Below are 57,671 nucleotides of genomic sequence, written 5' to 3'. Positions count from 1 at the left end.
GGCTCCAGGATGCTGCGCGTGTCCTGGAACACATCCTTGATGGCGGTGCAAACTGCATCGGTGTCGACCAGGATCACTTCATCGACATACAGGCGCGCCAGGCGGAAGGTTTCCTCGCCGACCAGCTTGACTGCAGTGCCGTCGGCGAACAGGCCGACATCCGCCAGCGTCACGCGGCGGCCGGCTGCCAGGCTGCGCGCCATGGCGTCGGAATCGGTGGTTTGCACGCCGATGATCTTGATCTCCGGACGCACTGCCTTGACATAGGCGGCGATGCCGGCGATCAGTCCGCCGCCGCCGATCGGTACGAAAATGGCGTGGATCGGTCCGGCGTGCTGGCGCAGGATTTCCATGCCGATGGTGCCCTGGCCGGCGATCACATGCGGATCGTCGAACGGATGCACGAAGGTCAGTTTCAGTTTCTTTTCCAGCGTCAGCGCATGGTTATAGGCATCGGTATAGGAATCGCCGAACAACACCACTTCGCCGCCGCGGCCGCGCACCGCATCGACCTTCACCTGTGGCGTGGTGGTCGGCATAACGATCACCGCACGGCAGCCGAGCTTGGCCGCCGACAGCGCCAGGCCTTGCGCATGATTACCGGCCGATGCGCAAATCACGCCGCGCTTGAGCTGGGCTGGCGTCAGGCTGGCCATCTTGTTGTAGGCGCCACGCAATTTGAAGCTGAACACGCTTTGCACATCTTCACGCTTGAAATAAATCTGGTTCTCAATGCGCTGCGACAGCGTCGGCGCCAGTTCAAGCGGGGATTCGACCGCGACATCGTAGACGCGGGCGGTGAGGATTTTTTGCAAATAGTCTGTGGTCATGTTGGTGTCAAATTAGCGTGTCGAACGCCGCGCCAGCGAAGCCGGCGAAGCGTCCGGCAACAGGATCAGGCCGGAACAAGCAGCCGGTCATTATAATGGACAGCTTTTTAACCGCCACCTGCTTTTCTCGGCCACGGCCAATAATGCTTATCGGCATTGACCACCCATACCGAATCTGCCGTCCTGCTAAGTTGCCCCTATGATCGAATCCGCTGTTTTATGGTTGCTCAAGACGCTTGCCGTGCCCGCGGTCGGCCTGACTTCGGTCTTTTTCATCAGTTTTGTCGCCGCCACGCTGTTGCCGATGGGTTCCGAGCCGGCCGTTTTTGCCGTCATCAAGGCCAACGGCGCACTGTTTTGGCCGGTGATATTCGTGGCGACAGCGGGCAATACGCTGGGGGGCGTGGTCGATTACTGGATGGGTTATGGCGCCAAGCAGGCGTTTGCGCGCGAGCGTGACAGCCGCTGGTTCGGCTGGTTGCGGCGCTACGGTGCGAAAACCATGTTGCTGGCCTGGCTGCCGGGCATCGGCGATCCGATCTGCACCCTGGCCGGCTGGCTCAAGCTGCCGTTCTGGTCATCCGTCATGTATATGGCGATCGGTAAATTCCTGCGCTACATCTTCGTGGTCTGGCTACTGCTGAACGTTCCGGACGGGTTTTGGCGGCAGGTTGCCGGCTGGCTGGCGTGAAATCGGAAGATTCGAAATACAGCAGAAATTACCGGGCCGACTGGATTTCTGCAGTGCAATATAATATTATTGCGGTGCGGCAATATTAAATTGTGGTTTGTACGTTTCCTTGAAATCTGAAGTGTTTCCAACTTTGAGGGATAGAACGCTATGAACAAGTTGAATATCAATGAGATTTGCGAGCGCATCGCGGTGCAGGCGCCGTATTTTGCATTTACTGAACTATCCGGGCTGCCTGATCGCCTGGTCCAAGGCACCTTTTCTTCGGAGCAGCCGCTCGGTTTTGAAAACGGCCCGGTGGCTTCGGCGGAAATTGGCCGCCACCTGGCAATTCTTGGCTCCTGCGCTGCCGTTGCCTGGCAGCCGGCGCCACAAATTTACTATTTGGCAACCAAGGCGCGCTACAGCAAACTGCACGATGTCGCGCCACGCGAACCAGGTGCCGTGTTCCAGGCCAGTGCGGAAGTCTTGCAGCAAGACCGACGTTCATTGACCGCACAAGCCATCGTCTCGGCAGAAAAGCCGTTTGCCCATCTTTACTGCGAATACCAGGCTTTGTCGGAATCGGTATTCCTGCGCCTGTTCAAGGATTACCACGTGCCGTCTGCGTTATCGTCGGCGCCTTTGTCCGAGGACTCGCCGTACCGCGAATCGATACAGCTGGATTTCGATGCGCCCGTCGGCCATTCCCTCGTCGCGCACAGTCAGCCTTTGGCGCCCGCGCGCTGTGCCGGCCATTTCCTCGACTATCCGGCCTGGCCGGTGGCGATCATGGTGCATACGGTGGCGCAGACTACCAGCCGCTTGCTGCACCATATCGTCGATCGCGAGGCCAGCTACACGGTAGTTAAGTGCGATTTGTCAGCCTATCAACTGGTGCCGGCGTCTGAGCCGCTGTCGTTTCATACCCGATGCATTTCAGCGTCAGCCTATCTTTCGCACTACGTGTTTGAAACCGACGTGATGCGCAATGGCGAGATTGTTTCCAGCGTTGCCACTGAATTGCATATCTGAATTGTCAGACTGCTTGCAGCATGGCCGGCGTGATCAGCAGCAGGATCGCGTACGGCAGCATGCGCAGCGGCCAGGACTGGTTGCGCAGCAGGTGGGACAGGCCGAAATACGGATTTCTGGTGGATAACGAAACTGGCGTCATGATGATCTCCCGGATAACGTGGATGTCGATCGATTGAGGGATCAGCCTTTGCACTGACCGTAGTCGGCCAGCGTAACGGCGAGGTTTTCCATGATTTCTGTGATGATTTGGCTGAACATGTCGGCTCCTTGGTTGATGAAAGGCATGGGATGATTGTAGTTATAATCTATTGATTAATAAAAATTGATTGTTTTTATTAATTTAATTGGGTTTGACTATCACCCGTCTCATGTCTTGCACTGCACAAATTTGGCATCTCGCCATCGTGAAATGGCTTGATAAGCTAAAATGCTGATTCAGCGGCAATAGCCACGCAGCAGCCTAGCAGTCATCACTCCAATAGACCAATGAACGCCCCCGTAAAAATCCAGGCATTATTGTCAGACGCGCCGCACGGCGCCACCCCTACGCGTTTGCGCGAAATTCCCTACAACTACACTTCGTTTTCCGATCGGGAAATCGTGATCCGCCTGCTCGGTGAAGAGTCGTGGCGCCTGTTGGACGAGCTGCGCGGCAAGCGCCAGACCGGCCGTTCCGCCCGCATGCTGTACGAGGTGCTGGGCGATATCTGGGTGGTGCGCCGCAATCCGTATCTGCAAGACGACATGCTGGACAATCCGAAGCGTCGCCAGGCGTTGATTGATGCGTTGCATCATCGCCTCAGCGAAGTCGACAAGCGTCGCATCGTTACCGATCAGGCCGACGGCGGCGATGTCGTCAGCGATGAAGAAGCCAAAAAGCGCAGCGAGAATGTCGAAAAATTGCTGGCTGCGGCACGCAAGGCGATCGCCTCCTTCGCCGATGAATTCCGCAAGACCTACGACCTGCGCAAGCGCGCCAACAAGATCCTCGGCCGCTACACCGCCAAGGACAACATCAAGTTCGACGGCCTGTCGCGCGTCTCGCATGTGACCGACGCCACCGACTGGCGCGTCGAGTATCCGTTCGTGGTGCTGACCCCGGACGGCGAAGACGAGATGGCCGGCCTGGTCAAGGGCTGTATCGAACTCGGCCTGACCATCATTCCGCGCGGCGGCGGCACCGGTTATACCGGCGGCGCGATTCCGCTGACGCCGTTGTCGGCCGTGATCAACACCGAGAAGCTGGAGCAGTTGGGCGCGGTCGAGATGGCTGTGCTGCCAGGCCTGGATAAAGAATATGCAACCATCTACTCCGGCGCCGGCGTAGTCACCAAGCGCGTTTCCGATGCCGCTGAAAAAGCCGGCTTCGTGTTCGCGGTCGATCCGACTTCGGCTGAAGCGTCCTGCGTCGGCGGCAATATCGCCATGAACGCCGGCGGCAAGAAAGCCGTACTGTGGGGCACCGCGCTGGATAACCTGGCCAGCTGGCGCATGGTTGATCCGAACGGCGACTGGCTCGACGTTACCCGTCTGGATCACAACCTCGGCAAGATTCATGACACACCGCTGGCGCGCTTCCAGCTGGAATGGCGTCACCCGGCTGAAAAGGGACGGCCAAGCGAAAAGCCGTTCAAGACCGAAATCCTGGAAATCGCCGGCCGCGTATTCCGCAAGGAGGGCCTGGGCAAGGACGTCACCGACAAATTCCTGGCGGGTTTGCCGGGGATTCAGAAAGAAGGTTGCGACGGCCTGATTACTTCCGGACGCTGGATTCTGCACAAGATGCCGAAGCACACGCGCACCGTCTGCCTGGAATTCTTCGGCCAGGCGCGCGATGCGATTCCATCGATCGTCGAGATCAAGGATTTCCTCGACGCTGAAACCAAAAAGGGCGGCGCCATCCTGGCCGGCCTGGAGCATCTGGACGAGCGCTATCTGCGCGCGGTTGGCTACACCACCAAATCCAAGCGCGGCGTGCTGCCGAAGATGGCCTTGTTCGGCGACATCGTCGGCGACGACGAAAACGCAGTAGCGCAAGCAGCCTCGGAAGTGGTGCGCATGGCTAACAATCGCGTCGGCGAAGGTTTCGTCGCAGTCAGCCCGGAAGCACGCAAGAAATTCTGGCTGGACCGCGCCCGCACCGCCGCCATCGCCAAGCATACCAACGCCTTCAAGATCAACGAAGACGTGGTGATCCCGCTCAACCGTATGGGCGAATACACCGACGGCATCGAGCGCATCAATATCGAACTGTCGGCCAAGAACAAGCTGCAACTGCTGGATGAATTGCGCGCGTTTCTACTCAAGGGTAATCTGCCGCTGGGCAAGGGCGACGACGCCGACGGCGACGATATTCCCGCTACTGAAATCCTGGAAGACCGCGTGCACCAGGCCGAGCAATTGCTCGACAACGTGCAGGCGCGCTGGACTTATCTGCTGGCGCATCTGGACATGCCGCTGCGCGACGCCAAGCCGCAGTTGTCCGCATTGGGCCTGGAAAAACTCGACTTGGTTTTCGACCAGCGCCTGTTGCAGCAACCCGATGCAACCGTGTTCGATGTGGTGCAGGACCGCACCATCCGCGTCTCCTGGAAACAGGAAGTACGGGCGCTGCTGCGCCAGATTTTCAACGGTGCTTCGTTCAAGCTGATCCTCGACGAATGTAGCGCGATCCACAAGCGCGTGTTGCGTGGCCGCGTGTTCGTCGCCTTGCACATGCACGCCGGCGACGGCAACGTCCACACCAACTTGCCGGTCAATTCCGATCACTATGAAATGCTACAAGATGCGCACGCCGCCGTGGCGCGCATCATGACCCTGGCGCGTTCGCTGGACGGCGTGATTTCGGGCGAGCATGGGATCGGCATCACCAAACTGGAATTCCTGACCGAAGATGAAATCAAGGATTTCCGCAGCTACAAGCTGCGTGTCGATCCGGAAGGCCGTTTCAACAAGGGCAAGTTGCTGAACCTGCCGGGCTTCGAAGCCGACTTGAGCAATGCTTATACGCCGTCGTTCGGCCTGATGGGACACGAATCGCTGATCATGCAGCAGAGCGATATCGGCGCCATCGCCAACAGCGTCAAGGACTGCCTGCGTTGCGGCAAATGCAAACCGGTGTGCGCTACCCACGTGCCGCGCGCCAACCTGTTGTACTCGCCGCGCAACAAGATTCTGGCTACCTCGCTGCTGGTCGAAGCCTTCCTGTATGAAGAGCAGACCCGGCGCGGTATCTCGATCAAGCATTGGGAAGAATTTGAAGATGTGGCCGACCATTGCACGGTCTGCCACAAATGCGTGACGCCATGCCCGGTCGATATCGATTTCGGCGACGTCTCGATGAACATGCGCAATCTGCTACGCAAGATGAACAAGAAATCGTTCAATCCCGGCACTACCGCAGCCATGTTCTTCCTGAATGCGACCGATCCGGCCACCATCAACATGACCCGCAAGGTCATGACCGATTGGGGTTTCAAGGCGCAACGCCTGGGCAACGACATACTGAAGAAATTCGCCAAGAAGCAAACCAAGAAACCGCCGGCGACAGTCGGCAAGGCGCCGATCAAAGAGCAGGTGATCCACTTCATCAACAAGAAGATGCCGGGCAACCTGCCGAAGAAAACTGCGCGCGCATTGCTGGATATCGAAGACGACAAGATCGTGCCGATCATCCGCAATCCGAAGAACACCACTGCCGATACCGAAGCAGTGTTTTACTTCCCGGGCTGCGGTTCGGAGCGCTTGTTCTCGCAGGTCGGTTTGGCGACGCAGGCGATGCTGTGGGAAGTCGGCGTGCAAACGGTGCTGCCGCCGGGTTACCTGTGCTGCGGCTATCCGCAACGCGGTTCCGGCAATTTCGACAAGGCCGAGAAGATCATCACCGACAACCGCGTGCTGTTCCATCGCATGGCGAATACCCTGAACTATCTCGATATCAAGACCGTCATCGTTTCCTGCGGCACTTGCTACGATCAGTTGCAGGGCTACCAGTTCGACAAGATATTCCCGGGTTGCCGCATCATGGACATCCACGAATACCTGTTGGAAAAGAACTTGAAACTGGAAGGCGTCAGCGGCACCCGTTACATGTACCACGATCCTTGCCACAGCCCGATGAAACTGCAGGATCCGATGAAGACGGTGAATGCACTGATCACCACCGACAACGGCGCCAAGATCGAGAAGAACGAGCGTTGCTGCGGCGAGTCCGGGACTTTCGGCGTGAGCCGTCCGGATGTGTCGACCCAGGTGCGTTTCCGCAAGGAAGAAGAGATGAACAAGGGCGCGGACAAACTGCGCGCCGATGGCTTTGTCGGCGACGTCAAGATCCTCACTTCCTGCCCGTCCTGCCTGCAGGGTTTGTCACGCTACAACGACGACTCCGGCACCACTGCCGATTACATCGTGGTCGAGATGGCGCGTCATATCCTCGGTGAGAACTGGTTGCCGGATTATGTGACGCGCGCCAACAGCGGCGGCATCGAACGGATCCTGGTGTAACCATGGCTGACCATTCCATCGATTGCGAACTGTGTAGCGGCGACGGTGGAGAAGTTCTCCATCGCGCCGAAAAATTCCGTGTGGTGCTGGTTGACGACGCCTCGTATCCGGGTTTTTGCCGTGTTATCTGGAACGATCACATCAAGGAAATGACCGATCTGCCGGTGGCCGATCGCAGTACCTTGATGGCCGCCGTGTGCAAGGTCGAATCGGTCGTGCGCGCCGTCATGCAGCCGGAAAAAATCAATCTGGCCAGCCTCGGCAACATGACGCCGCACTTGCACTGGCATGTGATTCCACGTTATGCGGACGACGCGCATTTCCCCAGCCCGGTATGGGCTGAGGCGCAACGGCAGCCGTCGCCATCCACACTTGAGCAACGGCAGGCCTTGCTGGGCGCATTGCGCTCCGCCATTTCCGAGCAGTTTTAATCATCTAATCAGGCAATCTCAATGACCGGTTCCAAACAATCCGCGCCGGCACCCGTCCCGGTGTCGCTCGTAGTGCATAAACAATCGTGCAAGCTGGAAGTCGCTTTCGATGACGGCGCGGTGTTTCTGCTGCCGTTTGAACTGATGCGCGTGTATTCGCCGTCGGCAGAGGTAAGCGGCCATGGCCCCGGACAGGAAGTGCTGCAAACCGGCAAGCGCAAGGTTGAGATGAGCGGGCTAGAGCCGGTCGGCAATTACGCGGTCAAGCCGATTTTTTCCGATGGCCACGTCAGTGGCATTTATACCTGGGCCTATCTGTACAAGCTGGGCCGCGACGAGGCCGCGATGTGGGAAGATTACCTGCAACGCCTGGACGCTGCCGGCCACGGCCGTGAAGCTGGCCGCGATTTGTCGATGACCGCCAAGACTGCTGGCGGGCACGGTTGCGCCTGAGACGGCGTATCCATTTTCGTTAATCGGTACTTTCTCAAGTATTTCCGCGTGGGCAGAAAAACCTGCCCACCCTACATTCCCAAAATGAGCTTAATTCTCGCGCTCGCAGGGAAGATGCGTAGGGTGGGCACTGGTGCCCACGCTGAACCACAGCATCCAGACCGCGGGTCACTCTAGGAGTTGACTGCGTTGCGCGTCTTGATCCCCATCTCCCGCAACGCATCGCCGATCGCATGCACCGCCTGCCGCATTTCGTCCGGACCGATGGCGCCGATGCAGCCGACGCGGAAGGTCTCGGCCTGGGTCAGCTTGCCTGGGTAGAGAATAAAACCCTTATCGCGGACCAGGTTGTAAAAAGCCTTGAACTCGTAGCTGCTGCTGTTCGGCGCGTGCATGGTGACAATGATCGGCGCCTGGATCTTGGCCGGCAGGAATTGAATCAATCCCAGATCGCGCATGCCGGCCATCAAGGTGTCATAGTTCGCCGTGTAACGCGCCAGCCGCGCCGGTTGGCCGCCTTCCGCGAAAAATTGATTCAGCGCCTGATGGAAGGCAACCACGATATGCGTCGGCGGCGTGAAGCGCCATTGCGTGGTTTTTTCCATGTAGGCCCACTGGTCGTGCAGGTCCAGCGAGAGTGAGCGCGAGTTGCCGGCGGATTTTTCCAGTACGGACTTGCGCACGATGACAAAGCCCATCCCCGGTGGGCCTTCGATACATTTGCCGCTAGCGGCGATCAGCGCGTCGAATGCAATCTTGTCGGCATTGATTTCCAGTGCGCCGAATGAACTCATGGCGTCGATGATCAGGCTCTTCTTGTGCTGCGCCACCACTTCGGCGATTTCCTGCAACGGATTGAGGATGCCGGTGCTGGTTTCGCAATGGATCACGCCGACGTGGGTGATGCTGCGGTCGTTGCTCAAGATGCGCTCGACATCGGCGGCGGTGGTCGGTACGTCCTCGGCGGTTTCGAACACCGATACCTGGCGTCCCATCATTTCAACAATCTTCGCCATGCGCTTGCCGTAGGCGCCGTTGATCAGCACCAGCATGTGGCCGTTGCGCGGCAGCAGCGTGTTGATCGCGGCTTCGATCGAGAATGTGCCGCTGCCTTGCATCGGTACGCACACGTGGCTTTCGTGGGCATTTGCGATGTCCAGCAATTGCTTGCGCACCTTGGCGGTGATGGCGTTGAAAGCGGCGTCCCAGGAACCCCAATCCTGCAGCATGGCGCTTTTGGTGGCGAGGGAAGTGGTCAGTGGACCGGGTGTCAGAAGAATCGGATCGCGGCTATGCAGGCTCATGATATTTCCTTTGGTCTGTGCGGGTGTAAGTTGAGTGATGAAATTGATCTGTGGTTTGTTCAGGTTTGGCGCCAGCTTTGTGCTTTTTTCAGCAGTACGCGGGTGGTCACGGCATATAACAGGCAGACGATGGTCGAGGTCAGGACGATCAGCGTTCCCATCGCCGCCGCCGGGCCGATCTTGCCCTCGGCTTCCAGGTTCAGCAGCGCCACCGAAGCCAGCGTGGTGTCCGGCGAATACAGGAACACCACGGCGGAGATGGTGGTCATCGCGTTGATGAACAGATAGCGGCCGATATCCAGGATCGCCGGCAGGCACACCGGCACAGTGACCCGGAAGAAGGTCTTGTAGAAGGGCACCTTGAGTGATGCAGATACCGCTTCGAACTCATTGTCGATGGCCTTCAACGCAGTGACCGCGGTCAGGAAACTGGAGGTGAAGTAATGCACCACGGTCGACAGCACCAGAATCGCCATGGTGCGATACAGGAAGTTCAGCGGGTTATCCGGGTGATTGAAGAACATGATGTAGCCCAACCCGAGCACCAGCCCCGGCACACCCATCGGCAGCATCGCCAGCAATCGGATGATCGGACGTGCCGCAGTCATGCCGCGGGTTTTTTCAACCAGGTAAGCACTGCCAAAAATCAGCACGATACCGCTGCAGACCACGTAGGCTGCCAGTTTCAGGCTATTGAAATACGACTCCAGGATGCCATCCTGGATCAGTCCAAAATAATAATGATCCAGGACGAGTGTCAGGTTATAGGGCCAGAGCTTGATGAATGAGGTGTACACCGCCATGCCCAGCACCGCCAGCAATAACAGAGCCACCACGCTGCAATAACAGAACATCAGGCTGTCGAAAATGCGATGCCGCTTCGGCACAAACGGCACCGCGCGCGCCGATAGTTGTGACTGAAGTTTGCGCCGGATCGTGAAGTCGATGGCAAATGCCATCAGCGCCGGCAACAGCAGCAGCAAGCTCACCACTGCGCCTTTGTTGAAATTCTGCTGGCCGATCACCTGTTGGTAAACATCCATGGCCAGCACGTTGTAATCACCGCCGATGACTTTCGGTACACCGAAATCGTTGACCGTGAACGTGAACACCACCAGTGCCGCGCTGATCAGGCCATACTTGGCGCCGGGCAGGGTGATGGTCCAGAATTTCCGCAGGCGGCTGGTGCCGAGCGATTCCGCCACTTCGTACAAGCGGCCGTCGGCCAGTGTCAACGCAGTAATCAGGATCATCAAGGCATGCGGGAATACGGCATAGCATTCACTGATGATGATGCCGATCGGACCGTAGATGGAGGCGCCGCCCAGCAGGCCTTTGAGCGCTCCCTGGGTGCCGAACCACTGCACGAATGAAATTGCCGCGAGCAATGACGGCGCCAGGATCGGGATCAGCGACAATGTCCTGAACACGCGCTTGAGCGGCATCATGCTGCGCGTTAGCGCATAGGCGAAGGTGAAGGCGGCGGGTATCACCAGTACGGTGACAGAGATCGCGATGGTCAGGGTGTTGAACACGGATTGCCGCAACGCCGGCGTCGACATGTACTCGGTGAACTGGCGCAGTCCGACGAACGTGCCGTCGCGGTCTTGTACACTGTGTATCAGGATCATCATCACCGGCATCAGCAGGAATATCGCTAACCCGGCGCATACGACCAGCAGCAGGCCGTGTGCAATGCGATCGTGCCAATGGCTCTGCTGGTGGCCGCTGCCTGTAGAAACCGTCGCGGACGACGACGGCATCATGGGTAGGGCGCTGGCTGGCCTGCTCATGCCGCCACCGTCTGGCATTGTTCCTGATCCCGGTAGACGCGGATGCGCTCCGGCAGCAATCCGTAGCGTAGCTTGCTGCCGACGACAAGTCCCAGTTCCTTCAACAGATTGAGCGACATTGACGCCACCACCGGCTGCTGTTCCATGCCTTCCAAAACCACGGTCAGATAACTGAATGCGCCCAGGAATTCTATTTTTTTGACTTCCGCCATGGTGTGGTTGTGAGTTCGCTGTTCAACCGCGCGGGCGACAAAATCCTCCGGCCGCAGGTAGACCTTGACCGGTTGCCCGGCCGGGATATGGTCGACCTTGGTTTCGCAACGGAACTCCATCAGGCCGACCCGGAAGCGGCCGTCGCCAAGAGAAACGCCGCGCAGGATATTCACCTTGCCGACGAATGACGCAACGAACGGCGAGCCAGGTTGCAGGTAGATATCCTGCGGGCTGCCACATTGTTCGATGACGCCGTGGTTCATGACGATGATGCGATCGGCCATGGTCAGCGCTTCTTCCTGATCGTGGGTGACCATGATGGTGGTCACACCCAGGCGTTGCTGCAGCTGGCGGATTTCGCTGCGCAATCGCACCCGCTCCAGCGCGTCCAGCGCCGACAGCGGTTCATCCAGCAGCAGCAAGCCAGGCGAGGTTGCCAGCGCGCGAACCAGTGCGATCCGTTGCTGCTGGCCACCCGATAGCTGTCCCGGGAATTTCTTGCCGCTGTCGGGCAAGCCGGCCAGCGCCAGCAGTTCCTGCACCCGTGCCGCTGTGGCGCTGCGGCTCTGGCCGCGGTTGACCAGGCCGTAGGCGACATTGTCGGCGATGGTCAGGTTGGGAAACAGCGCGTACGACTGGAACACGATGCCGTAGTCGCGCCTGATCGGCGGCAGCCAGGAGATATCCTTGCCGGCTTGCGTAATGCGGCCCTGGTTCTGGCTTTCAAGGCCGGCAATGATGCGCAGCAGGGTCGTCTTGCCGCAGCCGGACGGGCCCAGGAAACAGACGAACTCGCCTTCTCCGACGCTCAGGTTGATGTCGCGCAGCGCATGGAAATTGCCGAACGATTTCGAGATGTTTTCAAGCGTCAGATAGGGCTTGAAGTAGGGCGCATTCGGCGGCGTATCCGACGGTGCAAGACAAGGATTCTGCTGTGACATGATTGCGATTCTCCTGGCTGATCTATGGCTACGGCTTACTTCTTTTCCGCCTTGGCGTTGTAGCGTGTGCTCCACTCGGCCAGGATCCGTTCGCGATTCTTGGCCGACCAGTTGAAATCGTTTTGCGTGATCAGCAGTTTTTCGTAATTGTCAGGAATCCCTTCGACTTTCTTGGCGATGCCGGGATAGGCGACGATTGCCCACCAGTTGGAACTGATCTGGTTGGCATCCTTGCTGGCCATCCAGTCAACCAGTTTCTTTGCCGCTTCCAGGTTCTTCGTGCCTTTCATGATGCCGCTGGCTTCGATATCCCAGCCCAGGCCTTCTTTCGGGAAAATCAATTCAATCGGCGCGCCGCTGCGTTTGACCTGGTGGCCACGGAATTCGAATGAAATGCCAATCGGGAATTCGCCGGTGCCGGCCATGGTGCAAGGCTTGGAGCCGGAGTGCGTGTATTGAGCGATGTTCTGATGCAAGGCATCCATGTATTTCCAGCCGTTGGTTTCGCCGAACATCTGCAGCCAGGCGGTCACGTCCAGATAGCCGGTGCCGCTCGATGCCGGGTGCGGCATGACGATCTGGCCTTTATAGATCGGTTTGGCGAGATCTTGCCAGCTGGTCGGCGTCGGCAAGTTCAGTTTCTTGGCTTCTGTCGTGTTGAAACAGATCGTAGCGCCCCAGACGTCCATGCCAACCCAGTTCGGCGGCCTTGCGCTATCGACATAAGCCGGGTTCAATTCCTTCATCCCTTTCGGCTCATACGGCAGCAACATGCCTTCCTGGCCCAATAGCGCCAGGCTGGTGGCGGCCAGGCCGACCACTACATCGGCTTGCGGGTTGTTCTTTTCGGCCAGCAATTTGGCGGTCACGACACCGGTCGAATCGCGCACCCAACGGATCTCGATGTTGGGATTGGCTTTTTCGAAACCGTCCTTGTACAGCTTCATTGCATCGGTTTCCAGCGCCGTGTAGACCAGTAACTGGGTCTTCGATTGTGCGTGGCTGCTGGATGTTGCCAGGGTAAAGCTCGTGCCAAGTACTGCTGCGACTACGCTTGCCATTGCCCCGGCGCGCAGGAATCGTGCAAATTGCTGTTTCATTGTCATCTCCTCAGATGTTGAACAACCAAGCGGCAGGTCTTCCCGTGCAAGCTGCCACGGGGAGTCAAGCCGTCCAACCGTCAGTCGGCAATACCGGATTGGCTGACGTGCAGCCGGCGGCATGTTGCCAAACCGAAACCCACATTTCAAACCTGTCGCTTCTTATGAGCAGCATTTGTGCGTGTTGTTGTGCTGTTGCTTTTTTATTGCATCATGTCTTATGTATTTTGTTGACAATCTACACGCTGTTAAATTAAAGTGCAATCACCAACTCGAAAAAAAGATTAGCCATGACTAATAACCGCAACATGAACAACATCGCCCTGGTCCAGAAAAACTCGCTGCCCTCATTGGTGCAGAAAGAGCTGGAGCGCATGATCCTGGCCGGCGACCTGCTGGCCGGCGATAAGCTCAATGAAGTCTCGCTGGCGGAAATGCTGGGCGTGTCGCGCGGCCCGGTACGTGAGGCGTTTCGTGCGCTGGAAGAAGCGGGGCTGGTGCAGCAGGAAAAAAACTGCGGCGTCTTTGTCCGGCAGATCTCGGTTGAGGAAGCGGATGAAATTTATGAGGTGCGGGCCGCATTGGACGAGCTGATCGGCCGCAAACTGGCCGCCACCATCAAACCGGCACAGGTGCAGCAACTGCGCAACCTGTTGGAACGGATGGATGAGATGGTCGCGCTGGGCGATGTCGATGGTTACTTGAAACTGAACCTGAGTTTCCATGACTTGCTGGTCGAGCTGACAGCCAACAAAAAGCTGCTGCACACCTATCGCCGCCTGGTCAACGAGCTCAGCCTGTTCCGCCGCTCGGCGTTGGCGCAAAAAGGCAGCATGCCGACCTCGACAGGCGAGCATCACAAGATTGTCGACGCCATCGCCGCCGGCGATGCGCAGGCAGCTGGCGACATCATGCGCGAACACGCGGTCGCCGGGCGCAATCGCATGCACAAGGCGCAGGCGCAGCGCGCGCTTTTGGAAGAACAGAACACGCAATAACTGTAGTCAGCCGTCCGCGTTAAAGAGAAATTCCAGCAAAATCACAGCGAAAGTTACCTCATGTCCAATACCAAAACCCTCAGCGTCAATGGCCGTAGCTATCAATGGACCAAGCAACCGGTGGTCGTGGTCTGCGTCGACGGCTGCGAACAGGAATACATCAACCAGGCGATCCAGGCCGGCGTTACGCCGTTCCTGAAGAAGATGGTGGAGCAGGGAACAGTACTCAGCGCAGACTGCGTGGTGCCGAGCTTCACCAATCCCAACAACCTGTCGATCGTGACTGGTGTGCCGCCGTCGGTGCACGGCATTTGCGGCAACTATTTCTACGATCTCGAAACCAAGCAAGAAGTCATGATGAACGACGCCAAGTATCTGCGCGCCGGCACCATCCTGGCTGCTTTCGCCGATGCCGGCGCCAAGGTTGCGGTGGTCACCGCCAAGGACAAATTGCGCGGCTTGCTGGGTCATAAAATGCGTGGCATCTGCTTCTCAGCCGAGAAAGCAGATCAAGCCACTGTCGAGCAGAACGGCATCGACAACCTGCTGGAATTGGTCGGCATGCCGCTGCCGTCAGTGTATAGCGCGGACCTGTCCGAGTTCGTGTTTGCCGCCGGCGTCAAATTGCTGGCCAGCCAGCGGCCGGACATCATGTACCTGTCCACCACCGACTATATCCAGCATAAATATGCGCCCGGCACACCAGGCGCGAATGCCTTCTACGCGATGATGGATCACTACCTGACCCAACTCGACACGCTCGGTGCGGTGATCGGCCTGACCGCCGACCACGGCATGAACGCCAAGACCGACAGCGCCGGCAAGCCCAATGTGATTTATCTGCAGGACGTGCTGGATGCCAAGATCGGCGTCGAGAAAACCCGCGTCATCTTGCCGATTACCGATCCGTACGTGGTGCACCACGGCGCCCTCGGCTCCTATGCGACCGTGTATCTGGGTGCGTCGCAAAACGCCGCCGATATCGCCGAACAGATTCGCACCATTCCTGGCATCGAATTGGTGTTGACGCGCGAGCAAGCCGCGCAACGCTTCGAGCTGCCGCCGGATCGCATTGGCGACCTGGTGGTGGTCAGCGAACGTTTGACCGTGATCGGTACTGCCGCCAGTCGGCACGACCTGACCGAACTGAAACTGCCGTTGCGCTCGCACGGCGGCATATCCGAACAACGTGTGCCGCTGATGTTCAACCGCAAGCTGGGCGCAATTCCGGCCGATCACCGGCTGCGCAATTTCGATGTGTTCTTCCTGGCTTTGAATAACGCGTAGCAGCTTTCTGATCCTGACACATACCGAACTGGAGACATGATGTCGATGCTGACTGAACTGGGCAAGCTGAAGCAGGGCGAGCCGTTACATCAAAACATGCGTATCGCCGGCAAGCTGATCGGCAATGAGCGTCGCATAGAAATCCGCCATCCGTTCAATAATGCGCTGATCGGCTCCGTGCCGAAAGCCACGGTCGACGATATCCGTCATGCGTTCCAGGTAGCGCGCGCATTCCGTTCGCCGCTGACGCGCTACGAACGCTCGCGCATCATGTTGCGCACCGCCGAACTGTTGCGCGCCAACGCCGATGCGATTTCCGACTTGATCACGGCCGAAGCCGGATTGTGCAAGAAAGACACGCTGTATGAAGTCGGCCGCGCCTGCGATGTGTTCGTGTTCGCCGCCAACCAGGCGCTGGTCGACGACGGCCAGGTGTTTTCTTGCGACCTGACGCCGCACGGCAAGCAGCGCAAGGTCTACACGCTGAAGGAGCCGCTGCTCGGCGCAATTTCTGCGATCACGCCATTTAATCACCCGCTCAACCAGGTTGCCCACAAGGTGGCGCCATCGATTGCGACGAATAACCGGATGGTGCTCAAGCCGACGGAAAAGACGCCGCTGTCGGCGTTGTTGCTGGCCGATATCCTGTACGAAGCCGGCTTGCCGCCGGAAATGTTCTCGGTGGTTACCGGCGATCCTGCCGAAATCGCCGATGAGATGCTGACCAATCCCGATGTCGACCTGGTGACTTTCACCGGCGGCGTGCCGATCGGTAAATACATCGCCGCCAAGGCCGTGTACAAGCGGCAGATCCTGGAGCTGGGCGGTAACGATCCGATCATCGTGATGGAAGATGCAGACCTGGAAGAAGCGGCGACATTGGCGGTATCCGGCTCATACAAGAATTCCGGCCAGCGCTGCACCGCGATCAAACGCATGATCGTGCATCAGGCAGTGGCGGACGAGTTCGTCGAACTGTTGCTCAGCAAGACCAAGGCGATCAAATACGGCGATCCGACCGACCCGCACAACGACATGGGCACGGTGATCGACGCCCGTTCCGCCAGCGCATTCGAAGCAAAGGTAAAAGATGCCCAGCAGCGCGGCGCCAAGCTCCTGTATGGCAATCTGCGCGACGGCGCGCTGTATTCGCCAACCGTGCTGGACCACGTGCCGGCCGATTGCCAGCTGGTGGCCGAAGAGACTTTCGGCCCGGTGTCGCCGGTGATCCGCTGTACCGATATCGCCGATGCGATCCGTATCTCGAACTCGACTCCCTACGGCTTGTCGTCATCGGTCTGCACCAACCGCCTCGATTACATCACGCGCTTTATCCGTGACCTGCAGGTCGGCAGTGTCAATGTGCGTGAAGTCCCGGGTTATCGTCTGGAACTGACGCCGTTCGGCGGCATCAAGGATTCCGGCCTGGGCTACAAGGAAGGTGTGCAGGAAGCGATGAAGAGCTTCTGCAACACCAAAACCTATTCACTGCCCTGGAATTGATCGGAAGCTCACCATGTTGACCATTGCGCAAATTTGCGATCTGTTCGATCAAGGCGGCCATCAGATGTATAGCGGCGAACCGGTCAATCAGCTGGAGCATGCGCTGCAATCGGCGACCCTGGCCGAGCAGGCCGGCGCCGCGCCGGAACTGGTGTGCGCGGCGTTGCTGCACGATCTTGGTCACTTGCTCAATCCGCAAGGCGAGACGCCGTCGGCGCGCGGCGTCGACGATACCCATCAGTATTTTGCGATACCCTACCTGCGTGGCCTGTTCAGCGCCGCAGTGCTGGAGCCGATCCGTCTGCACGTCGACGCCAAGCGCTATCTGTGCGCCACCGATGCCGCTTATTGGGGGCGCTTGTCCGAGGACTCCAAACGCAGCCTGGAATTGCAGGGCGGCGTGTTTTCCGCTGCCGATGCTGCGGAGTTCATTGCCCGCCCTTACGCCTCGGATGCCGTCAGGTTGCGCCAGTGGGACGACCAGGCCAAGATCGAGGGGATGGCGACACCCGGGTTGCCGTACTTCGCCGGCTTGATGTCGGGCTGCGCATTGGTCGCAGCCTGATTGCAATTTTCCGCTTGCCATTCACTCTCAAGGATCGATACCCCATGCGCCCATTCTGGCTGGAAGACGCCCTGTTCGCCGACGGTGAGTTGGCTCCTGCATTGCAAGGCCAACAGAAGGCCGATGTCGGTATCGTCGGTGGCGGTTTCACCGGACTGTGGACGGCAATCCAGCTGAAGCAGCAGAACCCGGCGCTGGACATCGCCATCATCGAAAGCGATTTGTGCGGCGCCGGCGCCAGTGGCCGCAACGGTGGCTGCCTACTGACCTGGTCGACCAAATTCTTTACGTTGCGCAGGTTGTTTGGCGAAGACGAAGCGGTACGCTTGGTGAAGGCCTCGGAAGAGGTGGTCAACCATATTGGCGATTTCTGCCGCAAGCATCGGATCAACGCCGAGTTCCGCCAGGACGGCACCTTGTACACTGCGACTACCAAGGCGCAGCTGGGCGTGCTGGATCCAGTGCTGGACGAATTGAAGCGGCGCGGCATCAGTTCCTATCATGCATTGCCGGACGCTGAAGTACAGCGCCGCTCCGGTTCGATGCGCAATTTGTCCGGCGTGTTTTCACCGATGGCGGCCACCGTGCATCCCGGCAAGCTGGTGCGCGGATTGCGCCGCGTGGCAATTGAAATGGGCATCCGGATTTACGAACGCACGCCGATGCTGTCGTTCACGCCGGGTTCGACCGTTACACTGCACACACCGGCCGGCAGCCTGCAGGTCGGCAAGATGGTATTGGCGATCAATGCCTGGATGGCGAGCCGCTTTCCGCAGTTCGAGCGCACGCTGGCGGTGGTGTCGAGCGACATGATAATTACCGAGAAGTGTCCTGAGTTGTTGCAACAGATCGGCCTGAGCGACGGTGTCTCGGTGCTCGATTCACGCACTTTCGTATTTTATTACCGCACCACTGAAGACGGCCGCCTGATGTTGGGCAAGGGCGGCAATACCTTCGCCTGGCGCGGCCGCATCCTGCCGGTGTTCGATCAGCGTTCGCCTTACGAGCAGCAACTCAAGCAAAGCCTGCACGAATTTTTCCCGGCGCTGGCCGAGGTGCCGATCACTGCCAGCTGGAACGGCCCGTCTGACCGCTCGGTGACTGGCTTCCCGTTCTTTGGTCGGCTCAACGACATGCCGAACGTGTTCTACGGCTTCGGCTACTCCGGCAACGGCGTCGGCCCGAGCTATATGGGCGGGCAACTGTTGTCGTCGCTGGTGCTGGGCCTCGACAATGCCTGGAGCCGCAGCCCGCTGGCCGCCGGCCCGCGCGGCCATTTCCCGCCGGAGCCGTTGCGTTACATCGGTTCCCTGGTTGTACGCAATGCGATTCGCCGTAAAGAGTTGGCAGAAGATCAGGATCGCAAGCCGTGGATGCTGGACCAGATGCTGAGCAAACTGGCCAATGCCGCCGGCAAGGCCGATAAAGCCTAGTTACCGCTCGTCACGAAAAACACCGTGTAGCTTGTTAAGCAACCCTGTCCCGGACTTGTATAATGCAGGTCTGCCCAACAAGGTTGCCAACAATGACCAACACCACGCATTTCGGTTATAAAACCGTCTCCGAGGACGATAAAGTCCACAAAGTCGCCGAAGTTTTCCACTCGGTTGCCGGCAAATACGATGTCATGAACGATCTGATGTCGGCCGGCCTGCATCGCATCTGGAAAACCTTCACCATTGCCCAAGCGGCAATTCGCCCTGGTTTCAAGGTGCTCGACATTGCAGGTGGCACCGGCGATCTGGCCAAGGCGTTCGCCAAGCGCGCCGGCCCTAGCGGCGAAGTCTGGCTGACCGATATCAACGAATCGATGCTGCGCGTCGGCCGCGACCGTCTCTTGAATAACGGCCTGTCCACCCCCACTTTGTTATGCGATGCGGAGAAACTGCCGTTTCCGGATAACTATTTCGACCGGGTATCGGTCGCGTTCGGCTTGCGCAACATGACTCACAAGGACTTGGCGCTGGCGGAAATGCGGCGCGTGCTGAAGCCGGGCGGCAAGCTGCTGGTGCTGGAATTCTCGAAAGTCTGGGAGCCGCTGAAGAAGCCTTACGACGTTTATTCATTCTCCGTATTGCCATGGCTCGGCAAGAAAATTGCCAATGATTCTGAAAGCTACCGCTACCTGGCCGAGTCGATCCGCATGCATCCCGATCAGGACACCCTGAAGCAGATGATGACGGACGCCGGCCTGGAGCGCGTCGAGTATTTCAATTTAACTGCCGGTGTGGCGGCCTTGCATACCGGTATCAAACTGTAGGAGGTTGCATGAAGAGATTTCTGGTGATGCTGCTGATGGTGGCAGCTACCTTGTCGATGACAATATCCAACGCCGATGCGCGTCGCCTGGGTGGCGGCGGTTCGTTCGGCAAGCAATCGTCCGGCATTTCACGGCAGGCGCCAAGCCAGCCGACGCAAAATTTCGGCAATACCAACCAAGCTCGTCCGGCAACACCTGCCGCCACGCCGCAATCGATTCCGCCTAAGCCAGCCAGCCCATGGAAGGGTATTTTGGGCGGCGCCTTGCTGGGTCTCGGCCTGGGCGCATTGATGTCGCATTTCGGCATGGGCGGCGCGTTCGGTTCGTTGCTGATGATGGCTCTGCTGGCCGTTGCGGTAATTTTTGTTGTGCGAATGGTAATGCGCAGGAATGCCGGCAATACGCCAGCGCCAGCCGCATATTCCGGCGCGAGCTCGTCGACCTCAAGTTTTGACAACAACTCTTCGGGCTTCACACCGGAAATCGGTTCCCGCATCAACAGTGCGCCATCGTTCCAGCCGGCGGCATTGCAAGGCGAACCAGCCGCTGCAAGCGGCGGCGCACCGTGGGGCATCCCGGCTGATTTCGACGTGCCGGGCTTCGTGCGCAGCGCCAAGACATACTTCATCCGCCTGCAAGCCGCGTGGGACAAGGCTGACATCAACGATATCCGTGAATTCACGACGCCGGAAATGTTCGGTGAACTGCGCCTGCAATTGCAGGAACGCGGCGCCTCGCCAAACAATACCGACGTGGTGCAACTGGACGGCGAATTGATGGGCATCGAAACCATCGGCAGCGATTACCTGGCCAGCGTCAAATTTACCGGCCTGATCAAGGAAGTACCGGAAGCTTCGGCCGAACCGTTCACTGAAGTCTGGAACCTGTCCAAACCTACCTCGGGGCAGGGCGGCTGGGTGTTGGCTGGTATTCAGCAAGTCGCTGCGTAGTTGCGTTCGGCAGGCTGACAGCAGTAGGGAGCATAAATAGGCTCTCAGCCTGACAAACTGATAAACTTGGACCGCCCGTGAATAGTCACGGGCGGTTTTGTTTTGTAAATCTAGGATGATGACTGCTCCCCTGAATTTCACGCCGATCACGGCGTCCATCAATCACCTGCTGGCGCAAGAGCCGTGGGCGCAGCGCATGCTGGCCGCGCACGCCGGCAAGGTCGCCTGTATCGATGGCGCTGCGGTCAAGCTGACCTGGCAAGTCAGCCAGGATGGTTTCCTGCAAGCGCCGCCGCCGGACACAGCGGTGAACGTGACGATCCGCTTCAAGCTTTCCGACCTGCCGCTGATTGCGCAGAATCGCGAGCGTGCCTTTTCCTATGTGAAGATTGACGGCGACGCCGATTTCGCCAACACGATTTCGCAAGTCAGCCAGGGTTTGCGCTGGGATGCCGAACACGATCTGAGCAAGCTGGTCGGCGATATCGCTGCGGTGCGCATCGTCGCCGGCGGCAACGCGCTGGTGGCTGGCGTCCAGGCCACCCATAAAAAATTGACGGAAAACCTGGCCGAATATTTCCTGGAGGAGCAACCGATGCTGGTGCGTCCGCAGGCTGTAAGCGATTTTACGAACGATGTCACCAAGCTGCGCGACGATCTGGAACGACTCGCCAAGCGCATCAATAAATTGAAGAACTCATGATCCTGAAATTCCTGCGACTGCTTAAAATCGTCCGCGTGGCGGTGCGCTACGGCCTGGACGACATCGCCATGTCGGGCTTCGATACGCCGCGCATTTCCAAATTGATCGACACCCTGATTTTCTGGCGCGACATTTCGGCGCCGCGCGGCGAGCGTTTGCGCATGGCGTTGGAAGAGTTGGGGCCGATCTTCGTCAAGTTCGGCCAAGTGCTGTCGACCCGCCGCGACCTGCTGCCGGAAGACATGGTGGACGAACTGGCGCGCCTGCAAGATCGGGTACCGCCATTCAGCACTGAACTGGCGATTGCGCAGATCGAAAAATCGTTGAAAGGCCACCCGGATGAATTGTTCGCCAGTTTCGACCGGGTGCCGGTAGCGTCGGCCTCGATTGCCCAGGTCCACTTTGCGACACTCAAGGACGGCAAGGAAGTGGCGGTCAAGGTGCTGCGTCCCGGTATGAAAAAATCGATCGATGAAGACGTCGCTTTGATGCACATCGCCGCCGGCCTGGTCGAGAAACTGTGGGCCGACGGCCGCCGCCTGAAGGCGCGCGAAGTGGTCGGCGAGTTCGATAAATACCTGCACGACGAGCTGGACCTGATGCGCGAAGCCGCCAACGGCAGCCAGCTGCGCCGCAATTTCGCCGACTCGCATTTGTTGGTGGTGCCGGAGATGTATTGGGATTATTGCTCGCCCTCGGTGATCGTGATGGAACGCATGCACGGTATCCCGATTTCGCAGCTGGATCGCTTGCGCGACGCCGGCGTCGATCTGAGCAAGCTGTCGCGCGATGGCGTCGAAATTTTCTTCACCCAGGTTTTCCGCGACGGTTTTTTCCATGCCGACATGCACCCGGGGAACATTCTGGTATCGGTGGCGCCGGCCACTTTCGGCCGCTATATCGCGCTCGATTTTGGCATCGTCGGCACGCTGAACGATTTCGATAAAGATTACCTGTCGCAGAATTTCCTGGCGTTCTTCCAGCGTGATTACAAACGCGTGGCCGAAGCGCACATCGAATCCGGCTGGGCGCCGAAGGAAACCCGGGTCGATGAACTGGAATCCGCCGTGCGCGCCTGCTGCGAACCGATCTTCGACCGGCCCTTGAAAGATATCTCCTTCGGTCAGGTGTTGCTGCGCCTGTTCCAGACCTCGCGTCGTTTCAATGTCGAAGTGCAGCCGCAACTGGTGCTGCTGCAAAAGACTTTGCTCAACGTCGAAGGCTTGGGGCGTCAGCTGGACCCCGAGCTTGATCTGTGGAAAACCGCCAAACCATATCTGGAGCGCTGGATGAGCGAGCAGATGGGTTGGCGCGGCCTGATCCAGCAACTGAAAATCGAGATGCCGCGCTACAGCAAGCTGTTGCCACAATTGCCGCGTCTGGCGCATCAGGCGCTGACCCAGGTGGTGGAGCCGATGGCTGAGCAAGGCAATGAAATGATGTGGCGCTTGATTGCAGAGCAGCGCCAGACCAATCGCTTGCTTGGCCTGCTGGTGTATGTCGGCGGCGGCTTGGCGGCAGGCGTGCTGTTGACGCTTATCTATTTGCGCTTTGGCCACATGATCTGGTGGTAAGTGATGACGACGCCTGACGCCATTCCGAAGTTTGCCAGTCGTGATCCATCGCAGCCGGATTTCTGGAGCGAGCGTTTCGAGCAGGACTTTATCCCCTGGGATAGCGGTGGCGTGCCGCAGGCGTTGCAGCAATACCTGGCGCGCAGCACACCGGTACCGACCCTGATCCCTGGCTGCGGCAGCGGCTACGAAGTGGCCTGCCTGTCGACGGCTGGCTGGGATGTCACCGCCATCGATTTTTCCGCCGCTGCGGTGAGTGCCGCGCGTAAAGTGCTGGGGCCATGGTCCGGGCGCGTGTTGCAAGCCGATTTCTTCACCTACCAACCGCCGCAACCGCTCGGTTTGATCTACGAACGCGCCTTCCTGTGCGCATTGCCGCCCGCCAGGCGTGCCGATATTGTCAGCCGCTGGGCTGAACTGTTGCCGCCCGGCGCTACCCTGGCCGGCTTCTTCTTTTTCGACGATGCGCCCAAGGGGCCGCCGTTCGGCATCAGCCGGCCGGAACTGGAACGCTTATTGCATGCCGATTTCGAGCTGGTCGACGAGCGCGACGTCAGCGATTCGATCCCGGTGTTTGCCGGAAAAGAGCGCTGGCTCGAATGGTGCCGACGCCCGTAGGGTGGGGATATCGTGCCCACGCGTGGACGCGATAACCGGAGTGCAACACAGTGCAGCACCGAAACAAGCCAGTGGGCGGCGTTGAATTTACGCGTGGGCACAGGTGCCCACCCTACGCGGCTTTTTTCACATAAATAACGGACGCCTTGCTACAATTGGCGGTTTTTCGCCCCCCTCCCTTTGAATTTGAAGACATATGGCGCTGCTAGAAATCCGTAATGTCAGTCGTCGCTTTGGCGACTTTGCCGCTGTCGACAACATCAGTTTGTCGATCGAAGCCGGCGAATTCTTTACTTTGCTGGGGCCGTCAGGCTGTGGCAAGACCACCTTGCTGCGCATGATTGCCGGTTTCGACCTGCCGGATTCCGGCCAGATCCTGCTGGATGGCGTCGACCTGGTCGGCAGCCCACCGGAGAAACGGCCGGTCTGCACCGTATTCCAGAACTACGCACTATTTCCGCACATGACGGTTGGCGCCAACATCGCTTTCCCGCTGAAAATGGCCAAGGTGCCACCGGAACAGATCCGCGTCCGGGTCGAGGAGGCCTTGGAAGACGTGCGCCTGACCGGTTTTGCAACGCGCTTCCCGCACGAGTTGTCAGGCGGGCAACGCCAGCGGGTGGCGGTCGCGCGCGCGCTGGTGTCGCGCCCTAAGCTGTTGCTGCTGGACGAGCCGCTGTCGGCGCTGGACGCCAAGCTGCGCGAGCAGATGCAGATCGAACTGATCAATCTGCAAAAGGAAGTCGACATCACCTTCGTCTACGTCACCCACGACCAGGGTGAAGCGCTGGCGCTGTCGCACCGGATCGCCGTCATGAATCGCGGCAATGTCGAGCAACTGGACGAGCCGTCGCGTATCTACAGCTATCCACGCACCCGTTTCGTCGCCGATTTCATCGGTACCTGCAACCTGTTCGACGGCACTATTGCCAGTATTGATGGCACTTCGATGCAGCTCGACGTGCCGGGCCTGGGCCTGGTCAAGAGCGCATTGCCGGCCGATGCCGCTGCTGGCCGCAAGGGCACGCTGGCGCTGCGCCCCGAGAAAATCCACATCAGCGCCGAGATCGGCACCGATACCGCCGAGAACCACTTCAAGGGCTACGTCAAAGAGCTGCTGTACCTGGGCGATGTCACCGTCTATATTGTGCAGACCGAAGGCGGCGCCAAGATCGAAGCCTTGTTGGCCAATTCGGCGGCGGGCCGCGCCAAGTTCTTTGAGGTCGGCGATACGGTCGATGTAGCCTGGCAGTTTGATGCGGGGCATTTCCTGTATGAGTAAGCCGGGCAAATCCACAGCCGCCTCGCGCGGCCGCCTGGCGCGCTGGCTGATCAGCGGTCCGCCGCTGGTTTATCTGTTGCTGTTCTTCGCCATTCCGAGCCTGATCATGGTGTTCGCCTCGGTGCGCTACGCTGGCGATTACGGCGGCCTGGCGCCGATCTTCGACGAAGCCGGCAAGCTGGACCTGACGCTGGAAAGCTACCAGCGCTTCGCCTCCGATTTCATCTACACCGCGATCTTCCTGAAGTCGCTAATGTATGCGCTGATCACGACCATCTGCTGCTTGCTGATGGCCTATCCGCTGGCCCTGCTGATTGCGCGCAGCCCGAAGAAATACCGCGATTTGCTGATCCTGCTGGTGATCCTGCCGTTCTGGAGCAACTTCCTGATCCGCGTCTACGCCTGGATGATCATCCTCGGCCCGCAGTCGGGCCTCACGCAAGCCGTCAACTACATACTTGGCCTGGCCGGAATCGAACCGGTGCGCCTGCTGTTCACGGCGTTTTCGGTAATCGTCGGGCTGGTCTATGTGCATCTGCCGTTCATGGTGCTGCCGCTCTACGCCAACCTCGAAAAGCACGACCCGGCGCTGGTTGATGCCGCGCAGGATCTTGGCGCATCGGCCTGGCAGCGCTTCTGGCGCATCACGTTCCCGTTGTCGTTGCCGGGCGTATATGCCGGCGCGGCGCTGGTGTTCATCCCGGCGCTCGGCATCTTTGCGGTGTCCGATATCCTGGGCGGCACCGGCAGCGACATGATCGGCAACGTCATCAAGCAACAATTCCTGGAAACCCGCGACTGGCCTTTCGGCAGCGTGCTGTCGATCGTGCTGACGGTTGCTGCGTTGCTGGCTGCCGGACTGGCGGTGCTGGTGGCAAAGCCAAGGAGGGGAGCGCATGGCTAAGGTAATAAGACGTCCGCTCGGACTATGGCTGGTGGCGTTGGCCGTATATGCATTCCTGTATGTGCCGCTGATCATCGTGGTGGTGTATTCCTTCAACGACTCGCAGCTCAATGCCGAGTGGGTTGGCTTTACGCTCGACTGGTACCGCAAACTGTTCCATAACGACGAGATGCTGCGCGCCGCCGGCAATTCGCTGATCATCGCGCTGGTCGCCAGCGCCGCCGCCACTACGCTCGGCACCATGGCCGGCTTTGCGATGCATCGCTACAAGCTCAAGCTGCTGCCGCTGCTGGTGCTGACGCCGATTGCAATCCCGGAAATCCTGGTTGGTGTGTCGTTGCTGATCTTCTTCGTGATGCTCAACATCACCTTGGGCTTGGTCTCGATCGCCTTGGCGCACATCGCGTTTTGCATCGGTTTTGTAGCGATCGTGGTGCGCTCGCGCTTGTCCGGCATGGATGAAAGCCTGACCGAAGCGGCGCGCGATTGCGGTGCTACGCCGTGGCAGGCGTTCCGCCTTGTGACGCTGCCGTTGATCATGCCGGGCGTGGTGGCAGGCGCGCTGATGGCGTTCACCTTGTCGATTGATGACTTTGTGATCACCTTCTTTACCGCCGGCGCCAATGCATCCACCTTGCCGCTGCAGATTTATTCGATGATCAAGATTGCCGTCACGCCTGAAGTGAATGCCGTGTCTACCTTATTGATGGGCCTGACCCTGGTGCTTATAATCATCGCGTCCAAGTTGGCGCCTAATGCCATTCGTTCCTCCTAATTAAAATAGGATTTCCATGAAAAAACTGCTCGCCATCGCGACACTGCTATTCGCCAGCTTCACGGCACACGCCGCCGACGAACTGCATTTGTACAATTGGAACAACTACATCGCACCGGAAACCGTGCAGCGTTTCGAGACGTTCTGCAAGTGCAAGGTGGTGCAGACTTATTATGGCGACAACGAGGAAATGCTGGCCAAGCTGGCGGCCGGTGCCAAGGGTTACGACATCATCGTCCCGACCGGCAATGCGCTCGATGCATTGATCAAGCAGCAAGCCTTGCTGCCGCTCGACAAGACGCAACTGCCGAACTTGAAGAACATCAACCCGGCCTATCTGAATACCGACTTCGACAAGGGCAACAAGTATTCCGTGCCTTACGCCTACACAGTGACACTGCTGGGCTATAACGACCAGAAGATGAAGGAACTGGGCATTCCGGTCGACAGCTGGGCGGCGATCTTCGATCCGAAGATCCTGGCAAAGATCAAGGGCAAGGTCACCGTGCTGGATTCGGCCAACGAACTGATGGCCGCCGCGCTCAAGTATCTTGGCTATTCCGCCAACGATACCGACGAACAGCACTGGCAGCAGGCCAAGGATGTGATCCTCAAGGCCAAGCCTTACTGGGCGGCGTTCAATGGCAGCAGCTACATCAAGGAATTGACGGTCGGTAATATCTGGCTGGTACATGGTTATTCGAATGACATCTTCCAGGCCGATGTCGATGCGCAAAAGGCCGGCCGCAAATTCCGTATTCGTCATGCATTGCCGAAAGAGGGCGCAGTACTGGCGCTCGATAGCATGGTGATCCACAAGGCTGCGCCACGTCCTGACCTGGCGCTGAAATTCATTAATTTCATGCTCGATGGCAAGAATGCCGCGGAATTGAGCAACCTGATCGGCTCCGGTAATCCGAATGCCGACGCCGCCAAATACATCAAGCCGGAAATCGCCAACAATCCTGCGATCTTCCCGGACAAGGCAGGTTTCGCCAAACTGGAAATGCTGAAGGACCTGAACAGCAAGCAACGGCGCGCCATTAACCGCATCTGGACTGAAATCCGGGCGCGTTGATCGCATGACGTGATTGTTTTTATGATGTAATATTGACAATGTCGGCGCCGATTCATGGCGCCGCCGCCACAAGCTGCCGTCGAAGCCCGTATATACTGTAAAAAACCTTTATAATTCAGGGTTTTGTAAGATATTTGCGGAGTTTCACCATGCCGATTTATGCGTATCGCTGCGAAGCCTGTGGTTTTGCCAAAGATGTGCTGCAAAAGATGTCCGACGAGCCGCTGACGGTTTGCCCGTCCTGCAGCAAAGCCGCGTTCAAGAAGCAAGTGACTGCAGCTGGTTTCCAGCTGAAGGGCACCGGCTGGTATGTCACCGATTTCCGTGGCGGCGCCGGAGCGACAGTGCCGCCGGCAACGGCAGCCGAGCCGGCCTCGAGCAGCAGCGTTGCGTCGGCAACTACAACCGCGCCAGCACCGGCTGCGGCACCAGCGGCCAGCCCAGCGACGCCGGCAGCTGCAAGCAGCGCGCCCACTGCATCGTCAACATAGCGTCATCCATGTAATTCCTGCAAGTTGAACCCGGCGTCATGCCAGACGTGCCGCCCGACAAAGAAAGCCATGCGTAAATACTTCATCACCGGTCTGCTGGTCTTAGTGCCCTTGGCAATCACGCTATGGGTTCTGAATCTGATCATTGGCACGATGGATCAGTCGCTGCTCCTGCTGCCGGAACAATGGCGGCCGAAGGCTTTGCTCGGCCACGATATTCCGGGCCTGGGCACCATCCTGACCTTGCTGGTGATTTTCCTGACCGGCCTGGCGACACGTAATTTCATCGGCCGCCAGATCGTCGCGCTGTGGGAAGCGGTGCTGACCCGGATTCCGGTGGTCAGCTCGATCTATTCCAGCGTCAAGCAGGTGTCGGATACCTTGTTTTCGTCGTCCGGCAACGCCTTCCGCAAGGCCTTGCTGGTGCAGTATCCGCGCCAAGGTTCATGGACCATCGCCTTCCTCACCGGCGTACCCGGCGGCGACGTCAAGAATCACCTGGACGGCGATTACGTCAGCGTCTACGTGCCGACCACGCCGAATCCGACTTCCGGTTTTTTCCTGATGCTGCCGCGTGCCGATACCATCGAACTCGACATGAGCGTTGATGAGGCATTGAAGTACATCGTTTCGATGGGAGTGGTGGCGCCAGAGCAGCAGCCCGGCAGAAAACTGGTCATCGACACTCCGCCGGGAACCGGCGAATAAGCGGCAAGCGGCGCCGACGCGCAAGCCCGCGCCGACAAAGCCACAACAAGCATCAACATTTAATATCTACAACATCTGAACTGCGAAAAACTGAATATGTCCATGCGAACCCAATACTGCGGCCTCACCACTGAGGCACTTCTCGGCCAAACCGTTAGCCTGTGCGGCTGGGTGCATCGTCGTCGCGATCATGGCGGCGTCATTTTCATCGACTTGCGCGACCGCGAAGGCCTGGTGCAGGTGGTGTGCGATCCGGATCGCGCGGAAGTATTCAAGAACGCTGAAGCGGTGCGCAACGAATTCTGCCTGCGCATCACCGGCGTCGTGCGCCTGCGTCCTGATGGCACCGGCAACACCAATCTGAAATCCGGCAAGATCGAAGTGCTGGCGCATGACCTGGAAGTGTTGAATCCATCGGTCACGCCGCCGTTCCAGCTGGACGACGACAACCTGTCGGAAACCACCCGCCTGACGCATCGCGTGCTGGACCTGCGCCGTCCGCAGATGCAGAACAACCTGCGCCTGCGTTACAAGGTGACGATGGAAGTGCGCAAGTTCCTGGACGCCCATGGCTTCATCGATATCGAAACGCCGATGCTGACCAAGTCGACGCCGGAAGGCGCACGCGACTACCTGGTGCCGTCGCGCGTCAACGCCGGCCAGTTCTTCGCATTGCCACAATCGCCGCAGCTGTTCAAGCAATTGCTGATGGTGGCCAACTTCGATCGTTATTACCAGATCGTCAAATGCTTCCGCGACGAAGATTTGCGCGCTGATCGCCAACCTGAATTCACCCAGATCGATTGCGAAACTTCGTTCATGTCGGAACAGGAAATCCGTGACTTGTTCGAAGGCATGATCCGCCTGGTGTTCAAGAACGCGCTGGATATCGACCTGCCTAACCCGTTCCCGGTCATGGACTTCGCCACTGCGATGGCCAAGTACGGTTCGGACAAGCCGGACATGCGCGTCAAGCTCGAATTCACCGATCTGACTGCGGTCATGAAAGATGTCGACTTCAAGGTTTTCGCCGGTGCAGCGAACATGGACAACGGCCGCGTGGTCGGTCTGCGCGTACCTGGCGGCGCCGCCATGCCGCGTTCCGAAATCGATGCCTACACCCAATTCGTCGCCATCTACGGCGCCAAGGGCCTGGCTTACATCAAGATCAATGAAAAGGCCAAGGGTCGCGACGGCCTGCAATCGCCGATCGTCAAGAACCTGCACGATGCAGCGCTGGCGCAGATCATCGAACAGACTGGCGCAGAAGATGGCGACCTGATTTTCTTCGGCGCCGACAAGGCCAAGGTAGTCAACGATGCGATCGGCGCGTTGCGCGTGAAGATCGGTCACAGCGAATTCGGCAAGAAGGTCGGCCTGTTCGACGACACATGGCGTCCGCTGTGGGTGGTCGATTTCCCGATGTTCGAATACGACGAAGACAGCGACCGTTGGAACGCCTTGCACCATCCGTTCACGTCGCCGAAAGACGGCCACGAAGACTTCATCGAAACCGATCCGGGCAAGGCAATCGCCAAGGCCTACGACATGGTGCTGAACGGTTGGGAACTGGGCGGCGGTTCGATCCGTATCCACCGCGCAGAAGTACAAAGCAAGGTGTTCCGCGCATTGAAGATCGATGCCGAAGAAGCACAGCTGAAGTTCGGTTTCCTGCTCGACGCCCTGCAATACGGCGCGCCTCCGCATGGTGGCCTGGCCTTTGGCCTGGACCGTATCGTCACGATGATGTGTGGCGCCGAATCGATTCGCGACGTGATCGCCTTCCCGAAGACCCAGCGCGCGCAATGTCTGCTGACGCAAGCGCCTTCTGCTGTCGACGAAAAGCAATTGAAGGAACTGCACATCCGCTTGCGCATGCCGGAAGCGAAAGTAGTCTGATTTCGCAAAAAAAAGCAGCAATCGAAAAGCGCGGTTTTCCGCGCTTTTTTTATGGAAAATCAAAACAGGTTTATAGTGGTGCTTTCTGAGATGGGGTAGAGGGAACGTTTTCTGCCTACGCGGAATCTGACCGTTAGTACTGTTTTTCGGCAACCTGTGGGCACGCTGTGCCGCCCTACGCGCAATAGTAAAAGATACGCATGTATAAAATTCCCGAATCGGTTTTGGTTGTCATTTATACGGAAGATATGCAGGTCCTGATGATGGAGCGGGCCGACAAGGCGGACTACTGGCAATCGGTGACCGGCTCCAAGGATTTCCCCGACGAAGCGCTGGAAGTCACGGCGATGCGCGAGGTGCAGGAAGAAACCGGGATCGTGGTTGCCGACCGGCCGGGCGCTGTGCCGCTGGCGAACCTGAGCGATTGGCGCGTCGCCAATGTGTATGAGATTTACCCGGTCTGGCGTCATCGCTATGCGCCGGGCGTGACAAAGAACACCGAACATGTATTCGGCTTGATGGTGCCGAATGCAATTCCGATCACGCTGGCGCCGCGCGAGCATTTGCAATACCGTTGGCTGCCGTACCGCGAAGCGGCGGATTTATGTTTTTCTCCATCGAATGCAGAAGCCATCCTGCAGTTGCCACACCATCTTGCCGGATAGCCGGATCGTTCCATGAAACTGCGCATCGCCACCTATAACATCCACAAGGGCGTGTCCTCACTGGGCAACCGGCCTCGCGTGCATGCGTTGAAACAGGCGTTGACGAAAATGGAAGCCGACGTCTTCTTCCTGCAGGAAGTGCAGGGCCGGCACGACTTGCTGGCCGCGCGCCATGCCGCACACTGGCCTGATCAGCCGCAGCACGATTTCCTTGCCGGTGATTCGCACCATGCGGCCTATGGCATGAATGCAGTGTATGACCACGGCCACCACGGCAATGCATTGCTCAGTCGTTTCGAAATTGCCTCGCAAAGCAACCAGGATGTTTCCGACCATGCCTATGAGGCGCGCGGCATTTTGCATTGCGTGCTGAAAACCGGCGGCGTCGATATTCATTGCTATGTCGTGCACCTGGGTTTGTTTGGTGGTGGCCGGCGGCGTCAAACTGCAGCCTTGATCGAAGCCGTGCGCAGCTCCTCGCCGCCGGATGCGCCGCTGATCATCGCCGGCGATTTCAACGACTGGGGTAATCGCTTGAGCGAACTGCTGCGCATGCGCCTCAACGTCGCTGAAATATTCGACGAGCGGATAGCCGCAACCGGCGTCATGCGCGGCGTCGGCTCTTATCTGCAGCAGTTGATGGGACGCACGCCCAAGCTGAAACCTGCCCGCACTTTCCCAGCCGCGTTTCCGTGGCTGCGCCTGGACCGAATTTATTTGCGCGGCTTTACGGTAGAATCTGCTGAAGTCCTGCACGGTGCAGACTGGGCGAAATTGTCGGATCACGCACCGATCCTGGCCACCTTGAAATTATTATAGCGATCCGTTTGCGTTTGTCGGATCGTTCGCATCGATCACCTGATGAGAACTGACCAGATGCCGCTTAGCTTCATTCCATTTAATCTCATTTTCCTTCCATGCGCCCGGTAAGTTTCAGCGCAAACAATCACATCACGCTGTTGCAAAATGGCGCCGCTTTCTTTCCGGCGCTGATTGCCGCCATCGACGGCGCCCGCTCCGAAATCTACCTGGAAACCTATATCTTCGCCGCCGACGAGACGGCAACGCAAGTGCAACAGGCGCTTGCGCGTGCGGCGCAGCGCGGTGTCAAGGTCAGGGTCATTACCGACTGGATTGGCACCGGCCGGCGGCGTTCGTTGTCGCTTGGCGAGGAGTTCCGGGCAGCGGCCGTCATGCATCGTTCCTTCAATCCCTGGTTCCGCCGCGGCGTGGCGCGCATGCATCGCAAGATGTGCGTGGTGGATCGCCAGACCGGTTTCATTGGCGGCTTGAATATCATCGACGACATGGTGTCCGACGACGACCGGCGGCTGCCGTTGCCGGCGCCGCGCTGGGATTTCGCGGTAAGCATTGGCGGTCCGCTGGTGGCGGTGATTCATCTCGAACTGGAGGCGCAATGGCTGCGCCTCGGCGAGATGAAGCTGCTGGAACGCTTCCAGCAGTTCAAGCGCAGCCGTGTCATCGCCGCCGGTGCGACCCAGGGCGCTGTGCTGGCCGGGCTGGTGTTGCGCGATAACTTGCGCAACCGCCGCACTATCCAGCGCGCTTATTTGCAGGCGCTTGGCCATGCCAGGCAGAGCGCCCTGCTGACCAGTCCTTATTTTGCGCCCGGGCGCAAGTTGCGGCGCGCTCTGGAAATCGCCGCCAAGCGTGGCGTCGAGGTGACCTTGTTGCTGGGTGTCGGCCATTACCGCCTGCAGGATGCGGTCAGCCATTCCTATTATCCGAAGCTGTTGAAAGCTGGAGTCAAGATTGTCGAGTACCGGAAGACAGCGTTGCACGCGAAGGTGGCGGTGGTCGATGAAAATTGGGCGACAGTCGGATCCAGCAATTTCGACGGCCTGAGCCTGCTGGTGAACCAGGAGGCGAACGTGGTGATCAACGATGCTGAATTTTCACGGACGTTACGGCAGCGGATAGAGGAAGGCATTGCAGATGGGGTAGAAGTGGAGGCCAGGACCTTTGCCAATCTTTCCTGGTTTTCCCGCGCTCGCTACGGCACGGCTTTCTTCCTGTACCGGATGCTGATGCGAATCATCGCCATCGATTATCGCGAATGAATACGGATTGAAACTGGCGCATGTAGTTGCCGGATGCTGCACTTGTTGAGCAACATCCGACAACTGCCAGGTCTGTAGCTAGATCTGTACCCAGGCGCCCTTGAATACGACCGGTCCGGTCGGACCATCAGCCTTCGGCGATCCGCCCTTCGGCTCCAGCGTGACCGCCAGCACCGGCACAGTCTGCGGCGTGGTGCCGGCAGGCAGCGTCAGCGTCACGCTGCCATTGGCCGCCAGCAGCCCAAGCGAACGTGGATGGCCTTCTTTCGGCACGGCCCACAATTCCAGGCTCTTGTCGGCTGCAATCGCTTGTGGCGCAACCACCTTGACCACCAGATGGCCGCCTTGGGCGTCGCCGGTGACGACGGCAATCGGCTGCGCCTGTTCGTTGCTCAGCGTGGCGACATAGGAAGTGACAGGCGCGACCGGCTCCAGCTGTTTGGTCAGCAATAACGAGGTCAGGATCAGGGCGGCAGTGGTTGATACCAGCCCCAGTCCGCGCCAGAAACTCAGGTCTTCGCGTAACTCTAGCCAGAAGGATTGCTTGCGTTGCGGTTTGGTTTTCAGGCCAAGCCGGGTCTCGATTGCCGGCCATACCGAGGCCGATGGCTCTGCGGACGGCACCAGTTCAGCCATTGGCTGTAGGCGATCCTGCCACTCGGCGACCGCTTTGCGCAGCACGGCTTGCTGTCGCAGCAGGCTTTCAAAGCGGCGGCGCGCACCGCCGCGCAAGGTGCCGAGCACATATTCGGCTGCCAGTTTATCGACCAGGCTTGTATTCAGATGAATATCCATCAAATACTCCCGAGCTTGCCGAGGCAGGTTTTCAGGCGTTCCAGCCCGCGTCGAATCCAGGTCTTGACTGTACCGATCGGCAATTTCAATTGCTCGGCGACTTCGCTGTGCGACAGGTCGTGATAAAAGGACAAGGCAATGGCCTGGCGATGCAAGCCTTCAAGGCGGGCCAGGCAATTCGCCAGCGCCTTTGCGTCATCGGTAAGTTGCAGCGCATCCAACGGTGTCGGATCGGCGCTTTCCATTGCATTCATGACTTCCTTGTCGAATGTGTCTGCATCGATTTCAACGTCGTGGTCGACACGCCGCAAATAATCGAATGCCTTGTTGCGCACGATGGTTGTCATCCAGGTCATTGGCGCCGCCAGGCTGTCCTGGTAGCTGCCGGCATTGTTCCAGATGTTGACAAAGCTTTCCTGTAGAACTTCTTCCGCCCACTCGCGCTTAACTAGTATACGCAGCGCAAAGCCAAACAGTTTCGGCGATGTTGCGTCGTAGAGCGAGCGAAAAGCAGCGGCGTCCTTGCGTACGACTGCCGCCAGCCAGATCTTCAGTTGTTCGGGTTGCAAGTCTTTAGATGGCAATTCCGCTTCCTTTATGCGTCCTGCCGCATTGCTGCAGGCAAGTCGCTCAATATTTTTGTTGTTGGGGAGCCAAGTTGATTACTTTGCAGATTACCGCATGGGAACGTGCCGCGCAACTCACCACTTAAGTCTTACCCGAATCCGGGCCAGTCATGATTTGCCATACGCTGGGCAAAAAAAAAGCCCGCTGCTGTGCAACGGGCTTTTGGCTAGCGCAGGGGCAGTAAATACTATTTTTTCAACGCGTCACGGATTTCGCGCAGCAACACAGTGTTTTCCGGATCGGCCGGCGGTGGTGGCGGAACCGCGCCGCGCAATTTGTTGATGATGCGCACCATCTGGAAAATCACGAATGCCAGGATGACAAAATTCAGCGCAATGGTGATGAAGTTGCCGTATGCCAGCACAGCGCCGGCTTTCTTGGCTTCGATCAAGGTGAGTTGAGTGCCTTGGCCGTTCAACGGGATGTAATGGTTGGCAAAATCCAGGCCACCGAAAATCTTGCCGACGACCGGCATGATGACGTCCTGAACCAAGGAATCAACGATCTTGCCGAAAGCGCCGCCGATAATCACGCCAACCGCCAGATCCATCACGTTGCCTTTGAGTGCAAAGGTCTTGAATTCTTCCATCATGCTCATGTTGCAGGTTCTCCATATCAATGTTGATCAGTGTGACGATACTTGGATCGCAGCAAGATGGAAAGGGTAAATTTGTCAAATTTAGTCATAAAAAAGCCTGTTACAGGCATATGACAACATCAAGTTAGATGTTTCTATAGGGAATTATGCGTAATTTGAAGTAAAGTTCCCCGAAGTTGGCTTATTTTATATATCGGTATATGTATTTCCTTTAAAACAGTCTTCAGCTTCGATATAATCTAGGGTTGCTAGAAGTTCCGTCCAGGTTTCGTTTTTTGACTGATTGGGGTTGGTATGAGTAACGAAAAGCAGGTCGATTCCGGTCGACGTGGTTTGCTCGTCGCAACATGTGCGGCGGGAGGCGTGGCAGGATTGGCCACGGCGGGGGCTTTTGTCTCCACCTTCCAGCCGTCGGAACGTGCAAAAGCCGCGGGGGCCCCAGTAGAAGTAGACATTTCCGGCATTAAACCCGGAGAGATGCAAGTTTTCGAATGGCGCGGCAAGCCTGTATGGATCATGAAACGTACCCCGGAGCAACTGAAAGGCCTGGAACATACGGCCACTGAAGTTGCCGATCCGGAATCGCTCAAACCCTACACCATGGACTTGCCGGATTACTGCAAGAACAAGTCAAACAACCGTGGCCACGCCGGCCATGAAGAAACCTTGGTTGTGGTCGGGATCTGCCCGCATTTAGGTTGCTCCCCGTCGCAAAAGTTCACCCCTGGCGCTCAACCCTCGTTGCCGGACGACTGGCAAGGCGGCTTCCTGTGCCCATGCCATGGTTCCACTTTCGATCTGGCCGGTCGTGTCTTCAAGAACAAGCCAGCGCCAAACAATCTTGATGTGCCGCGCTACATGTATCTGTCGGACAGCAAGATCCTGATCGGTAAAGACGAGAAAGGCGAGGCTTAATCATGGCATTCCACGAAAAGCAACTGCCGGCCGATGCTCCCATCGCCGAAAAGGCGTTGAACTGGGTTGATGCGCGCTTCCCGCTGACTTCCACCTGGAAGGCGCATCTGTCCGAATACTACGCGCCAAAGAATTTCAATTTCTGGTATGCCTTCGGTTCGCTGGCGCTGCTGGTGCTGGTGATCCAGATCGTCACCGGCATCTTCCTGGTCATGCATTACAAGCCGGACGCCACCCTGGCATTCGCTTCGGTTGAATACATCATGCGCGATGTGCCATGGGGCTGGCTGGTGCGCTACATGCACTCGACCGGCGCTTCGGCATTCTTCATCGTGGTCTACCTGCACATGGTGCGCGGCCTGCTGTACGGCTCGTACCGCAAACCGCGTGAGCTGGTGTGGCTGTTCGGCGTCGGCATTTTCCTGTGCCTGATGGGCGAAGCGTTCATGGGCTATTTGCTGCCTTGGGGCCAGATGTCGTATTGGGGCGCCCAGGTGATCGTCAACCTGTTCGGTGCGATTCCTTTCATCGGCCCTGACTTGTCGCTGTGGATCCGTGGCGACTACGTGGTGTCGGATGCCACCTTGAACCGCTTCTTCTCGTTCCACGTGATCGCGATTCCGCTGGTCCTGATCGGCCTGGTTGTGGCGCACATCGTCGCCCTGCATGAAGTCGGCTCGAACAACCCGGACGGCATCGAAATCAAGGACAATCTGGACGAAAAGGGCGTGCCGCTGGACGGCGTGCCTTTCCATCCTTTCTACTCGGTGCATGACGTGATGGCAGTTGCCGTGTTCCTGATCGTGTTCAGCGCCGTGGTGTTCTTCGGCCCTGAAATGGGCGGCTACTTCCTCGAATACAACAACTTCATCCCGGCCGATTCGCTGAAGACGCCGCCGCACATCGCACCAGTCTGGTATTTCACGCCTTACTACTCGATCCTGCGCGCGATTACTTCGGACTTCATCATTTATCTGCAAGCTGGTGTGGCAGCGTTCGTGGCATTGCTGTGGTTTAAATCGAAACTCAGCAGCGTCATCAAGATCGCCGCTACCGTCATCGGCGCAGCGATTATCGGGGCGATGTTCATATTCGACGCCAAGTTCTTCGGCGTGGTGTTGATGGGCGTCTCGGTGATGATCCTCGCAGGCTTGCCTTGGCTGGATCATTCCAAGGTCAAGTCGATCCGCTATCGTCCAAGCTGGCACAAGTACATCTATATCCTGTTCGGCATCACGTTTGTGATCCTCGGCTACCTCGGTGTGCAACCGCCGTCGGTAATCGGCAGCTACGTCTCGCAAGTCTGCACGTTCATTTACTTCGGCTTCTTCCTGTTGATGCCGTGGTGGAGTGCCGCTGGCACATTCAAGCCAGTGCCGGACCGTGTTGTTTATCACCCGCACTAAGCCAGAGGATAAGAACATGACATTGCTGAAAAGATTGATTGCGACTCTCGTGCTGCTGCCGGCTCTGGCTTTTGCTGAAGAGGGCGGCTACCCGCTGGATCGCGCTCCGGAGCAGGGGAATAACCTGTCGGCGCTGCAGAATGGCGCCAAGCTGTTCGTCAACTATTGCCTGAACTGCCACTCTGCATCGTCGATGCGTTACAACCGTCTGCGCGATATCGGCCTGACCGAAGACCAGATCAAGAACAACCTGTTGTTCACAACCGACAAGGTCGGCGGGTTGATGACGATCGCAATGACGCCAAAAGATGGAAAAGAATGGTTCGGCGCGACGCCACCGGATCTGTCGGTGATCGCCCGCGCCAAGGCATCCGGCGCCGGCACTGGGCCTGATTGGCTGTATACGTATCTGCGCACTTTCTACAAAGATGACAGCCGTCCAACCGGCTGGAATAACATGGTCTTCCCTAACGTCGGCATGCCGCACGTTCTGTGGGAACTTGAGGGGATTCGTACTGCCAAATACGAAGACGTGAAAGATCCGCACGAAGAGGGCAAGACCGAACACAAGTTTGTGGGTTTCGAGCAAGTTAAGCCCGGCAAGATGAACAAGGTCGAATACGACGTTGCTGTCGCCGACCTGGTCTCCTATCTTGAATGGATGGGCGAACCTGCTCAGAATACCCGCAAGCGCCTTGGCGTCTGGGTTTTGCTGTACCTCGGCATGTTCTTCGTTCTGGCATGGCGCTTGAACGCGTCATACTGGAAAGACGTCAAGTAGCATTTCATACCCGCGATTTTGCGGGTATGCGTTTTGGGGTGAGCCGTATGGGTCTCACCCTTTTGTTTCTAAGGAACTATAAAAATGATGGTTCTCTATTCGGGTACAACCTGCCCATTTTCACAACGCTGCCGTCTCGTTCTGTTCGAGAAAGGCATGGACTTCGAAATTCGCGATGTCGACCTGTTCAACAAGCCGGAAGATATTTCGACGATGAATCCGTACGGCCAAGTGCCGATCCTGGTCGAGCGCGACCTGATCCTGTACGAGTCCAACATCATCAACGAATACATCGACGAGCGCTTCCCGCATCCGCAACTGATGCCGGCTGATCCGCTGATGCGCGCACGTGCACGCCTGATGCTGTTCAACTTTGAGAAAGAGCTGTTCATCCACGTGCACACGCTGGAGAACGAAAAAGCCAAAGGCGCTGAAAAGAGCCACGAGAAGGCGCGTTCGGAAATCCGTGATCGCCTCACTACGCTGGCGCCTTTGTTCTTGAAGAACAAGTACATGCTGGGTGATGAGTTCTCGATGCTGGATGTCGCCATTGCGCCGTTGCTGTGGCGTCTGGATCACTACGGTATCGAGCTGTCGAAGACAGCTGCGCCGCTGATGAAGTATGCTGAACGTATTTTCTCGCGTCCAGCCTACATCGAAGCGCTGACACCGTCCGAAAAAGTCATGCGTCGTTAATTGCCGATGTAGACAACTGGCGCGTATCGCTTCCCGGATACGCGCCAGTCCTTGCTTAATTATTTGTAAAAGTACAGTTTCCGCTCATGTCTGAGATTTCTACCAAACCGTATTTGTTGCGCGCCATTTATGAATGGTGCACCGACAATGGCTACACCCCGTATCTTGCGGCCAGGGTAGATGCGCACACGCGGGTGCCGATGCAGTTCGTCAAGAACGGCGAGATCGTATTGAACATCAGTTTCGAAGCCACCAGCGGTTTGAAAATGGACAATGAATTTGTCAATTTCAGCGCACGCTTCGGCGGCGTATCGCGTGATATTTCGGTGCCTGTGGATAATGTCATCGCCATTTACGCGCGTGAAAACGGCCAGGGCATGGCATTCGAAGCAACAGCGCCATCCGAATCGGATACCGATGCTGCAGTCGAGCAAGAGGTCAATATTGAGCCTCCAGCAGCCGCAACACCGATTTTAACCTCGGTTCCATCGTCCGCAAGTGACGCAAAACCGGGCACATCCGCCACGGATCCAGAAAAAGATCCGGAACCACCGAAAAAAGGTGGTGGAAGACCTACCCTAACTCGAATTAAATAGGTATAATTCTCGACTTCGCAGTTTAGCTGGCTTAGCTCATCTGGTAGAGCACCTGACTTGTAATCAGGGGGTGGCGGGTTCAAGTCCTGCAGCCAGCACCAATACCTAAAAGGCCCACTGTTCGGTGGGCCTTTTTCTTTTGCTCCGCAAATATCACTTTGCTCCGCAATTCTCGTTTTTCAGGTGTAACGCCGCGTTTGCTTTCGCACCGATTTGCGTTTGATTCTGCACTTACAAAACCCTGAAAACAACCCCGATGCCGGGATTCCGGCATGCCATTAAGCTGGCGTTCGCTCGAATACTTTGATCCATCCCGATCATCGCTACAGTACCCCAAAGGCAAATAGCGGTCTAACCCATATATACTTTCCCTAGACCCACTCCATATAGACCCACCATGACGACCCAACCAACCCGGATAGACCACCTAAAAATGCTTTGGGCTGAGGGCCTACTGGGCAAATGGTTAGCGCTAGCCTGGTTCGTGGTGAGCGCATTTCCAGTCGTCCGCGACGAATTTTGGCGACCAGACGATGAGAGCAGCTGGAAAATAATCAACTTGATCCCGCATTGGCCATTGCAGACGTGGGCTATTGTTACCTTCGCAATGTTGTTAGTGTGGGTGTACGAAGCATCCTATCGAGCATCGGTAAAGGATAAAGGACGTTTGTCGCTCTACGAAGCGCCGTCGCCGATTGAAATCATCTTCGATACAAACAACCGCCAGCAGCGCTATTGGTCGCTAGAGTCTGTTATGAACCCTGACAACACAGTCAGCCATAACCAATATCGGTACGCCGTGGCGATTCGAAACACCGGGGGGCGGACACTCCGAGACGTCCGAGTAGTGACCGAATTGACGGGACAACTGAAGCACAAGCCATCTGCCGGGCAGTTTGAGATGACGAATGCAACAAACGCGGACCTTCATCCCGGCGACGAGCGCCTGGTCACGATCCTCAACTGGCCGCACCCGGCGATCCAGCCGGGCATGCTTGCCGGTCCGTCCGCGAAAGGTGGGTACGGAGGGGTCAAGGTCAGTGTTAGCGCGACGGATACGCCTGTGGTCACGCGCACGTTCGATTTGGACTACACAAAACAGCCTATGTTGTTTGACCCACTTCTGGACTGAACCCTTGCAACTGGACCAGGGGAAGTAAAAAATTCAAGTCGCCTGTAGTGCGTATTCCGCCTCGAATTGGTTGGGTGACATGTAGGCAAGCTCTGAGTGTATACGTTTATTCAATAGATAAGTCGTCCGCTCCTGAGTCGCCTGGGTCTGTGAAGCTGATCAGATTTCGCCTGCATATCTATGTCTCAACCCACTTCGCTGCTATGGCTTCGCCGAACGTGTCTTACGTATTACAACTAAAGCACGCACCCAGCCAGCTAGAGCAATAAAAGTCAGGCCAGGTGCGATTATTAACGCTACGGTAACATCGAAGATTTTGGAGAGTCCAGGCTCGTTACCGCCAAATGATAAATGAGCTATAAGAGTTGCTATTCCAAACCACAAGGCCGCCCCAATTACAGAAAGGGCTGCCAGGATAAGCCATCTTGTCGCACTTTCCGGAGCCTTTCTATGATGCCAAATAAAATATGCGAACGCTGCCCATATCACATAAATGAATACCCAAAAAACTCCGGGTACCTCCGAGCCTGGTACGTAGAGCGACATGAGCGTCATTAATGCGGCCAGAATAACCAGTCCGATTATATTGGCCATGTCGCTCTCAACGAGAAAAGTACGAGAAGTTGGCTGCTAAAAATGACTGAGCATCTAATACAAGCCAAAAAATCCCACATCCAAGAGAGAGCGCTATCGCGACAGCGGTGCTTTGGCAAAGAAATCGGAAACGTTGCTGTCGCTGCAGCCAAGCAATGAAAAATGCAGACAGCACGGCCCACAAGCCAACAAAAACGCCGCAGACAGTACACACCAGCCAGCCCATAGGTGTTTTAGGCAGTAAAGGATATAAAAGACCTAACAAAAATATAGGTCCGGCTATAATGCCGAAGACCAATACGGCTACTTTACTGTTTTGCGTCATTGGTTTTCTCTCATTTTTTACAAGCACAGTGTTCACGAGCCAAGCTCATTACTATCGTCGCAAACGGAGTCATAACAGCCCCCGCCGCTTCAACTGTACCAGAAGCAAGTCCCCCTACCCAAGCAGCCCCACGACCAGCTGCAGCAGCAAATCCGTCTGACGCAGCCGCAACAAAATTGCCAATCTTTACAGGTCCCTTGGTTACCGCCATTTTTTCGAGAACAACTTTCCCAGCCTCTGTGTCTGTATTTTTCCAATCAGAATTGTTGCTTGGAAAATATTGTTGCACGTTACCAAGGTCGACAAGAAAGCCCGGCACGCTGGCTAACCATGACGTATCGTCAAAATGATCGTGGATATATTTTTTGACACAAGGGTCATCGACCGGCGGCAGATAGTCCCTCACACTAGTGAACTTATACTGATACTTAGAGCCAATCTGAGGCATCTGAGCGTCAGTAAACAAACCTAGTGAATCAACACCACTTAACGGGTTCCCCCCGACATAGCTGTAGGTATTAGTACCCCCACCCAGCCCAATCGGATCGGACTGCACATACCGCCCCTGCTGCGGATCATAGTCCCGGTTGATGTTGTAGAAGTTGTTGGTTTCCTTATCGTACACCTGCCCCGGGAAGCGCTGGTTGTAGGTGAAGGTGCCCAAGCCGCTCGGATTGTCATTCGGCGGCAACAGCCCAAACGGATCCGCATTGTCCCAACGCCACACCATCTGGTTGTCCGTCGCCTGCGTGATCACCCGTGGCGTGTTGATATGGTCGGCGTAGACGTAGTAGACGTTGGTCGCCGTGGTCTGGCTGGTTCCTGTACCTGTGATCGTTTGCGTCAGCACCGCCACCGGCAAGTCGCCCAGGTACACCGTCTCTTCGATCACTTGGCCGTTGGCGTCGTATTCGCCGATCAGATGCCCTTGTTCGTCATACACATAGCTGTTGCTGCCGGTAGCAATGATGCTGGTTGGTCCCTGCTTCTGTACCCGTTGCTCTATGCCGTTATGGCTGTAGGTCACCGTATTGCCGCCATTGGTGGCACTGACCATTCTGCCCCGGTCATTGTAGGTATAGCTGATGGTGCCGTCGCCGGTCAGATTACCCACCGCATCATAGGTGTTGCTCTTGGCCGGTACCGGTCCTGTGGTCGCGGTTAGCTGATTGCTGTTTGCTGCGATCGTGTTGGTATAGCCGCCGCCACCGAAGGTGGCCTGGGTACGGTTGCCGTTCTGGTCGTACTGGAAACTCTGCGTGCTGGTACTGCCGCTGCCAGTGACGCTATTGAGGCGATCCAGGTTGTCATAGGCATAGCTTTGATCGAAGTTGGCCGGGGCATTGCTGCCGGTACCGGATCCGCTGTGGCTACTATTTGTGATGCGGCTGGCCGCATCATAGCTGACAGTACGGTTGGTGCCGTTGCTGAGGGCATTGCCCAGTGGGTAGCTGGTTACTCTGCCATCCAGATCAATGCCTCTGGCATAGGTATTGGTGCTGGTACTACTGCTGTTACCCCAGGTCCAGGCATTCACCGGACCGAAGGCTTGATAGCCGATACCGGTCAATAAGGGGATGCTGGTGCCGGTATTGGTGCCGCCACCGGTCGTATTGGTCGGGTTCAGGGTGAGGCTATTGACTCTTCCTGCGGCATCGTAGCTGTAGTTGATCCGGTTACCGCTCGGGTAGGTGACGCTGATCAATTTGCCGGTGGTGTTGCCGCTGCTGCCGTAGGCATAGCTGAGGGTGCTGCTGGTACCGGTGCTGCTCAGGGTCTGCACTTTGGTCAGCAAGCGACCGAAGCCATCATAGGCATATGTCGTTTGGCCGGAACCGTCGATCATCCGGGTCAAATGGCCGTTGGCGTTCGGTGCACCGGTGGTGCCTCCATCGTATTCGAACTGCGTGGCGGTACCCGTGGGATAGCTTATCTGCGTTAGACGATTGAGCGCATCGTAGCTATAGGTCGTGGTTTTACCACGAGCATCGGTACGGGTCTTGAGGTTGCCGGCGGCATCATAGGTTTTACTGGTACTGCCGGTATCAGGGCTGGACAGTGCGCTCTGGTTACCCAAGCCATCGACGGTATAGCTGGTGACCAGGTTGCGTGGATCGGTCACGGTACTGAGTTGATCCTGACCGTCGTAGCTGAATTTGACGATCGGGGTGGTGCCGCCCGTGGCTGGGACAGGTTGCACCTGCTGGATCAAGCGGCCTAAAGGGTCGTAGCTTTGGGTGGTGATGTGACCCAAGGGATCGGTAATCTTGGTCCGATTCCCCATGGCGTCGTATTCATAACTAGTGGTCGTGTTCTGGCTGGTTTGAGCCTGGGCTACCGACCCATTCACGCTGCCTAGCAGTGGGCTGTACGCCAGCGTGAACAGTACCGCACTGACCAAGGTCTTGATGCCTAGTTGCTTCCCCATGAAATGCCCTCTCATTGCACTGCACCCGTGATTTGTTGTAATCGATTTAAAGCATCTACTACCCGGCTGGTCTGACGGGCCAGGGTCCCACTCGGATCCTTCACCTGTTCACTGATCCGGTTACCCATGTTGTCCAGGGTATAGGCGATGCTGTTACCGAGGCTATCGGCGATGTTGGTTAAACGATGGGCCGGGTCGTAGGTGTAGTTGATCGTTGACGTATCCGGCAGTGTGGCCTGGATCAACTGGCCAACACCGTCGTAGCTATAGCTGGTGGTTTGCACCGTGCCGTTGGCTGTGACGGTCTTGCCGGTCAGCCAGCCGCGTGGGCTGTAGGTCAAAGTCGTCGTGGTGCCGTTGGTGTCAGTAATCAACCCAACCCGGCCGTTGGCGTCGTAGTTCGACAGCGTCGTGACTTGACCAACCGCATTGGTGATGGTGCTCAGGTTGCCGGAGGTGTCGTAGGTATAGCTGGTGGTGTCCGCCACGTCGGTTCTGGGGCCAGTTGCGGTCAGCACCTGGCCGACGCTGTTATACGTGTAGCTCCAGGTACGTGGAGTTCCCACCAACGTGGGCGACAAACCTTGCGCACCAGTGGTATCGCTGGTGGCCTGCACTGTCTTGCTCAGCAAATTACCGGAAGTGTCGTACACATAGGTCGTCAACAACTTCGGCTCGGCGATCTGCAATGGCAGACGGTAAGTCGCATGCCAGGCAGTGGTGATCGTTCTGGCTTGCGCAGTCCCAAATGCCTCTACGCGGCTAGTTTCCAGATTGCGCGTCAAGTCGTAGCTATACGTGGTGACTGCGCCATTGAAATCAGTGCGGGTTGCAACGTTGCCGTTAGCGTCATACGTCACGGCCGACGACGCTGCACCGCAACCGGCGCCACCGGGTTGATTTTGGGCCGTACTATTGATCGTGTTGAGCAAGGTTTGAAACGCATAGGTGCGAACCGTTCCCAAGGGATCGGTGACGGTACTTTGGCTGCCAGGCTGGGTGTAGCCGATGCTGTATTTCTCGACACCACCGGCATGTTCAGTCGAAACTCCTCGGCCAGAGCTGTCGTAATTGAATGTCGCAAACCGCACATTGTTTTCGTCAATAATACCGGTTAGCGCAGTCGGTAAATTAGCACCGGCGGTATAGGCCGGCTCATTATAGACATACGTGCGCGTCTTGCCGTCCTGGTAGGTCACGGTGTTCAGGTTATCATTGCTGTCGTAGCTATAACTCACTGTACTGCCAGCCGGATCGATCATTTGGCTCACTCGGCTATTACTATCGTAGATGAAGTTGAGTTGACGACCGAATTGATCGGCGACGCGCAACAGTAATCCTGGCCGCGGCGCGATAGTTACCGGCGTGAATGCATCGGAATAAGTCAGCGTTTGCACCCGGCCTTCACGGCTAGTGATGTTAAGCAGCCTGCCGTTACTGTCGTAGCTTTCCAGCGATTGATCCGCTCCGACACGGTATTGCCAGCCAGTAGTGTTGCCGGCGCTGTCCGCCTGCCAGAACAGACTATCGGTAATATCAGCATCCGGCCGAAACATGCCGCGAATCCAAGTAAAGTGCAAAATTTTGCCATCGCTGCGCTGTACACCGGCATTGTTCAAACCGGGATCCATCCACACCATCCGTTCATAGTTGCTGCTCCAGCGCAGACCGTAGCGACCATTACGGGTGCTGCTGCTGTTATAGGTGCGCTGTAATTGCACGCCGCCGCTGGCCATATTCAGGTAATCCGATTCCAGTTGTCTTTTGTTACCGTTACCGTGATTGATAGGATTGCCGTCTTCGACATGGCCGGAGGGGCAGGACGGTGTGCCTTTACCTTTGTCAGCGGAAGCTGTGCTTGGGTTATAGAGGCAACTGTACGGATTTTGTACTTCTCGCTGACACGACGGGTCGACGGGCGCACCACATTGTTGTGCGAGTGGCATTGATCTGTGAGGACTGCTGCCGTCAGCGCAAATATAATTTAGATAGCGCATTAGATGCGCTTCTGAATTTGGTGGATAGCCGGGACCATCACAATAAACATTCCAGAATTCGGTAGTGTCAGAACTGATCCTGAACGAATTTTGCCCGTTATATACCGAATTTGGACCAAACGCCGCCTGACAGGAAATCACTGCAGCCTGCTCTAAAGAACAGTTGCTAGTAGTGTAAGATTCACATGATCCGACCGTTAGCCAGCCAGAGGGAACAGGCGCATCAGCTCGCGCCAGCTTATGCGCGGACATCATCATTAGTGTGATTGCGATGACGGCAATAACTCGCATAACCAGACTGCTTATTGCCGGATGCGCATCGTGACTGTGAGGCATAAGGTGAATGCTCACCATGCTTTCAGCATTCTCTGTCGCTACTAGTGGCAGCGACAGTATTGTATTTTCTATTCCCATCGTGACCATCCAATTTTTGTGACATAAAAAGACATGAAAATCTTTCACAGATATACCCACGTCGGTGCAGTTTGTAAGCCACGGTTGGACGTGTAATCATGACCTCGTTCTCTCATTGCACCGCTGCAGTGATTTGTTGTATTCGATTTAAGGCATCTATTACACGACTGGTCTGACGCGCCAAGGCACCGCTTGGATCTTTGACTTGCTCGCTGATCCGGTTACCCATGTTGTCCAAGGTATAGGCGATGCTGTTGCCGAGACTGTCGGCGATGTTGGTCAGGCGATGGGCTGGATCGTAGGTGTAGCTGACTGTGGATGTGTTCGGCAGCGTGACCAGGGTCAACTGGCCGACGCCGTCGTAGCCATACGTGGTGGTTTCTATCGAACCGCCAGACGTCACCGTCTTGCCAGTCAGCCAGCCGCGTGGGCTGTAGGTCAAAGCAGTAGTGGCGCCATTGGCATCAGTGATCAATCCTGCTCGACCGTTGGCGTCGTAATTCCACAAAATCGTGACTTGACCGACGGCGTTGGTGATCGTGCTCAAATTGCCGCTGCTGTCGTAGGTATAGGTGGTCTTGTCCGCTACATCAGCTCTCGGTCCGGTGGCCGTCAACACTTGACCGACAGCGTTATAGGTATAGCTCCAGGTACGTGCCGTGCCCACCAACGCCGGCGACAAGCCTTGGGCGCCGGTTGTATCGCTCGTAGCTTGCACTGTCTTGCTTAGCAAATTACCTGAGGTGTCGTAGGAATAGGTCGTCAACAGCTTTGGTTCAGCGATCTGCAATGGCAAACTGTAGGTGGCATGCCAAGCGGTCGTGATCGTTCTGGCCAGTGGCGTACCGGAGGCTTCCACACGACTGGCTTCAAGATTGCGCGTCAGATCGTAGCTATACGTAGTGACGGTGCCGTTGAAATCGGTACGCGTTGCGACGTTGCCGTTGGCGTCATAGGCGACGGTCGATGACGCTGCACCACAACCGGCGCCACCGGGTTGGTTTTGGCCGGTGCTTCTGATCGTGTTGAGCAAGGTCTGAAACGAGTAGGTGCGCACCGTGCCTAAGGGATCGGTGACGGTGCTTTGACTGCCAGGTTGTGTGTAGCCGATGCTGTATTTTTCCACACCACCGGCATGCTCGGTCGAAATTCCCCGGCCACTACTGTCGTAATTGAACGTGGCAAAGCGCACATTGTTTTCGTCAACGATGCCGGTCAATGCAGTGGGTAAATTCGCACCGTCAGTATAGGCTGGTTCGTTATAAACATAGGTCCGCGTCTTGCCGTCCTGGTAGGTCACGCTGGAGAGATTGTTATTGCTGTCATAGCTGTAGCTGACCGTCTTGCCGGTCGGATCCGTCATCTGAATCAAGCGGCTGCTACTGTCATAGGTGAAATTGAGTTGCCGGCCGAATTGGTCGGCGACGCGCAACATCAGTCCTGGCTGCGGAGCGATGGTTACCGGCGTGGACGTATCTGAATAAGTCAGCGTTTGCACCCAACCTTCGCGACTGGTGATGCTAAGCAGTCTGCCGTTACTGTCATAGCTTTCCAGCGATTGATCTGTGGCGACACGGTATTGCCATCCTATAGTGTTGCCTGCGCCGTCGGTTTGGCGCGTCAGGTTGTCGGTCACGTCGGCATCCGGGCGATACACGCCATTCGTTAAAGTGAATGTCAGAATCTTGCCGTCGTCGCGTTGGATACCAGCATTGTTGGGATAGGCGCTGTTCGTAAGCACGATGCGTTCATAGTTGCCGCTCCAGCGGGCGCCGTAGCGACCGTTGCGTGTGCTATTGCCGTTGTAGGTACGCCGCAATTGCATACCATAGCCTGCGGCACTCAGATAGTCCGATTCCAGTTGTCGCTTGTTACCGTTGCCATGGTTGATCGGGTTGCCATCTTCGATAGGGCAGGGGCAGGCAGTGCAAGAAGGTTTGCCTATGCCCTTGTCGGCTGAAGCTGTGGCAGGCGTGTAGTGACAGCCGTCTGAAGAGGAGAGTTGACCTGCCGTGCAAACAGGAGGAGGCGTAGTACACAGGCCAGTTGAGGAATCATATGTAGAGCCGGACGGACACACGCCAGCATTGATCGCGAGCGCCTGACCAATAAAAGCAAGGCTGCCGTCGGTCGCACTACGAACCTGACAGTTATAAGTCTGAATCGACCACATCACAGGTCGAACATATGTATACGCCCCTGGATTAGTGGCATCGTAAAGGGAAAACCCATCAAGACACGCAGCATCGGGCGTCGCAAACCGCTGCTGTGACAGGGTGCTCTGCCAGGTCTGAGTCACCTGTGCGTGAGAATGCTTATGCACCATCATCATGACCATTGCAACACACACGCAGACAATGATTCGCTTCAACAAGGCATGATAATTGTTCATCATGGTTTCAATCTGATTTGTCATAGCGAATCGCCCCGGTAGCGCATTGGTATTTCCTATTCTCGCCATGACCATCCATTTTTTCAGACATAAAAAGACGTGGGTATCTTTTATAGATATCCACGTCGGTACAATTCTTGTTAGCTCACTCTCTGGGGCGGGCTGATTTTATAAAACCTGAATCCGGCTGCACTACTTCTCAATGCCGAAGAATCCCATTCGCAGCCGCCAATCACCCAATAACGTTTGCTGAGTTACGTGCCGATTGAAAACGTTTCCTACCGTCAATATACACTACCATACAAACTTGTTTTTTGGTAAATATAGCAATTTTTGCGCGCGGGGGGCATCGCATGCCAGCGACAATTGTGCTGCTTGCCCATCTCACACGTCCGGCGGGACAGTAATGCGAATGTGGGTAAACATAGGGGGCGTGCCAGAACTAGACCGCTCATTTTGCTCCGCAATGCGAAGCAGGCCGGGGCTGCTATTGGCTTGTAGCTCCTATCTTCTGTATTGATTGCGGAGCATTTTGAAGTGTAACGTGTTGATTCTATTGATTTATGGCTCGGACTTGTAATCAGGGAGTGGCGGGTTCAAGTCCTGCAGCCAGCACCAATATTTAAAAGGCCCACCGCTTGGTGGGCCTTTTCTTTTTTGTTCCGCAAAAATCATTTTGTAGGTTTGACTAGCTTCCCCTGCTATGTCGAACATGGTGCGCAGTCATTGTCGCGGTTGCATGTCTCAGCTGGTTCTGTGCCGCAGAAATACCATCAATTTCCTCTTTGTCGATCCCTGCTTTTACCCGTAAATCACGACTTCAAGCTAAAGCGCTCCACCACGAAATCAACGAAGCTGCGCAGCTTGGGCGACATACGATGATCACGTAGGTAGATGAGGTTCAACGGTCGGATCGGCGGCGTGTATCCAGGGAGTAGGCGGATGAGATGGCCGTCCTCGATATCCTTTGACAGCATTATCTCAGGCAGCATGACAATGCCCATGCCAGCGAGCGCAGCCTGGCGTAGCCCTTGAGCGCTGTCGACCTGCATCCGGCCCGAAATCGGCACGCTGATTTCGCCCTCTGGACCGCTCATGCGCCAGGATGCTTGTGCCGATCGCCACTCGGACCGCGAGGAATAGGTATAGGCCAAACAATTGTGCTGCACAAGATCCTGCGGTCGTCTCGGTTCGCCGCGCTTCGCTAGATAACTCGGTGCGGCGCAAATCATCAATCTATACGGTGCAAGCGGGCGGGCAATCAGGTCGGAATCCTGAAGGTTGCCAAGGCGGATCGCCGCCTCGAATCCGTCCTCAGCCAAATCCACGACAGTGTCGGTGATGACCACGTCGAGATCCACTTTGGGATAACGCGCCGTATAGTCGGCGAGCGCAGGTACCAATCGTTCCGTGCCGAAAGTCGCAGACGCGGTAACACGAAGCCGCCCTTTGGGACTGGTCTGCGTTTCAAGTGCGAGGGCATCGGCATCCCCAACGAGACCGAGGATCTCAATGCACCGTTCGTAATAGGCCTTGCCGAATTCGGTCAGATTTTGCCGCCGTGTGGTCCGATTGATGAGGCGCGTACCGAGACGATCCTCTAGCGCCTGCAAATGGTTGCCCACCATGGTTGGCGAAAGGTCGCATTCCGCAGCTGCCGCCGTCAGACTCCCCGTATCAACTACACGGATGAAGATAGCCATGGCCTTGAAGATGTCCATTACCAATATTTCCTAGGTAGTCATCAAACAAAATGTCAGTTTATATAATTTTTCAAGGCAATACAATGAGATTGGAATTAGTCAGCGGTTTTCGTGACGGCCATTTTTCAACAAGAAAACAATCTCCGGGACTCTCCTCTCATGTCTTATCTGAAATCGAATCAATCATCTTCGCCACGCCTGACCTTGATAGCCACCAGTCTAGGCTTCGTCCTCGTCATTCTCGACGTCACGGTCGTGAACGTTGCGCTGGAAAGGATCCAAGCGTCGCTCAGCACCAATGTGACCGGTTTGCAATGGATCATTAACGCTTACACGTTGGTCTTTGCGAGTCTGCTGCTAACGGCAGGCGCCATTGGTGACCGCTTCGGTGCCAAACGAATCTTCGTCATAGGTTTTGCGTTGTTTACCGTTGCGTCACTGGCCTGCGGCATGGCGGGCACAATCAGTACCCTCATTGCCGGCCGCGTCGTCCAAGGAGTGGGTGCGGCACTTTGCGTACCTACCTCGTTGGCATTGCTTAGCGCCAGCTTTCCGGAAGCGGCCTCTCGTGCCCGAGCCGTGAGCATATGGGCTGGCGTTGGCGGCTTGGCGCTTGCGGCCGGGCCGGTCGTTGGCGGGATCATGGTGGATCGCTTCGGTTGGCCGAGTATCTTCTTCCTCAACCTGCCACTCGGGCTCTTAGGCATCTGCTTGACTTTATCCTATGCGCCGTCGGGTTCAAAGACACCCAACCGGGGATTGGACCTCGCGGGGCAAGTTTTGGCGATTCTCGCGCTAGGTGGGCTCACCCTCGGCTTCGTCGAGGCCGGTGCACTAGGCTGGACGCATCCGCTAGTCCTGTCAGGGTTTACCTGTTTCCTTGTGGCCGGCGCGTTGTTCCTATTGGCAGAAGCCCGTGGCGCGGATCCTATGCTGCCGCTTTCATTGTTTCACTCGTCAGTGGTGAGTGCCTCCTGTGTCGTTGGACTCCTCACCAACTTCGCCTACTACGGGCTGATGTTTGTGCTTAGTCTATTCTTCCAGACGACGAAGGGGTATTCACCGTTGATGACTGGACTAGCTTTTCTGCCGATGACGGCACTGGTAACCGTCGCCAATTTGATTTCTGGCCGGCTGACCGCGCGGTTCGGGCCGCGGCTACCCATGGTGATGGGGCAGGCGCTAGCCGCCTGCGGTTACCTAGCGCTGGCTGGCATCGACGGCAGAACCTCCTATAGCGCCGTCGTTGGCCCACTACTGGCGGCGGGCATCGGTGTGGCGCTGACGGTCCCCGCAATGACGGTCGCTGTTCTAGCCAACGCCGATAGGCAACGCACAGGCATTACTTCTGGAGCGTTAAACGCCGCCCGCCAGATCGGGGGCGTCATCGGCGTCGGGGTGTTCGGATCGTTGGTCGCAGGAGGACCGGAAAAACTCCTTGCGGGCATGCAGGTCGCGCTAATCCTGGCAGGTTTCGCACTCGGCATTGGCGCCATCATCAGTTTTGTAAGCATCAAGGTAGGATTGATTACGAAATCAAATTCACTCCCCGTTGAAATGATTACCAAGGGCGAAACCAATTGAAGGTTTGAGTTCGAATGCCTGTTCCGAGGGCATGCTGCGATGGTTTCTGGCCGATGTGATTCGCGCAGCATCTAAAATATAAAAAAATAGGTGACCTCATGGTTCCGCAATTTCATATGAACCTGCGCCGACATTGCGTTCGCAGACTACGGGAGATGCTAAATTGCGGAACTGAAAACTCAGTAAGTTATTGAAAGTATTGATTTTGTCGCTGGACTTATAATCAGGGGGTGGCGGGTTCAAGTCCTGCAGCCAGCAGCAATACCTAAAAGGCCCACCGTTCGGTGGGCCTTTTTCTTTTGCGCGCGACTTTCCCATCTGGCAATCCGCGTCGTCGCAGCCTCTTTGGGGCCGTTTGACCGGTCTTGCTTTATAGCCGCTCCCATATCAATTTCCGCGCCCTTTGGTTGACCATATCCAACAGGCGCATTGGAATGCGTACCGGAAAATCTGTCGCGCGATTATCTTAGAATCAGAAATAAAATAAGGACGATAACAACTGTACCCAGGCCGATATACATGTGAATCTCCCGTTGTTGATGACTTAGAGTGCATATCTGACCATGGAAACGGAAGCGGGTCCGTGCGTTAGGGTACATAGTGAGCGAGTTTGAGGAGGGCCGGCGCCTTTGTTGCGCGGGCCGTCGCGTCATGAGCAAATATGCCCACATAACGTGGGCATATTTGCATGATTGCGCGCCAGTTGGCGCTTACAATCCGTTAGTTTTTCTTGGTGCGCGCAATCGATCCGCTGCTCGCATCTTCCCTATACGCATACGCCACCTTGCCGTTGCGGATTTCGCCCATGACGATCATGTTCAGGGCAATCGCTTCATGGTCGGCCGGCGAGAACGGTTTGAAGTAACGCGAGACAATGGTTGAAGTGGTGTGCACCTGGAGGTTTTCCAGGGCATCCTTGATCTTCGGTCCTTCCACCGAATTGGCCTGGAAGATCGCCAGCGTAATCAGGCGCAACGCGTCGTAGGTTTGGGCTGCGGCTACCGCCGATGGAATGTGATTGGTCTTGTTGACATTGCGATAGGTCAGCGAGAACTGGTTGCTGACTGAACTCAATTCGTTTTCGATGAACGTCACAGAACTACGCACGCCTTCCGCCCCTTGGCCTGCCTTGTCGATGAATGTCTGTTGCGACATGCCCCACGGGCCGACCATCGGCAGTTTCAATTTCAATTTTTCTGCGCTTCTGACCACCATCGCCCCTTCGGGAGCGAGGCAATACATGACGATGGCTTGCGCGCCGTTGTCTTTCGCGTGTTGCAGCTGCGTCGTCATGTCCTGGTCGCCGACCTTGAAGCTTTCCACCAGCACCGGCTTGATTTTGCGGCGCTCCAATTCGGTCAGCATGCTTTGCTTGCCGAACATGCCGTAAGGGCTGTCGTCATGCAGCACAGCGATCTTGTCGATCTTGCGGCGGTCAATGACGTCGTTGAGGATCACGATCGGCTGTAGCGCGTCGCTGGCGGAGGTGCGGAATACGTAGCTGACCGGATAAGCGGGCGGCATGAAAGACTTGGTGATCGTGGCGCCGGTAGCGCCAGTCACGATCAGCGGGATTTTGGCGTCCTGGAAAATTTTTGCCGATGGCAGTGCGACGCCGGTATTGCCGAAGCCGACCACTGCAACTACATGTTCTTTTTCTATCATCTCCTTCGCCATGGCGACACCGACGTCCGGTTTGGCAAGGTCGTCGCGCTCGACCAGTTCGATCTTGCGGCCAAGGACTCCGCCTACCTGGTTGATATCGGCCAGGAATACCCTGGCGCCACCAATCATGCTTTCCCCCATATCTGCCGACGGCCCGGTGATGGGGCCGATTACGCCGATCCTGATGGGGGGAAGTTCTGCCAATGCGCTTGCGCTAAACCCTAGTGCTGAAAGACAAAAAATGAAGCCAAACGTGCTACGTTTTTGCATTGCTATCTCCTTGGGGAATAATTTTTATTAATTTCTTTCGGGAAATATACAGTAGGCCGATACGAATCGCGTGATTTTGAGGTCGAAGTCAAAAATTTATTACGGGTGTCTCAAATCGACCAAATGATGGCGATGGCCGGATGCCTTGCATTACCGCCAAATGATTGACTGCAATCAGGGCGCCGACTACCCGATATTCCGATGTTGCGCACTCATTAATTGTCCGCACTCTGGAGGACTGTCGCGCCGTTGCCAATCCGTCTCCTTTTTTGTTGATTGCCGCCGGTTTTCTCATGTACCATGCTGATCCGTTTGAGATTTGACGCGGGTTTGCAGCCGATTTTTATCTTTTTAGATAGTCAGCAATCGGGGGCGACGATTTTATTCTGCATACCCGTTTTGTCGACTTAATAAGTTTTCTCTGTGAAGTCAGACCTAATGCGGACGTAATGCACTATTGGTGCACTATTGATTTGTCAGTCCATCGCTGATCCGCAAGATGGGCAGGCGCCGAACAATTCCACATGCATGACCTTTACCTGTTTCCAGTCAGCGCATGTCAGCACAAAAACATCATAAATCAGCGCCTCAGAACAGCCACAGCAGCAAGGATAGTTAACCAGGTGTGATACCCGTCGACGGATCACAATTGGAAATATTTTTGAATCGACTTTTTTGTATATCGGTAGGGACACGAATGAAGAAAATTAAAGGAACGACCTGGATTCTGGTCGGCATGCTGTTGGGGATAGTGGTCGGCTATGTGTGCCACAACATGGCGCCGGATGAAGCCGCAGCAAAGGAAATCGCCGGTTACTTCTCGATCATCACCGACGTGTTTTTGCGGCTCATCAAGATGATCATCGCACCGCTGGTGTTCGGCACGCTGGTATCGGGTATCGCCGGCATGAAGGATAGCAATTCGGTCGGCCGCATCGGCTTCCGCGCGTTGGCCTGGTTTATCACCGCTTCCTTGCTGTCGCTGGCGCTCGGCATGTTGTTCGTCAACGTGCTCCAGGTCGGCCATTCGCTCAACCTGCCGTTGCCGGCTGTTGGCGCCGACACCAAGCTGAACACCAGCGGCTTCAATCTGAAAGACTTCGTCTCGCACGTTTTCCCGAGCAGCTTTGTCGATGCCTTGGCGAAAAATGAAATCCTGCAAATCCTGGTGTTTTCGCTGTTCTTCGGTTTTGGCCTGGGGTCGATCAAAGGCGAAGCCGCAAAGACGCTGACTACCGCAATCGACGGCCTGGTGCACGTCATGCTGAAGGTCACCGACTACGTGATGCGCTTTGCGCCGATCGGCGTATTCGCCGCGATCGCAGCGGTCATTACCGTGCAAGGCTTCGGCGTACTGACAACCTATGCGAAATTCCTGGGTGGATTCTACGCAGGCCTGGCGGCGCTCTGGCTGCTGTTGATCGGCATCGGCTATCTGTTCCTGCAAGGCTCGATCTTCACCATGCTGCGCCTGCTCAAGGAGCCGATCATGCTGGCATTCTCGACCGCCAGCAGCGAAGCCGCCTATCCGAAGACCATGGAGCAACTGGAAAAATTCGGCGTCAACAACAAGATCACCGGCTTCGTGCTGCCACTCGGCTATTCATTCAATCTCGACGGCTCGATGATGTACCAGGCCTTCGCCGCGCTGTTCGTGGCGCAAGCCTACAACATTGAAATGTCCTTCGCCCAGCAACTCACCATGTTGCTGGTCCTGATGATCAGCAGCAAAGGCATGGCCGGCGTGCCACGCGGTTCGCTGGTGGTGGTCGCCGCCATCCTGCCAATGTTCCATTTGCCGGAAGCCGGCATCCTGCTCATCATTGGCATCGATCAATTCCTCGACATGGGACGCACCGCCACCAATGTGATCGGCAACGGCATCGCGACATCCGTGATCGCGAAATGGGAAGGTGAGCTAGATCCTGAAGCTGGTGCGCTGGCTCTCAAGAACGAAGCGTAATACCCGCGGCAATCAATCCCTGGCGCCCGACGCCAGGGATTGAAATCGTCGTGCAATATATCGAGCGGCATTCTCGCCGCTCATTCAACTTCGCTTCATTTGGCTGTCGCAACGACGGCAATCACACACAAGTGACAGTTAATCTCCAACTCTTCCGTACTTTTTCAAGCACGTGTCTCAAGCGATTTTCTAAATCGGCTTTTATGGCATCTATCGACGTTTTTATGCCTGCATTGCGGGGCGGCGTTTCGCAATGGCAATCGGGCTGTAAAGGCAATCTGAATTCCTTTCGGAATAAATACTCCATCCTTTTCCAGCAGATTTTTTCTACGCTGACCTATCCTGATGGCGTTGGCCTCGCGGCTCATGGATAAACGACTGTTGCGCATTCCGACGGGCAGCAAACGACCCAAAGCGGAAGTTCAGTTTTCTATAAAACGGCCATTCATTTGCGCAGCTATACAAAGAATCTAAATCCGGTTTTTCCTTCGAATATCTTTTGAAGTGCTGCCAAGATAACCGTTTTTCTGTCATCAAAATCTTGAATGTGAATTTGGTAATTCATTTCTCCATCTAACTTAGTCGCCGTAATTCTGTCAAAACATACAGAAATCGTGCCGCCCCTAAGTTCGACTGACAGATCAGTTACCTTATGATTGATCTGATCACTAACCATAATTTCAATTTCTTCCTCACTAGGAAACCGGGAGAGCGAAAAACAGTAATTCTTTTGTTTGTCAAAGCAATACAGATACGCCATTTGATAATGGTCATCAAAGACAGAGGCTGAGGCGACGGTATGTAACTCCATGAATATAACGCTCCTTTTCAACGTGTCTAAAAATCAAAAATGTCTGAATGATAATGCTTGACTGCTTTTGGCTGCATTAATCCAGTCGGAACGGGTTAATTTCGACGCCGCAGAGTCAATCTCCCACTCACTATATTGAGTAGGATTGTGTTCTATACGTGGGTCAATTTTCGATGCAAATTATCCAGCTAAGTGGGTCAGTTTTAGACGCAAATCAACAGCCTATCGTTGTCCTCGTTTCTTGGCCAGTTTCGACGAAATTAAGTCCGTGCTGCAGCGCCATCTCAAGTTCATCTTGGTTGCACCAATATTCATCCATCGTGCCAAAACTGGTGTAATGAGAACGATTGAACCCGTCTTCA

At 56.5% G+C, this 57,671-nt stretch carries 51 protein-coding genes and 1 tRNA gene (1 of these 52 running past the window's edge); 35 read left to right on the top strand and 17 right to left on the bottom strand.

Going from position 1 to position 57,671, the window contains the following annotated elements:
- Positions 1-830, bottom strand: the 5' portion of a protein-coding gene (gene ilvA, locus ACIPF8_RS03300; protein ID WP_400417076.1) for a threonine ammonia-lyase, biosynthetic. It extends 697 nt beyond the left edge of the window; only the first 830 of its 1,527 coding nucleotides appear in the window; it begins with the start codon at positions 828-830; its stop codon lies off the left edge, out of view.
- 199 nt (positions 831-1,029) lie between these two features.
- Here ilvA and ACIPF8_RS03295 point away from each other — a divergent pair, with 199 nt between their 5' ends.
- Both ACIPF8_RS03295 and ACIPF8_RS03290 read left to right on the top strand, forming a co-directional pair.
- On the top strand, positions 1,030-1,521 hold the full coding sequence (locus tag ACIPF8_RS03295) for a YqaA family protein (RefSeq protein ID WP_400417074.1): 492 nt from the start codon (positions 1,030-1,032) through the stop codon (positions 1,519-1,521).
- 150 nt (positions 1,522-1,671) lie between these two features.
- Positions 1,672-2,535, top strand: a complete 864-nt coding sequence (locus ACIPF8_RS03290) for a hypothetical protein (protein ID WP_400417072.1) — start codon at positions 1,672-1,674, stop codon at positions 2,533-2,535.
- A 4-nt stretch (positions 2,536-2,539) separates the two neighbouring features.
- On the opposite strand, the gene ACIPF8_RS03285 is transcribed toward ACIPF8_RS03290, so the two are convergent.
- Positions 2,540-2,677, bottom strand: coding sequence for a hypothetical protein (locus ACIPF8_RS03285; RefSeq protein ID WP_400417071.1), 138 nt, complete (start codon positions 2,675-2,677; stop codon positions 2,540-2,542).
- A gap of 347 nt (positions 2,678-3,024) precedes the next feature.
- On the opposite strand from ACIPF8_RS03285, the gene ACIPF8_RS03280 reads away from it, so the two are divergent.
- From ACIPF8_RS03280 to ACIPF8_RS03270, 3 genes are read left to right on the top strand one after another with little or no spacing between them, the layout of a single operon-like run.
- Positions 3,025-7,041, top strand: coding sequence for a DUF3683 domain-containing protein (locus tag ACIPF8_RS03280; protein ID WP_400417069.1), 4,017 nt, complete (start codon positions 3,025-3,027; stop codon positions 7,039-7,041).
- Between the two features lie 2 nt (positions 7,042-7,043).
- Positions 7,044-7,472 carry an HIT family protein gene (locus ACIPF8_RS03275; RefSeq protein WP_400417067.1) on the top strand — a complete coding sequence of 143 codons (429 nt, stop codon included), beginning with the start codon at positions 7,044-7,046 and terminating at the stop codon, positions 7,470-7,472.
- Positions 7,473-7,493: 21 nt separating this feature from the next.
- Positions 7,494-7,925 (top strand): gamma-butyrobetaine hydroxylase-like domain-containing protein, encoded by a 432-nt coding sequence (locus ACIPF8_RS03270; protein WP_400417065.1) that lies wholly within the window; start codon positions 7,494-7,496, stop codon positions 7,923-7,925.
- Between the two features lie 173 nt (positions 7,926-8,098).
- Here ACIPF8_RS03270 and ACIPF8_RS03265 read toward each other — a convergent pair whose 3' ends face one another.
- The 4 genes from ACIPF8_RS03265 to ACIPF8_RS03250 are packed head-to-tail and all read right to left on the bottom strand — an operon-like array spanning position 8,099 to position 13,237.
- A complete protein-coding gene (locus ACIPF8_RS03265; protein WP_400417063.1) occupies positions 8,099-9,229 on the bottom strand; it encodes a 2-aminoethylphosphonate--pyruvate transaminase in 1,131 nt (376 codons plus the stop codon).
- 59 nt (positions 9,230-9,288) lie between these two features.
- Positions 9,289-11,040, bottom strand: a complete 1,752-nt coding sequence (locus ACIPF8_RS03260) for a putative 2-aminoethylphosphonate ABC transporter permease subunit (protein ID WP_400417061.1) — start codon at positions 11,038-11,040, stop codon at positions 9,289-9,291.
- Complete coding sequence (locus ACIPF8_RS03255; RefSeq protein ID WP_400417059.1) at positions 11,019-12,176, bottom strand: putative 2-aminoethylphosphonate ABC transporter ATP-binding protein; 1,158 nt, start codon at positions 12,174-12,176, stop codon at positions 11,019-11,021. The genes ACIPF8_RS03260 and ACIPF8_RS03255 overlap by 22 nt, the downstream gene beginning before the upstream one ends.
- A 35-nt stretch (positions 12,177-12,211) precedes the next feature.
- On the bottom strand, positions 12,212-13,237 hold the full coding sequence (locus tag ACIPF8_RS03250) for a putative 2-aminoethylphosphonate ABC transporter substrate-binding protein (protein WP_400418153.1): 1,026 nt from the start codon (positions 13,235-13,237) through the stop codon (positions 12,212-12,214).
- A gap of 329 nt (positions 13,238-13,566) precedes the next feature.
- Here ACIPF8_RS03250 and ACIPF8_RS03245 point away from each other — a divergent pair, with 329 nt between their 5' ends.
- The 20 genes from ACIPF8_RS03245 (at position 13,567) to ACIPF8_RS03150 (ending at position 33,617) form a co-directional block, all read left to right on the top strand.
- Positions 13,567-14,274: a phosphonate utilization associated transcriptional regulator gene (locus tag ACIPF8_RS03245; protein ID WP_400417058.1), complete on the top strand. Its 708-nt coding sequence runs from the start codon at positions 13,567-13,569 to the stop codon at positions 14,272-14,274.
- Positions 14,275-14,334: 60 nt separating this feature from the next.
- A complete protein-coding gene (phnA, locus tag ACIPF8_RS03240; protein ID WP_400417057.1) occupies positions 14,335-15,561 on the top strand; it encodes a phosphonoacetate hydrolase in 1,227 nt (408 codons plus the stop codon).
- A gap of 45 nt (positions 15,562-15,606) precedes the next feature.
- Positions 15,607-17,064, top strand: a complete 1,458-nt coding sequence (gene phnY, locus ACIPF8_RS03235) for a phosphonoacetaldehyde dehydrogenase (protein ID WP_400418150.1) — start codon at positions 15,607-15,609, stop codon at positions 17,062-17,064.
- Between the two features lie 13 nt (positions 17,065-17,077).
- Positions 17,078-17,629, top strand: a complete 552-nt coding sequence (locus ACIPF8_RS03230) for a phosphonate degradation HD-domain oxygenase (protein WP_400417055.1) — start codon at positions 17,078-17,080, stop codon at positions 17,627-17,629.
- A gap of 44 nt (positions 17,630-17,673) precedes the next feature.
- Complete coding sequence (locus ACIPF8_RS03225; RefSeq protein WP_400417053.1) at positions 17,674-19,062, top strand: FAD-dependent oxidoreductase; 1,389 nt, start codon at positions 17,674-17,676, stop codon at positions 19,060-19,062.
- Between the two features lie 92 nt (positions 19,063-19,154).
- Positions 19,155-19,889 carry a bifunctional demethylmenaquinone methyltransferase/2-methoxy-6-polyprenyl-1,4-benzoquinol methylase UbiE gene (gene ubiE, locus ACIPF8_RS03220; RefSeq protein ID WP_061532217.1) on the top strand — a complete coding sequence of 245 codons (735 nt, stop codon included), beginning with the start codon at positions 19,155-19,157 and terminating at the stop codon, positions 19,887-19,889.
- 8 nt (positions 19,890-19,897) lie between these two features.
- Positions 19,898-20,839: a Tim44 domain-containing protein gene (locus ACIPF8_RS03215; protein WP_400417051.1), complete on the top strand. Its 942-nt coding sequence runs from the start codon at positions 19,898-19,900 to the stop codon at positions 20,837-20,839.
- Positions 20,840-20,957: 118 nt separating this feature from the next.
- Positions 20,958-21,542, top strand: a complete 585-nt coding sequence (locus ACIPF8_RS03210; protein ID WP_400417050.1) for an SCP2 domain-containing protein — start codon at positions 20,958-20,960, stop codon at positions 21,540-21,542.
- Positions 21,539-23,116: a ubiquinone biosynthesis regulatory protein kinase UbiB gene (ubiB, locus tag ACIPF8_RS03205; RefSeq protein ID WP_400417049.1), complete on the top strand. Its 1,578-nt coding sequence runs from the start codon at positions 21,539-21,541 to the stop codon at positions 23,114-23,116. The genes ACIPF8_RS03210 and ubiB overlap by 4 nt, the downstream gene beginning before the upstream one ends.
- A 3-nt stretch (positions 23,117-23,119) precedes the next feature.
- Positions 23,120-23,734 (top strand): methyltransferase domain-containing protein, encoded by a 615-nt coding sequence (locus tag ACIPF8_RS03200; RefSeq protein ID WP_400417048.1) that lies wholly within the window; start codon positions 23,120-23,122, stop codon positions 23,732-23,734.
- 196 nt (positions 23,735-23,930) lie between these two features.
- The gene (locus tag ACIPF8_RS03195; protein WP_400417047.1) at positions 23,931-25,016 is read left to right on the top strand and encodes an ABC transporter ATP-binding protein; all 1,086 of its coding nucleotides are present in this window, start codon (positions 23,931-23,933) and stop codon (positions 25,014-25,016) included.
- Complete coding sequence (locus ACIPF8_RS03190; RefSeq protein WP_400417046.1) at positions 25,009-25,920, top strand: ABC transporter permease; 912 nt, start codon at positions 25,009-25,011, stop codon at positions 25,918-25,920. Before ACIPF8_RS03195 ends, ACIPF8_RS03190 begins: the two co-directional genes overlap by 8 nt.
- Positions 25,913-26,695, top strand: coding sequence for an ABC transporter permease (locus ACIPF8_RS03185; RefSeq protein ID WP_128082970.1), 783 nt, complete (start codon positions 25,913-25,915; stop codon positions 26,693-26,695). Before ACIPF8_RS03190 ends, ACIPF8_RS03185 begins: the two co-directional genes overlap by 8 nt.
- Positions 26,696-26,711: 16 nt before the next feature.
- Complete coding sequence (locus ACIPF8_RS03180) at positions 26,712-27,773, top strand: PotD/PotF family extracellular solute-binding protein (protein WP_400417045.1); 1,062 nt, start codon at positions 26,712-26,714, stop codon at positions 27,771-27,773.
- A gap of 149 nt (positions 27,774-27,922) precedes the next feature.
- The gene (locus ACIPF8_RS03175; protein WP_400417044.1) at positions 27,923-28,264 is read left to right on the top strand and encodes an FmdB family zinc ribbon protein; all 342 of its coding nucleotides are present in this window, start codon (positions 27,923-27,925) and stop codon (positions 28,262-28,264) included.
- 69 nt (positions 28,265-28,333) lie between these two features.
- Positions 28,334-28,972, top strand: a complete 639-nt coding sequence (locus tag ACIPF8_RS03170; RefSeq protein WP_400417043.1) for a DUF502 domain-containing protein — start codon at positions 28,334-28,336, stop codon at positions 28,970-28,972.
- Between the two features lie 96 nt (positions 28,973-29,068).
- On the top strand, positions 29,069-30,871 hold the full coding sequence (gene aspS, locus ACIPF8_RS03165; protein WP_400417042.1) for an aspartate--tRNA ligase: 1,803 nt from the start codon (positions 29,069-29,071) through the stop codon (positions 30,869-30,871).
- A 200-nt stretch (positions 30,872-31,071) separates the two neighbouring features.
- Positions 31,072-31,536, top strand: coding sequence for a dihydroneopterin triphosphate diphosphatase (gene nudB, locus ACIPF8_RS03160; RefSeq protein WP_400417041.1), 465 nt, complete (start codon positions 31,072-31,074; stop codon positions 31,534-31,536).
- Positions 31,537-31,548: 12 nt separating this feature from the next.
- Positions 31,549-32,355, top strand: coding sequence for an endonuclease/exonuclease/phosphatase family protein (locus tag ACIPF8_RS03155; protein ID WP_400417040.1), 807 nt, complete (start codon positions 31,549-31,551; stop codon positions 32,353-32,355).
- A gap of 98 nt (positions 32,356-32,453) precedes the next feature.
- Positions 32,454-33,617, top strand: a complete 1,164-nt coding sequence (locus tag ACIPF8_RS03150; RefSeq protein WP_400417039.1) for a phosphatidylserine/phosphatidylglycerophosphate/cardiolipin synthase family protein — start codon at positions 32,454-32,456, stop codon at positions 33,615-33,617.
- A 78-nt stretch (positions 33,618-33,695) separates the two neighbouring features.
- On the opposite strand, the gene ACIPF8_RS03145 is transcribed toward ACIPF8_RS03150, so the two are convergent.
- From ACIPF8_RS03145 to mscL, 3 genes are all read right to left on the bottom strand, one after another.
- Positions 33,696-34,412, bottom strand: coding sequence for an anti-sigma factor domain-containing protein (locus ACIPF8_RS03145; RefSeq protein WP_400417038.1), 717 nt, complete (start codon positions 34,410-34,412; stop codon positions 33,696-33,698).
- Positions 34,412-34,996, bottom strand: a complete 585-nt coding sequence (locus ACIPF8_RS03140) for an RNA polymerase sigma factor (protein WP_400417037.1) — start codon at positions 34,994-34,996, stop codon at positions 34,412-34,414. Before ACIPF8_RS03140 ends, ACIPF8_RS03145 begins: the two co-directional genes overlap by 1 nt.
- Before the next feature lie 230 nt (positions 34,997-35,226).
- A complete protein-coding gene (mscL, locus tag ACIPF8_RS03135; protein ID WP_400417036.1) occupies positions 35,227-35,637 on the bottom strand; it encodes a large conductance mechanosensitive channel protein MscL in 411 nt (136 codons plus the stop codon).
- Between the two features lie 294 nt (positions 35,638-35,931).
- On the opposite strand from mscL, the gene petA reads away from it, so the two are divergent.
- The 7 genes from petA (at position 35,932) to ACIPF8_RS03100 (ending at position 41,163) form a co-directional block, all read left to right on the top strand.
- Entirely contained in the window at positions 35,932-36,552 is a 621-nt protein-coding gene (petA, locus tag ACIPF8_RS03130; RefSeq protein ID WP_400417035.1) for a ubiquinol-cytochrome c reductase iron-sulfur subunit, read from the top strand.
- Complete coding sequence (locus tag ACIPF8_RS03125) at positions 36,552-37,958, top strand: cytochrome bc complex cytochrome b subunit (protein ID WP_400418147.1); 1,407 nt, start codon at positions 36,552-36,554, stop codon at positions 37,956-37,958. The genes petA and ACIPF8_RS03125 overlap by 1 nt, the downstream gene beginning before the upstream one ends.
- Before the next feature lie 16 nt (positions 37,959-37,974).
- Positions 37,975-38,739: a cytochrome c1 gene (locus ACIPF8_RS03120; protein ID WP_400417034.1), complete on the top strand. Its 765-nt coding sequence runs from the start codon at positions 37,975-37,977 to the stop codon at positions 38,737-38,739.
- Positions 38,740-38,823: 84 nt separating this feature from the next.
- Entirely contained in the window at positions 38,824-39,435 is a 612-nt protein-coding gene (locus tag ACIPF8_RS03115; protein WP_061536948.1) for a glutathione S-transferase N-terminal domain-containing protein, read from the top strand.
- Between the two features lie 86 nt (positions 39,436-39,521).
- On the top strand, positions 39,522-40,031 hold the full coding sequence (locus ACIPF8_RS03110) for a ClpXP protease specificity-enhancing factor (RefSeq protein ID WP_400417033.1): 510 nt from the start codon (positions 39,522-39,524) through the stop codon (positions 40,029-40,031).
- A 25-nt stretch (positions 40,032-40,056) separates the two neighbouring features.
- A tRNA-Thr gene (locus ACIPF8_RS03105) sits at positions 40,057-40,132 on the top strand.
- A 296-nt stretch (positions 40,133-40,428) separates the two neighbouring features.
- Positions 40,429-41,163: a hypothetical protein gene (locus ACIPF8_RS03100; protein WP_400417032.1), complete on the top strand. Its 735-nt coding sequence runs from the start codon at positions 40,429-40,431 to the stop codon at positions 41,161-41,163.
- Between the two features lie 201 nt (positions 41,164-41,364).
- Here the strand turns inward: ACIPF8_RS03100 and ACIPF8_RS03095 are convergent, their stop codons facing one another.
- The 6 genes from ACIPF8_RS03095 to ACIPF8_RS03070 form a co-directional block, all read right to left on the bottom strand.
- Positions 41,365-41,757: a hypothetical protein gene (locus ACIPF8_RS03095; protein WP_400417031.1), complete on the bottom strand. Its 393-nt coding sequence runs from the start codon at positions 41,755-41,757 to the stop codon at positions 41,365-41,367.
- Between the two features lie 7 nt (positions 41,758-41,764).
- Positions 41,765-42,082 (bottom strand): hypothetical protein, encoded by a 318-nt coding sequence (locus ACIPF8_RS03090; RefSeq protein ID WP_400417030.1) that lies wholly within the window; start codon positions 42,080-42,082, stop codon positions 41,765-41,767.
- A 10-nt stretch (positions 42,083-42,092) separates the two neighbouring features.
- Positions 42,093-44,510 carry an RHS repeat-associated core domain-containing protein gene (locus ACIPF8_RS03085; protein ID WP_400417029.1) on the bottom strand — a complete coding sequence of 806 codons (2,418 nt, stop codon included), beginning with the start codon at positions 44,508-44,510 and terminating at the stop codon, positions 42,093-42,095.
- Positions 44,511-44,521: 11 nt separating this feature from the next.
- Positions 44,522-46,456: a DUF6531 domain-containing protein gene (locus tag ACIPF8_RS03080; protein WP_400417028.1), complete on the bottom strand. Its 1,935-nt coding sequence runs from the start codon at positions 46,454-46,456 to the stop codon at positions 44,522-44,524.
- Between the two features lie 577 nt (positions 46,457-47,033).
- A complete protein-coding gene (locus ACIPF8_RS03075; RefSeq protein WP_400417027.1) occupies positions 47,034-49,094 on the bottom strand; it encodes a DUF6531 domain-containing protein in 2,061 nt (686 codons plus the stop codon).
- Positions 49,095-50,125: 1,031 nt separating this feature from the next.
- Complete coding sequence (locus ACIPF8_RS03070; RefSeq protein ID WP_400417026.1) at positions 50,126-51,034, bottom strand: LysR family transcriptional regulator; 909 nt, start codon at positions 51,032-51,034, stop codon at positions 50,126-50,128.
- A gap of 141 nt (positions 51,035-51,175) precedes the next feature.
- Between ACIPF8_RS03070 and ACIPF8_RS03065 the strand changes: the two genes are divergently transcribed.
- On the top strand, positions 51,176-52,600 hold the full coding sequence (locus tag ACIPF8_RS03065; RefSeq protein WP_400417025.1) for an MFS transporter: 1,425 nt from the start codon (positions 51,176-51,178) through the stop codon (positions 52,598-52,600).
- 720 nt (positions 52,601-53,320) lie between these two features.
- On the opposite strand, the gene ACIPF8_RS03060 is transcribed toward ACIPF8_RS03065, so the two are convergent.
- The gene (locus tag ACIPF8_RS03060; RefSeq protein ID WP_400417024.1) at positions 53,321-54,535 is read right to left on the bottom strand and encodes an ABC transporter substrate-binding protein; all 1,215 of its coding nucleotides are present in this window, start codon (positions 54,533-54,535) and stop codon (positions 53,321-53,323) included.
- Positions 54,536-55,232: 697 nt separating this feature from the next.
- Here ACIPF8_RS03060 and ACIPF8_RS03055 point away from each other — a divergent pair.
- Both ACIPF8_RS03055 and ACIPF8_RS03050 read left to right on the top strand, forming a co-directional pair.
- Positions 55,233-56,498, top strand: a complete 1,266-nt coding sequence (locus tag ACIPF8_RS03055) for a dicarboxylate/amino acid:cation symporter (protein WP_400417023.1) — start codon at positions 55,233-55,235, stop codon at positions 56,496-56,498.
- A gap of 50 nt (positions 56,499-56,548) precedes the next feature.
- Positions 56,549-56,872: a hypothetical protein gene (locus tag ACIPF8_RS03050; RefSeq protein ID WP_400417022.1), complete on the top strand. Its 324-nt coding sequence runs from the start codon at positions 56,549-56,551 to the stop codon at positions 56,870-56,872.
- Between the two features lie 83 nt (positions 56,873-56,955).
- On the opposite strand, the gene ACIPF8_RS03045 is transcribed toward ACIPF8_RS03050, so the two are convergent.
- Positions 56,956-57,309, bottom strand: coding sequence for a transcriptional repressor (locus tag ACIPF8_RS03045; RefSeq protein ID WP_400417021.1), 354 nt, complete (start codon positions 57,307-57,309; stop codon positions 56,956-56,958).
- Between the last annotated feature and the right edge of the window lie 362 nt (positions 57,310-57,671).

The sequence above is a fragment of the Collimonas sp. NPDC087041 genome (genome assembly GCF_044745265.1).
Taxonomy (GTDB): domain Bacteria; phylum Pseudomonadota; class Gammaproteobacteria; order Burkholderiales; family Burkholderiaceae_D; genus Collimonas.
This window is presented reverse-complemented; position numbering and strand designations above follow the sequence as displayed.

Bases quoted from the DNA above. Each gene is read 5' to 3' on its own strand.
- ACIPF8_RS03295 (WP_400417074.1), top strand. From the start codon at position 1,030: ATGATCGAATCCGCTGTTTTATGGTTGCTCAAGACGCTTGCCGTGCCC.
- ACIPF8_RS03290 (WP_400417072.1), top strand. From the start codon at position 1,672: ATGAACAAGTTGAATATCAATGAGATTTGCGAGCGCATCGCGGTGCAG.
- ACIPF8_RS03285 (WP_400417071.1), bottom strand. From the start codon at position 2,677: ATGACGCCAGTTTCGTTATCCACCAGAAATCCGTATTTCGGCCTGTCC.
- ACIPF8_RS03280 (WP_400417069.1), top strand. From the start codon at position 3,025: ATGAACGCCCCCGTAAAAATCCAGGCATTATTGTCAGACGCGCCGCAC.
- ACIPF8_RS03275 (WP_400417067.1), top strand. From the start codon at position 7,044: ATGGCTGACCATTCCATCGATTGCGAACTGTGTAGCGGCGACGGTGGA.
- ACIPF8_RS03270 (WP_400417065.1), top strand. From the start codon at position 7,494: ATGACCGGTTCCAAACAATCCGCGCCGGCACCCGTCCCGGTGTCGCTC.
- ACIPF8_RS03265 (WP_400417063.1), bottom strand. From the start codon at position 9,229: ATGAGCCTGCATAGCCGCGATCCGATTCTTCTGACACCCGGTCCACTG.
- ACIPF8_RS03260 (WP_400417061.1), bottom strand. From the start codon at position 11,040: ATGCCAGACGGTGGCGGCATGAGCAGGCCAGCCAGCGCCCTACCCATG.
- ACIPF8_RS03255 (WP_400417059.1), bottom strand. From the start codon at position 12,176: ATGTCACAGCAGAATCCTTGTCTTGCACCGTCGGATACGCCGCCGAAT.
- ACIPF8_RS03250 (WP_400418153.1), bottom strand. From the start codon at position 13,237: ATGGCAAGCGTAGTCGCAGCAGTACTTGGCACGAGCTTTACCCTGGCA.
- ACIPF8_RS03245 (WP_400417058.1), top strand. From the start codon at position 13,567: ATGACTAATAACCGCAACATGAACAACATCGCCCTGGTCCAGAAAAAC.
- phnA (WP_400417057.1), top strand. From the start codon at position 14,335: ATGTCCAATACCAAAACCCTCAGCGTCAATGGCCGTAGCTATCAATGG.
- phnY (WP_400418150.1), top strand. From the start codon at position 15,607: ATGCTGACTGAACTGGGCAAGCTGAAGCAGGGCGAGCCGTTACATCAA.
- ACIPF8_RS03230 (WP_400417055.1), top strand. From the start codon at position 17,078: ATGTTGACCATTGCGCAAATTTGCGATCTGTTCGATCAAGGCGGCCAT.
- ACIPF8_RS03225 (WP_400417053.1), top strand. From the start codon at position 17,674: ATGCGCCCATTCTGGCTGGAAGACGCCCTGTTCGCCGACGGTGAGTTG.
- ubiE (WP_061532217.1), top strand. From the start codon at position 19,155: ATGACCAACACCACGCATTTCGGTTATAAAACCGTCTCCGAGGACGAT.
- ACIPF8_RS03215 (WP_400417051.1), top strand. From the start codon at position 19,898: ATGAAGAGATTTCTGGTGATGCTGCTGATGGTGGCAGCTACCTTGTCG.
- ACIPF8_RS03210 (WP_400417050.1), top strand. From the start codon at position 20,958: ATGACTGCTCCCCTGAATTTCACGCCGATCACGGCGTCCATCAATCAC.
- ubiB (WP_400417049.1), top strand. From the start codon at position 21,539: ATGATCCTGAAATTCCTGCGACTGCTTAAAATCGTCCGCGTGGCGGTG.
- ACIPF8_RS03200 (WP_400417048.1), top strand. From the start codon at position 23,120: ATGACGACGCCTGACGCCATTCCGAAGTTTGCCAGTCGTGATCCATCG.
- ACIPF8_RS03195 (WP_400417047.1), top strand. From the start codon at position 23,931: ATGGCGCTGCTAGAAATCCGTAATGTCAGTCGTCGCTTTGGCGACTTT.
- ACIPF8_RS03190 (WP_400417046.1), top strand. From the start codon at position 25,009: ATGAGTAAGCCGGGCAAATCCACAGCCGCCTCGCGCGGCCGCCTGGCG.
- ACIPF8_RS03185 (WP_128082970.1), top strand. From the start codon at position 25,913: ATGGCTAAGGTAATAAGACGTCCGCTCGGACTATGGCTGGTGGCGTTG.
- ACIPF8_RS03180 (WP_400417045.1), top strand. From the start codon at position 26,712: ATGAAAAAACTGCTCGCCATCGCGACACTGCTATTCGCCAGCTTCACG.
- ACIPF8_RS03175 (WP_400417044.1), top strand. From the start codon at position 27,923: ATGCCGATTTATGCGTATCGCTGCGAAGCCTGTGGTTTTGCCAAAGAT.
- ACIPF8_RS03170 (WP_400417043.1), top strand. From the start codon at position 28,334: ATGCGTAAATACTTCATCACCGGTCTGCTGGTCTTAGTGCCCTTGGCA.
- aspS (WP_400417042.1), top strand. From the start codon at position 29,069: ATGTCCATGCGAACCCAATACTGCGGCCTCACCACTGAGGCACTTCTC.
- nudB (WP_400417041.1), top strand. From the start codon at position 31,072: ATGTATAAAATTCCCGAATCGGTTTTGGTTGTCATTTATACGGAAGAT.
- ACIPF8_RS03155 (WP_400417040.1), top strand. From the start codon at position 31,549: ATGAAACTGCGCATCGCCACCTATAACATCCACAAGGGCGTGTCCTCA.
- ACIPF8_RS03150 (WP_400417039.1), top strand. From the start codon at position 32,454: ATGCGCCCGGTAAGTTTCAGCGCAAACAATCACATCACGCTGTTGCAA.
- ACIPF8_RS03145 (WP_400417038.1), bottom strand. From the start codon at position 34,412: ATGGATATTCATCTGAATACAAGCCTGGTCGATAAACTGGCAGCCGAA.
- mscL (WP_400417036.1), bottom strand. From the start codon at position 35,637: ATGAGCATGATGGAAGAATTCAAGACCTTTGCACTCAAAGGCAACGTG.
- petA (WP_400417035.1), top strand. From the start codon at position 35,932: ATGAGTAACGAAAAGCAGGTCGATTCCGGTCGACGTGGTTTGCTCGTC.
- ACIPF8_RS03120 (WP_400417034.1), top strand. From the start codon at position 37,975: ATGACATTGCTGAAAAGATTGATTGCGACTCTCGTGCTGCTGCCGGCT.
- ACIPF8_RS03115 (WP_061536948.1), top strand. From the start codon at position 38,824: ATGATGGTTCTCTATTCGGGTACAACCTGCCCATTTTCACAACGCTGC.
- ACIPF8_RS03110 (WP_400417033.1), top strand. From the start codon at position 39,522: ATGTCTGAGATTTCTACCAAACCGTATTTGTTGCGCGCCATTTATGAA.
- ACIPF8_RS03100 (WP_400417032.1), top strand. From the start codon at position 40,429: ATGACGACCCAACCAACCCGGATAGACCACCTAAAAATGCTTTGGGCT.
- ACIPF8_RS03095 (WP_400417031.1), bottom strand. From the start codon at position 41,757: ATGGCCAATATAATCGGACTGGTTATTCTGGCCGCATTAATGACGCTC.
- ACIPF8_RS03090 (WP_400417030.1), bottom strand. From the start codon at position 42,082: ATGACGCAAAACAGTAAAGTAGCCGTATTGGTCTTCGGCATTATAGCC.
- ACIPF8_RS03085 (WP_400417029.1), bottom strand. From the start codon at position 44,510: ATGGGGAAGCAACTAGGCATCAAGACCTTGGTCAGTGCGGTACTGTTC.
- ACIPF8_RS03080 (WP_400417028.1), bottom strand. From the start codon at position 46,456: ATGCCACTCGCACAACAATGTGGTGCGCCCGTCGACCCGTCGTGTCAG.
- ACIPF8_RS03075 (WP_400417027.1), bottom strand. From the start codon at position 49,094: ATGTGGTCGATTCAGACTTATAACTGTCAGGTTCGTAGTGCGACCGAC.
- ACIPF8_RS03070 (WP_400417026.1), bottom strand. From the start codon at position 51,034: ATGGACATCTTCAAGGCCATGGCTATCTTCATCCGTGTAGTTGATACG.
- ACIPF8_RS03065 (WP_400417025.1), top strand. From the start codon at position 51,176: ATGTCTTATCTGAAATCGAATCAATCATCTTCGCCACGCCTGACCTTG.
- ACIPF8_RS03060 (WP_400417024.1), bottom strand. From the start codon at position 54,535: ATGCAAAAACGTAGCACGTTTGGCTTCATTTTTTGTCTTTCAGCACTA.
- ACIPF8_RS03055 (WP_400417023.1), top strand. From the start codon at position 55,233: ATGAAGAAAATTAAAGGAACGACCTGGATTCTGGTCGGCATGCTGTTG.
- ACIPF8_RS03045 (WP_400417021.1), bottom strand. From the start codon at position 57,309: ATGGAGTTACATACCGTCGCCTCAGCCTCTGTCTTTGATGACCATTAT.